Origin of the sequence: Halorubrum sp. SS7 (assembly GCF_005435055.1) — an archaeon.
Lineage (GTDB): Archaea > Halobacteriota > Halobacteria > Halobacteriales > Haloferacaceae > Halorubrum > Halorubrum salinarum.
Genome location: NZ_SGXV01000009.1, coordinates 54,928 through 109,129, shown reverse-complemented (window position 1 = coordinate 109,129; position 54,202 = coordinate 54,928). Strand labels below are relative to the sequence as shown.

Genomic DNA, 54,202 nt, shown 5'->3' with positions numbered 1-54,202 from the left:
CGCCACGAACGAGGCGACGAACCCGAGGTACAGCGCCACGTATCGGGCGCCGAACGGGAGCCCCCGCCGCCGGAGGTTCGAGAAGTGCTCGTACCCGCCGTGCGGGAGGTTCAGCGCGACCATCCCGACGAGGTACGCGATCATCTGCGTCCGGAGCGACACGTCGGTGCCGACCGCGGACAGGGCTCCGAACCCGACCGCGAGCAGGAGCAACGCCGCGCGAGAGGCACCGATGGCCGTCCGTTCCGGTTCACCGAGGAGTCGCCGCACCGGACTCGCCGTCGACGTCGACATGGGCGTACGTAGGGGCGTTACGGGGTTAGGGCCTCGTCGCCATTATTGGGTCTTTTATATACCGTCACGCGGCACAGCGCGGGAGAGGGATCCGGGACGGCGCCTCGGTTGTGGATCACTTCGCCGCGGCGCGCTCAGTACGTGTGGATCACTTCGCCGCAGCGCGTGCACTCGATCGTGTCCGACCGGAACAGCCGCTCCTTCTTCTCGGTGGGCCCGTTACACTCGGGACAGACGCCGAGGTTCCGACCGTCGGCCACGCGCGCGGACAGGTCGAGGAACTGGTTCTCCAGCTTGTCGATCTGCTCCGACTGCTCCTCGACGACCGACCGGAGCTCCTCGATGGTCTCGTCGCGCTCCTCGACCGCGGAGGACAGCTCGTCGATGCGCTGTTCGTACTCGTCGATCGCCTCCACGTCGATGGTGACGTCGTCGGTCGCCTCCGCCTCGCGCTCCGCGGTGGTTTCCGTGGTCGATTCCGCTTCCGCCTCGGTCTCTTCGTCTGCCATGTGACACCAGTGGGGCCCCAGGCTCATTACTTTCGGGCCGACAACGTCTCCCCGCGGTCAGGGTTCGGCGACGACGACGGGGCCCGATCCACCCCCGCGACGCACCGCCCGCGGACCCCGATACCTAACTGGGTTGGCATCGGTCTCAATAGAGTATATACTGTATCAAGATGTGGGTATGGACCCGATAGCGCTACAGGCGGGATACGACCTGCTCGGGGACGGTCGCCCCGAGACGCTCTGGTTGGGTATAGGCACGCTACTGATGCTCATTGGGACCTTCTACTTCATCGCCCGCGGTTGGGGCGTGACGGACAAAGAGGCCCGTGAGTACTACGCGATCACGATCCTCGTGCCGGGGATCGCATCGGCGGCATACCTGTCGATGTTCTTCGGCATCGGGCTGACGGAGGTCGAGCTCGTCGGCGGTGAAGTGCTCGACATCTACTACGCCCGGTACGCGGACTGGCTGTTCACGACGCCGCTGCTGCTGCTCGACCTCTGCCTGCTGGCGAAGGTCGATCGCGTGACCACCGGGACGCTCATCGGCGTCGACGCGCTGATGATCGTCACCGGCCTGATCGGCGCGCTCTCGCACACGCCGCTCGCCCGGTACACCTGGTGGCTGTTCAGCACGATCGCGTTCCTGTTCGTGCTGTACTACCTCCTCACCTCGCTCCGGAGCGCGGCTCGGGAGCGCTCCGAGGACGTCCAGAGCACCTTCAACACGCTGACGGCGCTCGTCGCCGTCCTCTGGACTGCGTACCCGATCCTGTGGATCATCGGCACTGAGGGCGCCGGCGTCGTGGGGCTCGGCGTCGAGACCCTCGCGTTCATGGTCCTCGACGTGACCGCGAAGGTCGGGTTCGGGTTCGTCCTGCTCCGCAGCCGCGCCATCCTCGGCGACACCGAGGCCCCGGAGCCCTCCGCGGGCGCTGAGGCCTCCGCCGCCGACTGATCGGAGCGGCCACCGGCCTCTCGGCGGGCGGACTCGACGCGACCGAACAGCACGGTTCAACCGTTTCCACCGTTCATTTTTCGACATGACTGACACTACCACCGAACAGCCGCCAGAGCTGCGTACGCGGTCCGTCGCCGGCATCGCCATCTGTATCACCGTCGCGCTCGTCGGGATCTTCCTGATTCCGACGCTGTCGGAGCCGGTCGACGGGATCAACGTCCGGTTCTGGACGATGGCGGCCCTGGAGCTGCTCGCCATGGCCGGCGTCGTCTACTTCGTCTTGAACCTCCACGAGGAGCCGGAGTAAGGCGAGGTTCGTCGGCCGGGGAGTCCGGCTTCTTGCCGGCCGCTCACTCCGCCGGCGAGTCGCGTCCCACTCGCTCGGCGTCCGCGCGCCCGTCGCTCGTCGACGGCGACGTCTCGCGGAGCGCGCGCTCGAAGTGGTCGCGCCCGACTGTCGGGTCGGCCGGCGGCCCGTCGTCGACGATGGCGTCCTCGATGGCGAGCAGCCCGGCCTCGCGGACCAGCGCCGCGAGGTCGCCGCCGCTGTACCCGGCCGTGCGGTCGGCGAGGGCGTCGAGGTCGACGCCCGACGCCACCGGCATCTCCCGCGCGTGGATCCGCAGGATCTCGCGGCGCGCCTCGCGGTCCGGGAGCGGCGTCTCGACCGCCTTCTCGATCCGCCCCGGCCGGAGCAGCGCCTCGTCGATGTTGTCCGGGCGGTTCGTCGCCGCGATCACCACCACGTCGGTGAGCGGCTCCAGCCCGTCGAGCTCGGTCAGCAGCTGGGAGACAACGCGCTCGCCGGCGCCGGTGTCGTCGCCGCGGCGCTTCGGCGAGATGGCGTCGACCTCGTCGAAGAAGATCACCGCCGGCGCGTTCTCGCGCGCCGTCGCGAACAGGTCGCGCACGGCCTGCTCGCTCGCGCCGACGTACTTGTCGAGCAGCTCGGGCCCGTTCACCGGAATGAAGTTCGCGTCGCTGAGGCTCGCCGCCGCGCGCGCGAGCAGCGTCTTCCCGGTGCCGGGCGGCCCGTACAGCAGCACGCCGGAGGGCGGGTCGATCCCCATCTCCGCGAAGCGGTCGGCGTACTCCAAGGGCCAGTACACCGCGCGCACCAGCTCGCGTTTGGCGTCGTCGAGGCCGCCGACCTCGTCCCAGCCGACCGCGGGGAACTCGACGGTGACCTCGCGGAGCCCGGTGGGCTCGACGTCGTCGAGCGCGGCCTCGAAGTCGGCCATCCGGATCGCGGTCCGGCCGTCGCGGCGGACCGCCCGCTCTAAGGCCGCGTCCACGAGGACGGCCAGGTCGGCGAACACGTAGCCGTTGAGCCGCGCGGCGACGCCCTCGAAGTCGACGTCCATCGCGAGGGGCGCGCCCTCGCAGAGCGCTTCGAGCGCGTCGCGCCGCTCGGCGGTCGTCAGGGGCTCAACCCCGATCTCGCGGTCGAACCGCCCGCCGCGGCGCAGCGCCGACGGCACGGCGCTCGGGTCCGTCGTCGCGCCGATCACGACCGTCCGGTCCCCGTCGCGGAGCTCGTCGACGGTCGATCGGAGGCGGTCGGCGAGCGCGGAGCCCCCGCCGTCGTCGGCCCCGAGCGCCTCCAAGTCGTCGAGGAGGACCACGGTCGGCTCCCCCGCGGAGACGGCGTCGACGACGCGGTCGAGCCCGTCCGACTGGTCGCTCGCGCGCTCGCCCCGGAGCCGGGCCGCGGAGGTGCGGACGAGCGACGCGTCGGTCGCGGCCGCGACGGCCTCGACGAGCGTCGTCTTCCCCGACCCGCGCGGTCCGTGGAGGAGCAGCCCGAGGGTGGGATGCCCGGCGGACGCGAACGCCTCGGCCGCGTCGAACCGGGTCGCGACGGCGTCGCGGAGGCGCTCGAACGTCGCCGTCGCGACGAACCCGTCGTCGGGGCCGGTGTCCCCGGGGCGCTCGGAGACGACCGCGGCGTCCGCCTCGTCGGACGTGACGGTTATCTCGGTCGCGTCGTCGACGACCGCCGGCGAGGCGGGGGCCACGTCCCGCACGTCGAACCGGAGGGTGAGGGCGCCGCCGAGGCGCGTGACCTCGACCTCGTCGCCGACGGCGACCACGCGCCGGGCGAGCCGCCGGCGGATGGCGTCCTCGCTCCGCTCCACGTCGACCGACTGGCGGAGCCGCAGCGTCACCGACGACGCGACCGGGAGGTCCGAGACCGCCACCGTCGCGGTGTCGCCCGGCTCGACCCCGGCCGTCCGGCGAAGTCGCTCGGGGAGGAACACCGCCCGCGTCCCGTCGTCGACCGCGACGACCGGGGCGGCGACGCGGTGCGCGCCCGCGACGGTCACCGAGTCGCCGCGGCCGACCCCGAGGTCGTCGAGCACGGCCCGGGGGAGCCCGATCCGGTCTCCGGGGACCGACGTTGGCGGCTCTCTGACGGGGACGCGCACGCTCATGGTCCGCGGGGTCGTTCGCGGGACTCGACGGCGGTGGTCGGCACCATACGTCGATCTCACGCCCAGCGACCACAAAGTACCCACGGCCTAACTGGACAGTCGCGGACCGGAGTGACGGTCGCCCGATAGATCGAATGTGGGAACTGTCCGCAAGGATACGATCGAACGATTGGTTTATTCACACGAGACCGGCCTTTTTCGACCGATTCGGGGCACCGACCGCGCGGCCGGGGGCGATTCAGGTCCTCGGAAGACAGGTAAGCATTAACCCCTACGGGTGCGAACTGCTGCTCATGGCGAATGCTCGGGCGCTCCTCGTCCACCCGGAGGAGGGGAGCGATCGAATCGAGACTGCGCTCGGCGCCGCGGGGTTCGAGGTGACGCGCACGGACACCGCCGCGTCCGCGGTCGCGAAGGCGACGACCGGCGAGTACGACTGCGTCGTCAGCGAGTACGCGCTGGCGGGCGACGACGGCGTGGCCCTCGCGACCGCGATCGAGGAGTCCGACGCCGGCGTGCCCGTCGTGATGTTCACGGCGACCGACGAGGAGGGCGTGCCGGAGGCCGCCTTCGAGAACGGCGTCGACAGGTTCCTCCAGAAGAACGGGTCGGCGTCGATCGACCGGCTCGTCTCCGACGTGTCGACCGTCTGCTCCGGCGTCTCCGCCTCGGAGACCCGCCAGGACGTGTCGGACCACGAACCGACCGCGTCGGAGGTGACGCGGGCCGTCGAGGACGCGCCGATCGGGATCAGCATCAGCGACCCGGACCTCCCGGACTACCCCCTCGTGTACGTCAACGACGCCTGGGAGGAACACACCGGCTACCCGGTCGAGGAGGCGCTCGGTCGCAACCCGCGGTTCCTCCAGGGGCCGGGCACGGACCCGGAGACCGTCGACGAGATCGCGGAGGCGATCGGCAACGAGGAGGAGGTGACCGTCGAGATCCGGAACTACCGGCGCGACGGCACCCCGTTCTGGAACGAGCTGACCGTCGCGCCCGTCTACGACGACGACGGCGACCTCGCCCACTACGTCGGCTTCCAGAACGACATTAGCGACCGGAAGGAGGCGGAGCGGCTCGCGGAGGAGCGCGCCGAGAAGCTGGCGACCGAGCGGCGCTCGCTCGACAGGGTCCTCGGCCGGGTGAACGGGCTCCTCAGCGACATCAGCCGCATCCTCGTCGAGAACCGCGACTCGGGGGTCATCTCCGAGCGCGTCTGCGAGGTCATCGCCGGCGAGCCGGGGTACGCCGGCGGCTGGATCGGCGAGGTCTCGTCGGCGACCGGTCGGCTCGAGATCCGCGCGGCGAGCGGCGTGTCGGTCGAGCCGGGCGCGTCGTACGACGTCGCCGAGACGCCGGCGGAGGTACAGGAGGCGATCGAGACCGAGGAGCTCCACAGTGGGTCGATAGACCACGTCGCCGACGGGCCGCTGGAACCCAAGTCCGCGGGCGGCCGCCGGCTCCTCGTCGTGCCGCTCACGTACGGCGACCGGCAGTACGGCCTGCTGGGGATCTACGGCAACGGGGCGGACGTCTTAGCCCGGCGGGAGCGGCGGGTGTGCGAGTCGGTCGGGAAGATGATCGCGAACGGGCTCCACTCCATCGAGACGACGGAGATCCTCACCACCGACCGGGTGGTGGAGCTCGTGGTCGGGATCCGCGACGAGACCGCGGCGCTCTCGCGGATCGCGGACGCGGTCGGCGGGGAGGTGGTACACCTCGGGACGACGCGGCTCGAGGACGACGAGTGCGAGCTGTACTTCCGCGCCGACGGCGAGGACCCGGACCTCGACGAGCTCGCGTCGCTCCCGCTCGTCGAGTCGATGCGGACCGTCTCGGAGACGAACGACGGCGTCAGCTTCGCCGTCACCGTCACCGACTCGCCGCCGCTCACCCAGCTGGCGGCTCACGGCGGCGTCGTCACCGAGGCGACGGCCACGAGCGACGAGGCGACCCTCACGATCGAGGCGCCGCCCGAGCACGACGTGCGGTCGATCCTCGACGTGTTCCGCGACGAGTACGAGGGCGTCGAACTCCGGTCGCGCGTCGAGCGCGAGAGCCGCGACCGCACCGTGGCCGAGTTCGCCGCCGCGGTCGACGAGCGGCTCACCGACCGGCAGCGCGCCGCGCTGAAGACCGCCGAGCTGAACGGCTACTTCGAGTGGCCGCGCCCGGTCGACGGCTCCGAGATCGCCGAGCGGATGGGGATCACCCGACAGACGTTCCACCAGCACCTCCGCGCGGCCGAGCGGAAGCTGGTCGAGGCGTACGTCGACCCCCGGTCGAACGGATGACCCGAGCGCCGGCGGCCGGGCGCACCGGCGCATGACCGACGGGGGCGACTCGGGCGGCGTCGACGCCGCGGCGGGCGACGACCCGTTCGCCGCGAGCGACGCGGTCACCGTCGCGGCCGACCCGGAGGCAGTGTTCGCGTTCCTCGACGACCCCGAGAACCACGCGGCGATCACGCCCGGGCTCACGGACGTGCGGGACGTCGAGCCGCTGGAGAACGGCGGGAAGCGGCTGGCGTACACCTATCGGATGGCGGGCGTCGGGGTCGACGGCGAGATCGTCCAGACCGTCCACGATCCGCCCGAGCGCCACCAGTTCGAGCTCCGCGGGCGCCTCACCGGCACCATCGACCTCCGGCTCGCCCCCGTCGCGGGCGGGACGGAGCTGACGTACGCCGCGACGTACGGCCTGCCGGAGAACGCGCTCACGAGGGTCGGCGCGCCCGTGATCCGCCGGTTCAACGAGCGACAGCTCCGCGCGGCCCTGCGGAACGTCGCCGCGGAGTTCGAGGCGAACGAGTGAGGGGATCGACGGGGACGCCGGGGGCGGACCGGGAGACGGCGTTGCGATCGGGGTGCCGGCGGGCGAACTATTAACCGTTCGATGGTCTAAACGGGGGTATGGATCCGATCACCCTCCAATCCGGACTCGGTCTCGGGCTCGTCGGCGTCGGCCTGCTGGCGCTGCTGCTCGTGATCGTCACGCTCTGGCAGTCGTTCGAGATCGTCGACGCGTACGAGAAGAAGACGCTCACCGTCTTCGGCGAGTACCGCAAGCTGCTCGAACCCGGTATTAACCTCATCCCGCCGTTCGTCTCCCGGACGTACCCGTTCGACATGCGGACGCAGACGCTCGACGTGCCGCGGCAGGAGGCGATCACGCGGGACAACTCACCGGTGACCGCCGACGCGGTCGTCTACATCAAGGTGATGGACGCCAAGAAGGCGTTCCTCGAGGTCGACGACTACAAGAAGGCCGTCTCGAACCTCGCGCAGACCACGCTGCGGGCCGTCCTCGGCGACATGGAGCTCGACGACACGCTGAACAAGCGCCAGGAGATCAACGCGAAGATCCGCAAGGAGCTCGACGAGCCCACCGACGAGTGGGGGATCCGCGTCGAGAGCGTCGAGGTCCGCGAGGTCAACCCCTCGAAGGACGTCCAGCAGGCGATGGAGCAGCAGACCTCCGCCGAGCGCCGTCGCCGCGCGATGATCCTCGAAGCGCAGGGGGAACGCCGCTCCGCCGTCGAGCAGGCGGAAGGTGACAAGCAGTCAAACATCATCCGCGCGCAGGGGGAAAAGCAGTCACAGATCCTCGAAGCGCAGGGGGACGCCATCTCGACCGTCCTCCGCGCCCGCTCCGCGGAATCGATGGGCGAGCGCGCCATCATCGAGCGCGGCATGGAGACGCTCGAAGAGATCGGGAAGGGCGAGTCCACCACCTTCGTCCTCCCGCAGGAGCTCACCAGCCTCGTCGGCCGCTACGGCAAGGCTCTCTCCGGCTCCGACGTCCAGGAGATGGAGGGGCTCGACGGCAAGGAGTTCGACGCCGACACGCGGAAGATGCTCGGGCTCGACGACATCGACGAGATCCTCGGCCAGATCGAGGAGTCCGCGGAGATGAACGTCGAGGAGTTAGAGAAGGAGGCGGAGGCCGTGAAGGCGGGAGACGCCGGCGCGAGCATCAGGTCGGCCGACGAGGTCATTCAAGAGATGGACGACGAGGAGGCGCCCGCCGAGGTCGAGAAAGAGGAGTAAACCCCCGCGAGACGCCGTTGGAGACCGCGTTTTCTGTCGCGAACCTGTCGCGAGCGAAGTGCTTTTGTCGCGGCGTAGGCTACTGAGACTGTGACAGAGGGGTTCGACGGGCAGAAGCGCGAGACGCTCCGGCGGTTCGCCGCGGTCGGAGCGGCCGCGCCGTTCGTCGGGACCGCGAGCGCCGACGACGGCGGCGACGAGAACGAGACGCGGGAGGCGATCCGCGGCTACGTGCCGACGACCCCCGGCGCGCACTTCTCGAAGCTCCGCGACGACCTCAGACTCGGCACCGGCGAGGCGCAGTACCACCTCCGGAAGCTGGAGGAGGCGGGCGCGATAGAGTCGGTGAAAGACGACGACTACCGGCGCTTCTTCCCCGCCGGCCGGTTCGACGAGACGGACAAGCGGGCGCTCGGCTACCTCCGCCGCGAGACGCCGCGGGGGATGATCCTCGCGCTGTTGCGCGACCCCGACGCGACGGGCGCCGACCTCGCGAGCGCCCTCGGCGTCTCGCGGCCGGCGATAAGCGCGGCGGCGGCGGACTTGGAGCGCGCCGGCCTCCTCGACCGGGCCGACGGATACGCGCTGACCGAGCCGGAGCGGCTGCTCACGCTCGTCGTTCGGTACGCCGACTCCTTCGACGCCGCCGCGGTCGCCGTCGCCGACGACGCGGCGTCGCTGGTCTCGTACGACCCCTGATCGTGCGGCCGGCCGTCAGGCCGTCACCATCCACGTCGTCCCCGACGAGTAGCCCCACTTCTCGACGTCGATGTCGGTGGCCGCGTCGGCGACGGCGCTCATGTTCGCGCCGACCTCCTTCGCGGAGAGGCCGAGGTCGTCGGCGATCAGCCGCGACTTGAAGTACGTCCGGTCGGCCGCGTTCTCGCGGAGGTATCGCAGGATCCGCGACTGTTTCGCGGAGAGGCCGCTCGATTCGGCTGCGACCGCGTCCAACTGGGCAGTGCTCATACGCGATCCACGCCGGCGTCCGACATAAGGCGGTTGGTAGACGGGGTTAACACGCCGCTGTCATGCGGTTTCGTCCCGGAACGGGAACGAGAACGCCGCCCCGCGACCGCGTTTGGGTACGGTGTCCGAACCGCGCCGGCCGCCGGCGGCGCCGCGGGCCGCTCAGTACAGGTCCGAGACGAAGGGGCCGAGCGCGCCGCTCACGCCGGCCGCGAGCGCCTCGGCTCGGTCGACGCGGCCGGCGGTGAGCGCGCCCGCGGCGCCGCCCCGCTCCGCGACGCCCTCGGTGTCGAGGAGGTCGTCCATCACGGGGCCGAGCTCCGCCCCGTCGGCGAGGCGGGCGGCGACGCTCGCCGGGAGCGCGAGGCTCGGGCCGGCCCCGCGGCCGACGCGGTCGCCGTCGGTCACCGCCGCCCACATGATCAGGTAGCGGTCGTCGGTCCCGTCGAACCCGGCGACGCCGCCCTCGACGCCGACGCCGAGGTCGAACGTCGCTGCGTCCCCGTCGCTCGGCGACGCGTCGAGGACGGCCGCGGCCCGGTTCTCGGCGCCGGCGATCGTCTCCGCGTGGCCCCGGGGCTGTTCGCTCACGCCGGAGTCGACGGGGACCGACTCGATGGCGACGCCCGTCGGGGCGCCGGGGAGGTCGGCGTCCGCCGCCGATCCGAGGGCCAGTTCGACCGCACGCCGCTTCACCGGGTTGCCGCTGCCGACGCCGACTCGCAGGGTCGTCATGGTCGGTCCTCGTCGCCCGGGGTCGAAAACGCGTCGGGATGGAGCAGCCGCGCCAGGCGCTCAACCCCGTCGAGGAGGGCGGGGCTCGGCTGGTTGAGCAGGGAGTCATCGACGACGTGGACGGGGGCGTCGATCCAGTCGCGCGCCGCGACGGCCGCGGGGTCGACGCGGTCGCCGCGCCCGCAGACGTGGACGACGACGTGGTCCGGGTCGGCGCGCGAGACGGCGGCGGGGTCGACCTCGCGGGAGCGCTCGCCGGGGTCGACGAACGGGTAGCGGCCGCCCGCGGCGCGGACGGCGTCGGGGACCCAGTTGCCGGCCGCCATCGGTGGGTCGGACCACTCCTCGCAGTACGCGGTCGGGCGGGGGCGGTCGGCGACGGCCTCGGCGACCCGGTCGAGGCGCTCGCGCGCGTCGGCGGCGAGTCGCTCGCCGGCCTCGGGGCGGCCGACGTCTCGCCCCCGGGCCGCGAACCCGTCGAGGGCGTCGTCGAGGGTCGCCGGCTCGCGGTGCGCGACGTCGAGGCCGCGCTCGCGGCAGTCGTCGGCGAGGTCGGCCTGGAGCCCGTCGCTCGTGAGGACGACGTCGGGGTCGAGGTCGGCGACGCGGTCGAGGTCGGGGTTCAGCCAGCCGCCGACGACCGTCGGGGCGTCGGCGCCGTGCGCGGACCCGGCGCCCGCGTCGGCCGGGAGGTCGCAGTGGGCGGTGACGCCGACGAGGCGGTCGGCCGCATCGAGCGCGGCGACCGTCGCGGTCGCGCTCGGCGCGAGCGAGACGACGCGGGGCGCGGACATACCGGCCTATCCGTCCGCGACCGTGTCAACGGTTTCGGTCCCGGCGGCCGCCGGAGGCGGGGTTCGAGGGCGCGTGACGGCGCGTCACCGCCGATCCCGAGATCGGCGAAAACACGTGATAGATCGTGTCCTTTCGTCGGGATTCGAGCGACACGTTCCGGTCGTTTTAAGTTGTGTTCCGCCGACGGTAAACCAAGATCGCTCTCGGGCAGTTTCAGTTTCCGGGGGCAACCGAGCTATGAGTGAACGACTACACACACGGGGGAGTCGCTCCCGAACGGAGACGAACGAGGAGGAATCGGAGAGCACCGACGAGACGCTGAGCTGCCCGGAGTGCGGCGGCCACGTCATCAACGACGAGGAGCACGGCGAGACGGTCTGTAGCGACTGCGGGCTCGTCGTCGAGGCGGACTCGGTCGACCGCGGCCCGGAGTGGCGCGCGTTCGACTCCCGCGAGAAGGACGAGAAGAGCCGCGTCGGCGCCCCGACCACGAACACGATGCACGACAAGGGGCTCTCGACGAACATCGACTGGCGCGACAAGGACGCGTACGGCCGCTCGCTCGGCGCGCGCCAGCGGCAGAAGATGCAGCGGCTCCGCAAGTGGAACGAGCGGTTCCGCACCCGCGACTCGAAAGAGCGCAACCTGAAGCAGGCGCTCGGCGAGATCGACCGCATGGCCTCGGCGCAGGGCCTCCCGGACAACGTCCGCGAGACGGCCTCCGTCATCTACCGCCGCGCGCTCGACGAGGACCTCCTCCCCGGCCGCTCCATCGAGGGCGTCTCCACCTCCTGCGTGTACGCCGCCGCCCGGATGGCGGGCGTCCCGCGCTCGCTCGACGAGATCGCCGACGTGTCGCGCGTCGAGAAGGCCGAGATCGCCCGGACGTACCGCTACGTCGTCCGCGAGCTCAAGCTCGAAGTGAAGCCGGCCGACCCCGAGCAGTACGTGCCTCGGTTCGCCTCCGACCTGGAGCTCTCAGAGGAGTCCGAGATGCGCGCGAAGAGCCTCCTGCGCAACGCCAAAGAGAAGGGCGTCCACTCGGGCAAGTCGCCGGTCGGCCTCGCCGCGGCCGCCGTCTACGCCGCCGCGCTGCTCACGAACGAGAAGACGACGCAGGCAGCGGTCTCGGAGGTCGCCGACATCTCCGAGGTCACCATCCGGAACCGCTACCACGAGCTGCTGGAGGCCGAGGACGGCCTCGTCGCGTAACTCGCGCGCTCTTCCTCGATCCCCCGCTCCCGCTGGCCCCCGCCAACCCGACCAGCTAAGTCCCCGCCCGCGGAACGCCCGCGTATGTTCGAGGAGTACGTCCTCGCCGCGAGCACGGCGGACCTCTCGGCGGAGCCGGCCGCCCGCGAGCACGCCGACGCCGTCGAGTTCCGGATGGACCTCGCGAGCGACCCGCTCGACCAGCTTGCGGACTACGACGGCGAGCTCCCGCTGCTCGTCACGAACCGGGCGTCGTGGGAGGGCGGCGAAGCGGACGGGCTCGGCCGCTACGACGCGCTCTCGGACGCGATCGGTCGCGACGCGGTCGCCGCGGTCGACGTCGAGCTCGCCGCGCTGCGCGGGACGCACCCCGACCCGGCCGAGGCGTCGCACGCGACCGCGCTGCGCGATGCGGCCCGCGAGGCCGGCGTCGCGGTCGTCGCGTCCGTCCACGACTTCGAGTCGACGCCCGAGCCCGCCGCGCTGGTCGACCTCCTCGCCGACGCCGCGAGCGAGGGCGACGTGGGGAAGCTGGCGACGACGGCGACGGCGCCGGGCGACGCGCTCGCGATGATCGAGGCGACCCACGAGGCGACCGCGGCGGGCCACCGCGTCGCGACGATGTGTATGGGCGAGCCGGGCCGGCACACCCGCGCGGTCACCCCGCTGTACGGGTCGAAGATCGGCTACGCGCCCGTCGACGCCGCGGACGCGACCGCGCCCGGACAGTACCCGCTCGCGACGCTCAGGGACCTCGTCGACGGGCTGCGAGCGGTCGACCCGGAGGCGTAGGGAGCCGCCGCTGGGTCGAACGGGACGAATATTTTTCACCGGCGCCGTTGAAGACGACGGGTGAGATGGCCCTCCTCCGATCGAATCAGTCGCCACTGGTCTCCGCGTTCGGCCTCCTGATCGCCCTCGTCGCGGTCGTCGGCACCCGTTTCCTCGGCTGGGAGTGGGGGTCCGGCCGGCTCGTTCCGACCCTCATCGGGGTCGCGGTCGCCGGGGTCGCCGTCGCGGTCGTCGCCGCGCGGCTGCTGGACTGAGCGACGCGCGCCGACCGGTTCGAGCCGCCCGCCAGCCGCCGGCCCGTCGCGCGGTCGGGCGTCCGTCGCGGTCGGGCGTCCGTCACGGCCGGCGCGGAGCCAAACCGCTTTACGACCGCCCCCGTAAGTGCGGGCAATGGCGACGTGCGACGAGTGCGGGGAGTACGAGAACCTCCCGTACCAGTGTAAGCGGTGCGGGCAGACGTTCTGCGCCGAGCACCGGCTCCCGGAGAACCACGACTGCCCGGGCCTCGCCGAGTGGGACGACCCCGGCGGCGTCTTCGACAGCGGGTTCGACGAGAGCGTCCAGGGCGGGTCGGGGGGCAGCTCCCGCTCGGGCGGCGCCTCGGCCGGGGTCGTCGATCAGGTCAAACGGCGGATCGACCACGAGACCAGCACCGGCGGGCTGATCAGCTACTTCCGCAACAACGCGACGTACGCCCTCCTGCTGGCGATGTGGGTGACGTTCCTCCTCCAGTGGACGGTGACGCTGACGCTGGGGGAGGCGGCGCACAGTCAGATATTCGTGCTGCGCTCGGAGGCGGTGGGCAACGTCTGGACGTGGGCCACCTCCGTGCTGTCGCACTCGCGAGTCGGCCTGTTCCACATCATCGGCAACAGCGTCGTGATCCTGTTCTTCGGCCCGCTGGTCGAGCGCGCGGTGGGCTCGAAGAAGTTCGTCGCGTTCTTCTTCCTCTCGGGGATGCTCGCGGGCCTCGGCCACGTCCTCTTCGCGATCGCGACGAACGCCCCGCCGACGGGCGTGCTGGGCGCCAGCGGTGCCGGCTTCGCGATCCTCGGCGTTCTCACGGTCTGGCGGCCGAACATGCAGGTGCTGCTGTTCTTCGTGGTCCCGATGAAGATCAAGTACCTGACGTGGGGGATCGCGATCATCTCCGCGGCGCTCGTGGTCCAGACCGGGACCGGCGGCGTCGGCGGGATCGCCCACCTCGCGCACCTGATCGGCTTCGCCATCGGCCTCGCGTTCGGCAAGCGCAACGAGGGGCTCGCGAGCTCCGCGGGCGGCATGGGCGGCGTCTCGATGGGCGGCGCCCGCGGCCCGCGCGGGCCCGGCGGTCCGGGCGGCCCCGGCGGGCGGTTCTGATGGACCTCGCGCGGCCCGACCTCCGCCCGGACCCGTCGCTGTCGCGCGCGGAGATGGAGGCCCTCCAGCGCGACATCGCGGCCGCCGCGGTCTTCGCGGACGACGGCGCGCCCGAGCCGGCCGCCGTCGCGATCGACGAGGGCGCCTCGCTCGCGGACGGGCTCCCCCCGGCGCGCGACGGCGCACAGGAGCGGTTGGGGGCCGGCGCGGGGCCGACGGACGCCGAATCCCCGGAGCGCGGGCGGGACGCCCCCACCGTCGTCGGCGTCGACCAGGCGTTCCTCACCGACCGGGCGGACGGTCGCCCGGACGCCGCCGTCTCCGCCGCGGTCGCGCTTCGGGGCGGGACGGTGGTCGAGTACGCGAGCGCGACGACGCCGCTGTCGATCCCGTATATTCCCGGGCTGCTCGCGTTCCGGGAGGGGGAGCCGATACTGGCCGCGCTCGACGCGCTCGACGCCGACCCCGACCTGCTGGTGTGTGACGGCTCGGGCCGGATCCACTTCCGTGAGGCCGGGCTCGCGACCCACGTCGGCGTCCTCCGCGACGTGCCCAGCGTCGGCGTCGCCAAGAGCCTCCTCTGTGGCGAGCCCGACGAGCCGACCGACGAGCGGCCCGAGGGCTGGCGCACGCCGGTCCGGGCGGACGAGGCGGTGACGACAGCGGAGCCGGGCACCGTCGTCGGCCACGCGCTCCAGTCGCGCCAGTACCCGAACAGCAGGCGCGTGAACCCGCTGTACGTGAGCCCGGGGCACCGCGTCTCGGCGGAGACCGCGGTCGCCCTCGTCGCGGCCCTGTGCGCGGGGTACAAGCTCCCGGAGCCGACGCGCCTCGCGGACGCCCACGCGGAGCGGGCGAAGCGGGACGCGGAGTGAGCGCCGGACTGCCTCCCGCGCCGAGAGGTATGTCAGCAGTTGCCACGGTAGGCGGTTTTTAGGCGGTCGGCCGCGAACGCGGAGACATGACAGACGACGACGGGAAGAGTCCGATGTCCGCGGAGGAGTTCCGGTCGCTGACCGACGGGTTGGTGCGACAGAGTTCGGGCGGCGGAACGACCGTCTACAAGAACGCGGCGGGAGTCGGCTGTCCGAACCCCGACTGCGACCGCGGCGTCTTCCAGACGCTGTTCGTCAGCGACCACGGCTGGCAGCAGATCGGCGCGACCCGGGACGGCATCGACCTCTGTCTAGTCAACACGGAGTCGAAGCGGCTCGTCTTCATCCACGACGAGTGAGCGCCGAAGTGCGGTGAGAGGTCTCAGTCGTCGTCCGCGGCGGAACCGGCGTCGGGCTCGGCCGCGCAGCGGTTCGGGCCCAGTTCGAGTTCGATCGCCGCGGTCACGTCCGGCGGCGACTCGACGCCGCGGTTGGCCGCGATCACCGACTCGTAGTTCGGCGGCTTCTCTGGGAGCGTCCGGGTGATCCGGTCGACGAACGCCGGCCGGTCGAGGTCGAGGACTTCGATCCCGCGGCGCGCGTCGCCGACCGTCGTGAACACGGGCTCGCCGGGCTCGACCCCGCCGGTCGTCCCGTCGTTCGCGACGGCGAAGTGACCGGGACAGACGACGACGTCGTCCGGCTGCGCGAGCAGCGTCCCGTGGAGCGAGTCGTACAGTCGGCGAGCCGCGCCCGCGGCGCCCTCGTCGCCGTCTCCGGCGGCGGTCGATTCGTCGCCCCCGCTCGCCGAGAACTGGAGCTCCGTGCGGCCGACGCCCTCGGTGAACAGCGTGTCGCCCGTGAGGACCGCGGCGCCGCCGATCAGGTAGCTCGCGCCGTCGTCGGTGTGGCCGGGCGTCGCGAGCGCCTTCAGGTCGACGCCCCCCACGTCGAGCGTCTCGTTGCGCCCGATCGGTTCGAAGGCGTGCGCCACGTCGCGGTCGGCGGCCGCGGCCGGGAGGTAGTACGGGACGCCGAGGTCGTCGGCGAGCGCGCGGCCGCCGGAGAGGTGGTCGGCGTGGACGTGCGTGTCGACGACGGCCGCGATCGACGCGTCGCGCTCCGCGGCCGCCGTGACCCACTCGTCGCCGTGTCTGGAGACGTCGATAGCGACGGCGATGCGGTCGGCGCCGTCGGGATCAGCGACGGCGACGCGGTCGGCGCCGTCGGCGTCGTCCGCGGGTGTGCCCGCCGGGACGTGGTCGGCCTCGCCCGGCTCGCGTCCGCCGACGGCGAGGTAGCCCAGACACCCCTTCGCGCGGCGCTGGACCTGGACGAGGTCGAGCGGCGGGGCGTCGTCGGGCGCGTCGGGGAGCGGGACCTCGGTCCGGTCGTACACCGCGGACCACCCGCGCATCCCGTCGGCGACGACGGTCACGTCCTCGTACCCCGCCGCGGCGAGTTCGGCGGCGAAGTCCTCCGAGGCCTTCCCCTTCGCGCAGAGCGTGACGACGCTGTCGCCGGGCGAGAGGCCGGTCTCGCGCTCGAAGTCGGCGAGGTCGAACTCGTGGAACGGCTTGTAGAAGTAGTGGACGGCGTCCGCCACGCGCCACCCCTCGAAGCTCTCCTCGGGCCGCGTGTCGACCACGGTGAACGACCGGTCGCCACGCCGGCGCGCGTCGATCCTGTCGCGGAACTCGTCGGCGGAGATGGTCTCGACCATACCGAGGTGGCGTGCCGAGCGAGCAAAAGCGCTCGGTGGACGGGAGGCCGAGACCGCCGTCAGCGGATGGACTGCGGCGCCCGCTCGGCGGGGCGCGCCACCGCGACCGCGATGGGGAGGATTTATTCGGAGCGACCGGCCAGCGGGCGTATGGTCGAGGCGTTCGCGGTCGCCAGCGGGAAGGGCGGCACGGGGAAGACGACGAGCACGCTCGCGCTCGGGATGGCGCTCGCGGCCGACCACGACGTGACCGTCGTGGACGCCGACACCGGGATGGCGAACCTCCTCTTCCACGCCGGGCTCGACGACGCGGCGGTCACCCTCCACGACCTGCTCGTCGAGGGGACCGCGACGGACGTGAGCGAGGCGGTCTACGAGCGGTTCGGGCTCTCGGTCGTCCCCTGCGGCACCTCGCTGGCCGGCTTCGAGGCCGCGGAGCCGGAGCGGCTCCGCGACGTGGTGGCGGCGCTCGCGCGCGACACCGACGTGCTCCTACTCGACTCGCCGGCCGCGCTGGGGTCGAAGTCGGCCGTCCTGCCGGTCGTGCTCGCGGACCGCGTCGTGGTCGTCGTCGAGCCGACGATCCCCGCGCTCTCGGACGGGCTGAAGGTCCAGGAGTACGCGCGGTCGTACGGCACGGAGACGGCCGGCGTCCTGTTCAACAAGGTCCGGGACGATACCGACGACGTGGCGGCGCAGGCGGAGCGCCACTTCGGCGGCCCCGTCCTCGCGAACGTCCCCGAGAGCGACGCCGTCCGGGCGGCGCGGCGGGCCGGCGAACCGCTGCTCGCCCACGCGCCCGAGAGCGAGGCCGCGGCGCGCTACCGGCGGGCCGCCGACCGGCTGGACGTGCGCGACGGCGACGGCGACGCGGTCGCCGACCGGTTCCGCAGCGCGGTCGTCCCCGACACGCCATGAGCGGGGGGCCGGAGGGCGACGGTTCGGAAAGCGACGGTTCGGAACCGGCGGCGCTCACCATCCCGCGTGGGACCCTCCTGCGCTCGCGGGTGGTCTCGGACGTGGGCACGACGCTGTCGCGCGCGCTCGACCGCGACCTCACCGGCTACGCGACGCTCGTTCCCCAGGAGACGCTGCTGCTGTCGGGCGAGGTCCGCGGCGTGATCACGTTCGAGGACGGCGTGCCGGTGCTGGCGTACAACACCGTGACCGACAGCGGCGGCCCGGACGCGCTCGCCGAGCTCGCGGTCCCCGGCCCCTACCGCGTCGAGCTGTACGCCGTCGACGCGAGCGGGCTGGCGGCGGCCCACGAGGAGGACGCGCTGCGCGTCGCGCCCGACGCGGCCGCGACCGAGCTGGCCGACGACGCCGCCCTCGCCGAGCGGACCCGCGAAGCGGCACCCGACGAGCGCCTACACGACGGCGCCGACGAGGACGACGCCGTCGCCGCCTTCCTCGCAGACGACGAGCGGATCGACGCCATCCGCGAGCAGGCGCGGGCCGAGGCCCGCGACCGCGCCGCCGAGTGGGGGCTCGACGACGCGCTCGGCGAGTCCGGCGATCCGGCGGACCGCGCCCCGCCGCTCGACCCGAGTTCCGACGGCTGAGGCGCGTGATACGGAAATCAGACGCGCGTTCAAAACGTCCGTCTCGCCGGTAATTTTTTGAACACAGGTCATGTGAAGATATAACATGTCATTCGGTGGACGAGTAGAGGCGGGGAGACGAGCGGCCGGAGGGGTCGAGGGATCGCCCGGGGCGCGGGACTCGACGGACCGGGCCGGGTCGGCCGGCGTGACGGACGCCGGGAGCGGGAGCGTGACCGACGCCGGAGGGCGGACGGAAGAGCGAACGGGCGGCGCGGGCGACGACGGCGCGGACGGCAGCGCCGCGGACGGCGGCGGCGAGCCCGACCGCGACCCCGACGCGTCGGTCGACGACGACCGAGTGCGCGCGAACGAACTCTTGGAGCTGCTCGGGAACCGCCGCCGGCGCCCTCCTGTGGCGACACCTCCGCGCGGAGGACGCGGCCGCGGCGCTGTCGGACGCCTCCCGACAGATCGCGGCGTGGGAGAACGGCGTCGACCCCGCGGACGTCGACTACGACCAGCGGAAGAGCGTGTACACGTCGCTCCGGCAGTTCCACTGCCCGAAGATGGCCGACGCCGGGCTCGTCGAGTTCGACGACCGCGACGGGACGGTCCGGCTGACCTCGGACCTCCCGGACGAGCTCGTGATCGAGATCGAACCGGACACGGCGAACGTCAGGCGGACCGCCCTCGGCGCGCTCGCGCTCGCAGCCGGCGCCGTCCTCGGCGCGTGGGCCGCCGGGCTCCCGGTGTTCGGCCCGCTCTCGTTCGCCGGGGTCGCGTTCGCCGTCGCCTTCGCCGCCGTCGCCGCGGGCGTGGTGTACGCGGTCGCCGTCCGCTCCGACCACGGCGTCTCGCTCGGCGACGCGCTGGCCCGCGTCGACGGCTGACCGACCGAGTTATCTCGGCGGAGCCCCTCAGATCGGTATCACGGTCCTCCGACTCCTGCGGCTGACGACGCCCGCCGACTTCGCCGCCTGGTACGCCGCCGGCCGCGCGTACACGACCGCCGTCGCCGAGGGCATGGGCTTCCCCGGCGTCGACGCGCTCGACGGCGACCGGACGGTCCGTCGGCTCCGAACGGCCCCCGACGAGCTGACCCCGGCCGAGGCGCGCTCGGTCGCGACGACGCTGCTCGCGGACGGCGCGTTCTCGGAGCCGTACTGCGAGTGGCTGCCGACGTGGTACGAGCTCGCCCTGATCGCGCCGGTCCGGTACGCCGACTGGCGGCTGCGGCGGGTCGCCGGCGCGGTCGCCGAGCGCGCGTCCGTGACCGCGACCGCGCCGCGGTTCTCGCGGCCGACCGACGTGCGGATCGACGGCGCGCCGGCGCTGTCGCGGGTCGACGGCTTCCGCGAGCGGTTCCTCCTCGCCGACTCGCTGCTCCACCTGGAGTGGTTCGACCACGTCGCCGCTGCCGACGGGATCGAGGTGCCGGACGACCTCGTCGCGCGGGCTCGCGAGGAGTCGCTGTCCTACTACGGCGGCGAGCGCGACCGACTCTCCCCGGAGGTCCGGCGGTTCCAGCGGCACCTGTTCGGCGACGACCGCTGGGTCCGCCGGGTCGACGAGGCGTACGGCCTCGACAGCGCGCTGTTCGGCCTCTGGGAGCGGCTCCTGCGCGACGAGCGGCGGCGGCTCGGCGGCGACTGAGCCGCGTCGGCGGGCGACCGAGTCGTACCGGACGCGCAGTCGGAGATATTTGTTACAAGTACTGTAACAAGTTACAGGGACTAATCGCAAAACGGAAGGTAAGTATAGACCAGTTCGACCGTTACGGAGTGGTACGAACCGCGTGTCGGTTCGCTGTCCCCGACCTTCGGCCCTCGTTTTCGCTCGCGGCCGCGGCGGTCTCGTCGCGGTCCCGGTCCTACTCTCGACTCCGACAGAGATTGCCGTGCCGTCGGACTCCTGCGTCGCACTCGTCCGTTCACGTGGTCGCTCAGCGAGTGCGGACTGGGATAGAAGGACCAGAAGTGAGTTTGACCAGCGAGGGATCCATGCCCGAATCCGAGGGGGTGTGACCGGGGTTGCCGCAGTCAGCGCCAGAGGAGTTCCGAACTGAAGCTGCTGTTCAGCGATTCGGTGTGTCGACTCCGACGCACGGAGATAACTCGGCGGCGAGTAATCTTTTATTCATCGTTACGGCTGCCGGAAGCTTCATACGTCGGCTCGCGGATCCTCCGGACACACGAATGGCAGTACTCTTGCTGGAGGACGTCGATGCCGACGACGTCGGGACCGTCGGCGGGAAGGCCGCGTCGCTCGGGGAACTCATCGGTGCGGGGCTTCCGGTGCCGCCGGGGTTCGCCGTCACCGCGGGGACGTACCGCACGTTCATCGAGGAGGCCGGGATCGACGACGAGCTGTTCGAGGCGGTCGACGTCGACCCCGAGGACTCCGCGGCGCTCCGCGAGGCGGAGGAGCGCGCGGAGGAGTTGATCCTCGGCACGCCGTTCCCCGAGCCGGTGCGCGAGGAGATCCTCGACCGATACCGGGCGATGGGCGAGGACGGCGAGGAGGCGTTCGTCGCCGTGCGCTCCTCGGCCACCGCCGAGGACCTGCCCGACTCCTCGTTCGCCGGGCAGCAGGAGACGTTCCTCAACGTCCGCGAGGAGGACCTCCTCCGGCGCGTGAAGGAGTGCTGGGCCTCGCTTTTCACGCAGCGCGCGATCTACTACCGACAGCAGCGCGGGTTCCCGCACTCCGAGGTCGATATCGCGGTCGTCGTCCAGCGGATGGTCGACGCCGAGAAGTCCGGCGTGATGTTCACCAGCCACCCCTCGACGGGCGAGCCGCAGGTCACCATCGAGGCGGCGTGGGGGCTCGGCGAGGCGGTCGTCTCCGGCACCGTCTCGCCCGACAACTACGTGTACGACCGCGAGCGCGGCGCGGTCGATCAGGTCACCGTCGCGGACAAGAAGGTCGAGATGGTGAAGGACGCGGAGACCGGCGAGACGGTCCAGCTCGACGTCGAGGAGGAGCGCCGACACGAGCGGGTCCTCTCGGACGCGGAGATCGGTGACCTCGTCGAGCTCGGGGAGCGGGTCGAGTCCCACTACGGCGCCCCGCAGGACGTCGAGTGGGCGATCTACGACGGCGAGATCTACATGCTCCAGTCGCGTCCGATCACGACGATCCGCGAGGACGCCGGCGGCGAGGCGGGCGCGGACGAGGCCGGCACCGGCGGCGAGACCCCGCGGAAGTCGACCGCCGGCGACGCGTCGTCTGGCCAGCCGGGCGCGGCCAGCGTCCCGAACGGCGGAGAAGAGGAGGACGTGCTCGTCGACGGGCTCGGCGCGAGCCCGGGCGTCGTCTCCGGCGCCGTCCGGATCGTCCACAAGCTCGACCACCTCGACCAGGTCCAGGAGGGCGACGTGATGGTGACGGAGATGACGATGCCCGACATGGTGCCCGCGATGAAACGCGCCGCCGGCATCGTCACCGACGAGGGGGGGATGACGAGCCACGCGGCGATCATCTCGCGCGAACTCGGCGTCCCCGCGGTCGTCGGCACCGGCAACGGGACGCGGGTCCTCGAAGACGGCCAGCAGGTCACCCTCGACGGCGACAAGGGGACGATCCGGGCGGGCGAGTCCGAGTCGGCCGAGCCCGGCGAGGAGTTCGAACCGGTTGAGGCCGCGCGTCCCGAGACGCCCGTCAAGCCGATGACGGCGACGGAGGTGAAGGTGAACGTCTCGATCCCGGAGGCGGCCGAGCGCGCCGCGGCGACGGGCGCCGACGGCGTCGGCCTGCTCCGGATCGAGCACATGGTGCTCTCGCTCGGGAAGACGCCCGAGAAGTACATCGCCGACCACGGCGCCCGCGCCTATCAGGACGAGCTCATCGAGGGCGTCCGGCGCGTCGCCGACGAGTTCTACCCCCGACCGGTCCGCGTGCGCACCATCGACGCGCCGACCGACGAGTTCCGCGAGCTGGAGGGCGGCGAGGGCGAGCCGGCCGAACACAACCCGATGCTCGGCTGGCGGGGGATCCGGCGGAGCCTCGACAAGCCCGAGCCGTTCCGCCAGGAGCTGGCGGCGTTCGCGCGCCTCTACGACATGGGGTACGACAACCTGGAGGTGATGTTCCCCCTCGTCAACGACGCGGCCGACGTGGCGGGGATCACGGCCCACATGCGCGAGGCCGGGATCGACCCCGAGACGCACCGCTGGGGCGTGATGGTCGAGACGCCCGCCAGCGCGCTCCAGATCGAGGAGCTGGCGAACGCCGGCATCGACTTCGCCTCCTTCGGCACCAACGACCTCACGCAGTACACGCTCGCGGTCGACCGCAACAACGAGCACGTCGCCGACCGGTTCGACGAGCTCCACCCGGCCGTGTTGCGGCTCATCGGCGACACCATCGAGACGTGCCGGGAGCTCGGCGTCGACACCAGCATCTGCGGGCAGGCCGGCTCGAAGCCCGAGATGGTCGAGTTCCTCGTCGAGAAGGGAGTCTCCTCCATCTCGGCGAACATCGACGCGGTCCGGGACGTCCAACACGAGGTGAAGCGGACCGAGCAGCGGCTCCTGCTGGATTCGGTCCGCTGAGGCCGCCAGCGGGGAGTCCCTCGGACGCATCCGAGAGCGGAACGGGTAAGAGCCGTCCCCGGCAACGAGAGGGCAGATGCGACAGCCGGAACCGGAGCCGCAGTCGTTCGATCGGGTGCTCTCCTCGATGTGCACCGAGCCGCACCCGGACGCCCGCGCGGCCGCCGAGCGGTTCCTCGCGACGAACCCCGGCGACCCCGCCACCTACGAGTCGGTCGCGGAGCTGGAGGCCCGGGCGGTCGCGGGGCTCGCGACGCTCGCGGACCACCCGACGCCGGCCGACGCCGCGGGGTACGTCACCTCCGGCGGCACCGAGGCGAACATCCAGGCGGTGCGGTCCGCGCGGAACAGGCACCGCGAGGCGGCGGGCGGCGGCGCGGGCGCGGTCAACGTCGTCGCCCCCGAGAGCGCGCACTTCTCGTTCACGAAGGCCGCGGCGCTGCTCGACGTGGAGCTGCGGACGGTCCCCCTCGACGGGGCGCACCGCGCCGACACCGACGCCGTCGCGGCCGCGGTCGACGACGCCACCGCGCTCGTCGTCGGCGTCGCCGGCAGCACGGAGTACGGCCGCGTCGATCCGATCCCGGAGCTGGCGGCGATCGCCGGGGAGGCGGGGGCGCGGCTTCACGTCGACGCGGCGTGGGGCGGGTTCGTCCTCCCGTTCACCGACCGCGGCTGGTCGTTCGCCGACGCGCCGGTCGACACGCTGACGATCGACCCCCACAAGTTCGGCCAGGCGCCGGTCCCGGCCGGGGGGTTGCTGGCCCGCGAGGACGCCGCGCTCGACGCGCTCGCGGTCGACACGCCGTACCTGGAGACGCGGTCGCAGGCGACGCTGACGGGGACGCGGAGCGGGGCAGGCGTCGCCGGCGCCGTCGCGGCGATGGACGCGCTGTGGCCCGACGGCTACCGCGAGGCGGCCGAGCGCGCGGCCGACAACGCCGACTGGCTCGCCGAGGGGCTCGCCGACCGCGGGTACGACGTGGTCGAGCCCGAGCTCCCGCTCGTCGCGGCCGACGTGCCCGAGCCGACGTTCGCCGCGCTCCGCGACGCCGGCTGGAAGGTCTCGCGGACCGGGGCGGGCGAGCTCCGCGTGGTGTGTATGCCGCACGTGACGCGGTCGACGCTGCGGGCGTTCCTCGACGACCTCGACCGCATCCGCCGGTAACCGGTCGATCGACCGGCCGAGCGACCGGTCCGGGGCGATCGCTCGCGCCGCGTTCGGATCAACATATTCACTACGGGCCGCCACGAACCGCCTCGTATGAGTTCGGACGACGTCTCTCGGCGCGCGTTCATGCGGACGGCCGGCGGTGCGGCGGCCGCCGCCGGCGCGGCGACGGCGACGGCGGGGACGGCGGCGGCACAGGAAGTGGCACCCGACTGGCCGAGCGGCGCCGAAGGGAACGTCGGGTCGTACACCGACGCCCGCGGCCAGGACTCGGTGACCATCTCGGTCGGCGCCGGCGACCAGGGCCTCGCGTTCGACCCGACCCTGGTCTGGGTCGACGAGGGGACAACGATCACCTGGGAGTGGACGGGCGCGGGCGGCGACCACAACGTCCAGACCGTCGACGGCGGCGGTCCGGCCAGCCTCGACAGCGGGAGCCCCGTCGGCGAGGAAGGCTACACCTACGAGTACGAGACGTCGAGCGAGGACGCCGGCATCACCCACTACCACTGCGTCCCTCACACCGCGGTCGGCATGCACGGCGGCATCGCCGTCGGCGAGGATGTCGCCACCGTCGAGACCGGTGGCGGCGGCAGCTCGAACGCGGTGTTCGTCCCGGACGCCGCCCGCGCGCTCGGCATCGCGACGTTCATCGCGATGGTGAGCACGCTGGGGCTGGCGTTCGTCTTCATGAAGTACGGCGGCACGATCACCGGTCGCGAGCAGGCGTAGCGGCCGGCGACCGACCCCTTTCTGCCGGCCTCGCGCGGCTCACTCCCCGTCGACGACGTCCTCGTACAGCGCCACGTAGCGGTCGATCACCGCGTCGTGGTCGAACGAGGCGAACTCGCGGTCGACCGCGCGGCGGTCGAGGTCCCCGACCGCGACGAACTCGTCGGCTAACTCGGCCGGGCTCGTGACGAGCCGCCCCCGCTCGCGCCCCTCGACGAGCTCGTGGGCGCTGGAGTCGGCCTGGTACTCGACTAAGGCGACGCAGCCGCAGGCGACCGCCCACAGCAGGTCGGTCGCGAACGTCTCCCACGTCGCGGTCGCGACGGCGACGTGCGTCCCCTTGAATATCGGGACCCGCTCCTCGGTCGGGAGGTCGCCGAGGAACGCGACCCGGTCGTCGATCCGGAGGTCGCTCGCGGTCGCCTCGATCCGGCCGCGCTCGGGGCCGTCGCCGATCACCGCCGCGGTCCAGTCGCGGCCGCGCAGCTCGGCGAGCCCGAGCAGGAACGTCTCGACGTTGGCGTGGCGGTCGAGCCGCCGCGAGTACACCGCGTCGAACCGGTCGTCGACGCCCGCGGCCTCGACGGCGTCGAAGTCGATGCTCTCCGGGAGCACCCGCACGTCGTCGCCGTCGGCGCCGTGCTCGCGGACGCGCGTCTTGGTCGTCCGCGAGGGCGTCGTCACCGCGTCGGCGCGCCGGGCGAGCGGCCGGTACCAGCGGCGGGCGTCGGCGGGGTGGTCGCGCCACCAGTCGACGACGACCGGGACCCGCGAGAGCGACCCGGCCACCGTGGCGGCGAGCGCCGGCGTCGGCGGGCTGTTGACCGCGTGGACCACGTCGGGGTCGACGCGGCGGACCGCGCCCGGCAGCCGCGCGGCGAAGGCCCCGGGCGCGGGCTCGGCGGTGACCGACCGGTACTCGATCCCGTCCTCGTCGAAGGCGTCGACGTCGCCGCCCCACCACTGGGCGCAGAGCCAGACGACCTCGTGGCCGCGGGCGGCGAGGCCGCGGGCGGTCCGCAGGGTCCGCGTTCGCGCCGGGGTCTCCCCGTGTCCGGGGGCGAAGAGCGAGGCGAACGCGACGCGCATACGCCGACCGCACGGGGGGCGCCGGTAAAAAGACACGGCATCCGGACGGCAGACGGCGCGCTGACGGCGACCAGACCGGCCTCCCCATCGCCGGGGTTCCGTCACCCGAAACGGTTTCCGGTCACGCGCGGAACCGAGTGACATGCGACAGTACGACATCGAGCGCTACCTCAACGTGCGGAACGCGGGCGGCGCGGACCTCGGCCCCGACGGACGGCTGTCCTTCCTCCTCAACACGACCGGCACGGGGCAGGTGTGGTCGCTCCGCGAGCCGGAGTCGTGGCCCGAACAGCACACCTTCTTCGAGGAGTCCGTCTCCTTCGTCGACTCCTCGCCGGAGCGCTCCGAGGCCGTCTTCGGCATGGACGAGGGCGGCAACGAGCGCGCGCAGCTGTACCGGCTCGACTACGAGTCCGGCGCGATCGAGAACCTCACCGACATGCCGGAGGCGAAGCACCGGTGGGGCGGCTGGGACTCGGCCGGCGACCGGTTCGCGTTCGCGTCGAACCGCCGCGACGAGGCCGTCTTCGACGTGTACGTCCAGGGGCGCGACGAGACGGGCGACGACGCCGAACTGGTGTACGAGGGCGACGGCTGGCTCTCCGTCGCCGGCTGGTCGCCGAGCGACGACCGGCTGATCGTCCACGAGGCGCACTCGTCGTTCGACCACGACGTGTACACCCTCGACCTGTCGACCGGCGACCTGACCCACCACACGTCCCACGAGGGCGACGTGCGGTACAGCAGCCCGGAGTGGGGGCCCGACGGCGAGGGCGTGTACCTCGTCACCGACCGCGAGACCGACACGCTCCGCTTGGAGCGGCTCGACCTGGAGACCGACGAGTTCGCCGTGGTCGCGGACGGCGGCGAGTGGAACGTCGACGGCGTCGCGATAGACGAGGACACCCGCCGGCTCGTCTACTCCCGGAACGTCGACGGCTACACCGAGCTCACCGCCGGCGAGCTCGTCGCGCCCGACCGGATCGACGAGTTCCCGACGCCGGACCTGCCGCGGGGCGTCGCGGGCGGCGTGAGCTTCGGCCCCGACGGCGACCGGTTCGCCGTCACGTCGACGGGCAGCACCCACAACGCGAACGTCTACGTCGTCGAGGCGACCACCGGCGAGGCGGAACGGTGGACGCGAGCCTCGACCGCGGGCATCCCCGCGGACACGTTCGTCGAGCGCGAACTGGTCCACTACCCCACCTTCGACGGGCGGGAGATCCCCGCGTTCTTCTCCGTGCCCGAGACGGAGCCGCCGGAGTCGGGTTACCCGGTCGTCGTCGACATCCACGGCGGGCCGGAGTCGCAGCGCCGGCCCTCCTTCGCCTCGGTCACCCAGTACCTGCTGAACAACGGGTACGCGGTCTTCGAGCCGAACGTCCGCGGCTCGTCGGGCTACGGGAAGGCGTACTCGGGGCTCGACGACGTGGAGAACCGGATGGACTCGGTGAAGGACATCCGGGAGGGGGTCGGCTGGCTCCACGACCACCCCGAGGTCGACCCGGACCGCGTCGTCGCGATGGGCGGCTCCTACGGCGGGTTCATGGTGCTGGCGTCGCTGACGGAGTACCCGGAGCTGTGGGCCGCGGGCGTCGACATCGTCGGCATCGCGAACTTCGTCACGTTCCTCGAAAACACCGGGGACTGGCGCCGGTCGCTGCGCGAGGCCGAGTACGGCTCGCTCGACGACGACCGCGAGTTCCTCGAATCCGTCTCGCCGATCAACAACATCGAGCGCATCGCGGCCCCGCTGTTCGTCCTCCACGGCGAGAACGACCCGCGGGTGCCCGTCGGCGAGGCCGAACAGATCGTCGAGGAGGCCCGCGAGCAGGGCGTGCCGGTCCGGAAGCTGATCTTCGAGGACGAGGGGCACGGGTTCGCGAAGCTCGACAACCGGATCGAGGCGTACCGCGAGATCGTCGACTTCCTCGCCGAACACGTCTGACCCGACCGCGCGGTCGCTCTCCCCGCGTCTTCACGGTCGTCGAACGGCCGTGACGGTTATACGGGCTCGCCGACGAGGATAGGGGGAATGAGTGCCTCCGAGCCGTACGGGCTACTGCTCGACCAGGCGCAGGACAAGGTCGCCCTGTTGAGCGTCGACGGCGAGTACACGTACGTCAACGCGGCCGCGGAGGAGATCCTCGGGTTCGAGCCGGACGAGCTCGTTGGAACGAACGCCTTCGGGTACGTCCACCCCGACGACCGGGCGGCCGTGCGGCGCACCTTCGAGGGGGCGATCCGGACCGACGATTTCACCGAGGTCACGGCGGAGTACCGCCACCGGGCCAAAGACGGCTCGTGGGTGTGGCTGGAGAGCCGGATGTCAAACCTCACCGACGGGGAGCTCGGCGGGTTCGTCGTCAGTTCGCGGGACATCACCGACCGCGTGGCGGCCGAGCGCGAGCGCGAGGAGGCGACCGCGCACCTCCGGGAGATCGCCGCGGTCTCCAGCGACGTGCTCTGGATGTTCGACGCCGACTGGTCGGAGCTGCTCTTCGCGAACCCGGCGTACGAGGAGATGTACGGCGGCTCGCTCGACGAGCTCCGCGGCGACCCCGCGACGTTCCTCGACGCGATCCACCCCGAGGACCGCCCGGCCGTGAAGGAGGCGATGGAACGGCTCTCCGCGGGCGAATCGGTCGACATGGAGTACCGCGTGAACGCCGCGGAGGACTACAAGCGGTGGGTCTGGGTTCAGGGCGAGCCAATCGTCGAGGACGGCGAGGTCGTCCGGATCACGGGGTTCACGAAGGACGTCACGGACCGGCGGCGCCGCGAGCGCCAGCTCGTCGTGATGGACAACCTCCTCCGGCACAACCTCCGGAACGATCTCAACATCGTCCTCGGGAAGGCCGAGGAGCTCGAAGACGAGGTCCCCGGGTCGGCGGAGCACACGGCGGTGATCCGGCGGGTCGGCGAGAGCCTCCTCGACACCGCACAGAAGGAGCGCGAGGTGATCGAGCTCATCACCGACCAGCGGGGGACCGATGCGATCGACCTCCGGAGCGTGGTCGAGGAGGCCGTCGAGACCGTCGGCGAGCGGTACCCGGAGGGATCTATCGCGGTCGACGGGCTCGACGCGGTCGTCGTCGACGGGCGCTGCGAGCTCCGCTCGGCGGTGATCGAGCTCCTGGAGAACCCGTTCCAGCACAGCGACGACGGGAGTCCGGCGGTGACGGTGCGTCTCCGCCGCACCGAGGAGGGCGCCGAGCTCGTCGTCGAGGACGACCTGCCGCCCATCCCGGCGGTCGAGGCCGACGTGCTCACCGGCGACCACGACATGAGCCACGTGTACCACAGCAGCGGGCTCGGGTTCTGGCTCGTCTACTGGAGCGTGGAGCTGTCGAACGGGAGCGTGTCGGTCGAGGTCGGCACGGCGGGCGACGAGCGCGGCAACCGGATCACGGTGTCGCTGCCGCGCGCGGCGGAGTGAGGCGGTCCGCGCGGCCGCGCCCCGGCGGTTACCAGTCCGGCCCGAAGTCGGGGTTGAGCTGACGGTCGGTGCGGCCGAGGTCGTCGATCGCCGCGACGTCCTCGTCGTCGAGGTCGAGGTCGAGGCTGGCGAGGTTGTCGCGGATGTGGTCGATCCCGGTCGCCTTCGGGATGGCCGTGACGCCGGACTCGCGGAGCCACGCGAGGCTCACCTGCGCCGCGCTGACGCCGTGCTTCTCGGCGATGTCGACGATCGCCGGGTCGTCGAGGACCTCGCTGCGCGCGAGCGGCGAGTAGGCCACCAGCTCGACGCCGTTGGCGTCGGCGTACTCGCGCAGCTCCTCCTGGCGGAGCAGCGGGTGCATCTCCACTTGGTTCGCGAACGGCGCCTCGCCGAGCGCGTCCGCCGCGGCGTCGAGGTGTTCCGGCTCGAAGTTGGAGACGCCGATGCGGTCGATCAGGCCGTCGTCGCGCAGCTCGGCGAACGCCGGCAGCGTCTCCGCGGGCTCGTACTCCCCGGCCGGCCAGTGGACGTACATGAGGTCGACCGAGTCGACGCCGAGCTTGTCGAGGCTCTCGCGGGTCGACGCGGCCACGTCGGCGGGCGCGAGGTTGTCGATCCACACCTTCGACGCGAGGAAGACGTCCTCGCGGTCGACGTCGCTCTCGGCGATCCCCTCGCCGACGGCCGCCTCGTTGCCGTAGATCTGGGCGGTGTCGACGTGGCGGTAGCCGGCGTCGAGCGCGTTCGCGACCGACTCGGTACACTGGGCGGGCTCGTCGTTCTCCCACGTCCCGAGCCCGAGGACGGGCATCCCGTTTCGGGTCGGTACCGCGGGCTGCTGCTGTCGGTCTGTCATCGCCCCCGCCTACTCGCGTGAGCCGAAAGTCGCTTGCGGTAGGGGCGGGCGCGGCCGGGTCGCGAGAGAGGCGCCGGGCGTCGTCGGGGGCCGAGCGTCGGGCCGGACCGGTCGCCGTCGGGCGCCGCGATCACTCGACCTCGTCGACGAGCACGAGCATGTACCCGACGACGGCGAGGTCGATCACGAGGTTGACGGTGGGCGCGGCGGCGCCGTCGCCGGCCCGGAGCGCGAACAGGACTTGGCCCGCAGCCAGCATCGCGGCGACGCCGAAAAACAGCGCCGTGAGCCCGACCGCCCGCGGTCGAAGCCGGTAGAGGCCGATCGCAGCCCAGCACTTCACCGCGCCGATGCCGGCGACCGGAACGCCGACCAGGAAGAGCGGGCCGAGGGCCATCAGCAGTCCGCTGCCGAGGTCTGCCAGTCCGCTGAGCAGGCCGACCGTGGCGACGAGGGCGACGCCGAATCGACGATCGTCGGACTCCTCGTTCGTCTCGTCGTGGGAGGGCGTCGAGCGGCCGCTTCCGCGCCGCTCGGCTTCGCCGAGTGGCATGTCGGGGTCCAGCGCGAGCGACGGGATGTGTCTTTGGGTCGGCGTCGCGTGATCGGCGGCGTCCGGACGCGGCCGACGCGTCAGTTACTCCTCGGCGAGCAGCGCCCGCGAGGAGTTCGTCACCACGAGCAGGCTCGACGCGCCCATCGCGACGGCGGCGAAGAGGGGGTTCAGCAGGCCGGTCGCCGCCAGCGGGATGGCGACCGCGTTGTAGCAGAACGCCCAGCCGATGTTCCCCTTCACGCGTCGGCCGGCCGCCCGCGCGAGTTCGAAGACCGTCGCCACGGAGCCGAGCTCGTCGTCGACGATCGCCACGTCGGCGGCGTCGGCCGCCATCGCGGTGCCGCCGCCGAGCGCGATCCCGAGGTCGGCCGCGGCCAGCGCCGGCGCGTCGTTCGTCCCGTCGCCGACCATCACGGTGACGCCGCGCTCCTTCAGCCGCCTGACGGCCTCGGCCTTCCCCTCCGGCGGGACGCCGGCGAACACCGACGAGACCGCGTCGTGCTCGGCGAACACGGTCGCCGCGCGCTCGTCGTCGCCGGTGAGGACGATCACCTCGACGCCCGACTCGTCGAGCGCCGTCACCGTCTCCGCCCAGCCCTCGCGCAGCTCGTCGCCGACCACGACGAACCCCTCGGCCGCGCCGTCACGGCCGACCGCGACCGGGACGCGACCCACGTCGCGCGCGTCTGCGACCGCCGCGCGGATCCCGTCCGGGACGGTCCAGCCCCGTTCGTCGAACAGGTCCGGGTGGCCGACGACGACTTCGACGCCGTCGACGACGCCGGAGACGCCGCGGGCGTGGCTCTCGAAGGACTCGACCGCGGGGCCGTCGCCGCCCTCCTCGGGCTCGCCCGCCGCCGCCGCGGCCCCGCCGTCGGCGACCGCCGGCGTCGCGCCCTCGTCGCCCGCCTCGCCGGGGCCGGTCTCGGCCGCGTCGGCCGCGGAGCGCGCCGCGGCGATCGCCTGCCCGACCGGGTGTGCGGACCGCGATTCGAGGGCGGCCGCGAGGCGGAGCAGGTCGTCGTCGACCTCGCGCTCGATCAGCCGCATCTCGCCGGTCGTCAGGGTCCCGGTCTTGTCGAAGACGACCGTGTCCGCGTCGCGGATCCGCTCGAAGACGGTGTCGTCGAAGACGACGATGTTGCGTTCGAGGGCGTCGCGGATCCCGGCGGCGACCGCGAGCGGGGTCGCCAGTCCGAGCGCGCAGGGACACGAGACGATGAGCACCGTCAGCCCGACGAGCATCGCGTCGGTGGGGGCGCCGCCGAGCGCGAGCGACGCCCCGGCGGCGACGGCGGCGATGACGAGGACCGCCGGGACGAACACGGTCGCGAGCCGGTCCGCGAGCTTCTGGACGCCGTGGTTCCCGCTCTGGAGGTCGTAGACGAGCTCGGCGACGCGGTCGAGGCTGGATGTCGCGTCCGGCCCGACCGCGACCGTGAGCGAGCCGTCGGCGACCACCGAGCCGCCGACGACCGCGTCGCCGGCGACCTTCCGGACCGGGAGCGACTCGCCGGTGACGACCGACTCGTCGACCGCGGCGTCGCCGTCGACCGCCTCGCCGTCCACGGGGACCCGCTCGCCGGCGCGCACGAGGACTCGGTCGCCCGGTTCGAGCGCGTCGACGGCGACCGACTCCGCCTCGCCGTCGCCGGTCAGCCGCCGCGCGTCCTCGACCTGGACCGCGGTGACCTCGGAGAGCAGTTCCGTCGCCCGGTCCTTCACCGAGTCCTCGTAGTGGTTCCCGACCGTGACGATGACGACGATCGCGACGGTCACGTCGTAGTATATCGAGGGCGACTCGACGAAGATCACCGCGAGCGTGCTGTAGAGGTACGCGCTCACCGCGGCGATGGCGACGAGGAGGTCCATGTTCGGCGAGCGCGTCTTCGCGCTGACGTACGCGCCCCGGAGGATCGGCTTCCCGGTGAAGAAGAGGACGATGGTGGTGAGGACGCCGATGACGATGAAGAAGTACGTGCCCGAGGTCGAGGCCATCGCCTCGTTGAGGTACGTCAGCGTGCGCTCGTCGTAGAACGGGAACGCGAAGTACGTCGGGTAGATGAGGACTATGTACTGTAGCATCACCGCCATCCCGACGAGGACGCCCGCCGCGAGCCGCGCCGTCGCCATGTTGCTCGCCTGCCGCCTGGAGAAGGCGTCGTCGCGGGCGTACGCGCTGTACCCCAGCCCGCTCACCGTCTCGGTGAGGTCGTCGATCGTGACGGCGTCCGGGTCGTGGTCGATCCGGACCGTGTCGGTGACGTAGCTCGCGCTCGCGCCGCTGACGCCGTCGGCGTCGGTCGCCACCGCCTCGATGAACGCCTCGCAGGTCGCGCAGTGCATCCCGTCGACCTCCAGAAACGTCGCCTCGTGGCCGTCGGGGAGGTCGCGCTCGCCGGCGGCGTCCGCCTCGCCGCCCGCGTCGCCCTCGCGGTCCCCCCGCCGCTCGCGGACCGCGTCGGCGTCCACGTCGGCGTCGCCGAGGGCGCCGTACACGTCCCGGCAGCCGGTACAGCAGAAGCGGTTCCCCTCGTCGTCGGTCACGTCGACCCCGTCGGTCGGGAGCTCGCAGAGGGTACAGGCGGCGGGGTCGTCGCGCGCGTCCGCGGCGTCGTCGGTCGCGCTCATCTCACATGCCCCCCATACCCGCGTCGAGCGGGTTCCAGAACGGGAGCCGCGGGTGCGGCACGCGGATCCCGACCGACATCAGCCCGTGCGCGAACAGCACGTAGCCGAGCGCGACGAACGCGACGCCGAGCAGCCGGTGGATCCGGCGGCGATGGACGGGGTCGACGCTCTCGATCAGCGTCCCGTACGCGAAGACGGCTGGGATCGTCCCGAGCCCGAGCGCGCCGAGCGCGACCCCGCCCGCGACCGCGGAGCCGCTCGCGAGGGCGTACAGGTACGCGGGGTAGAGGATCGGACAGGGGAGCAGCCCGTGGACCGCGCCGAGCGCGACGATCCCCGGCCCGTTCGCGAGCCGGTCGACGTGTCCCGTGAGCCAGCCCGTGACGCGTTCGAGCCCGGGGAGGTGGACGCCGCCGGTCGCGCCGCCGAGGAGGTACCGGACGCCGACGGCGATCACGGCCGCGCCGACGAGGAGCCCGACCCCGCCGCGGACGGCCGTCGCGGCGCCGGTCAGCGTCGCCGTCGTGACGAGGACCGCGCCGCCGAGCGCGCCGAGGAGGGTTCCGATCGCCGCGTAGCTCGCGGCCCGCCCGAGGTTGAACAGCGCGTGCTGGCGCACCTCGTAGGTGGTCAGGTGGCCCTCGCGGCCGGTCTCCGCGCCGGCGACGCCGGCCGCGCCCGGCTCGCCGCCGTCGGTCCGCCCGCCGTCGGCGTCCATCCGGCTGGCGTAGACGGTGACGAGCGGGCCGCACATGCCGATACAGTGGGCTCCGCCGAGCAGCCCGATGGCGGCGAACAGCAGCACGTCCGTCCCGAGGAGCGGCGAGAGGGCCATGCGAGTCAGTCACCTCCCGTTCGGCGTGCGGGCGTGAATGGGTTTCGTCGCTCGGCGTCGCGTCGGGAGCGCCGCCGGAGCGGGGCGGGAGGGGCCACGCCGATCACTCCTCCACGACGACGGTGCCGAACATGCCGCCCTCGCGGTGGGGGATACAGACGTACTCGTAGGCGCCGGGGACGGTGAACGTGTGCTCGTACCGGTCGCCGCTCTCCAGCCGCCCGCCGAAGTCGGACTGCCACGCCGACAGCGCGGCGTCGTAGTCGTCGAAGCCGCCCGAGGCGAAGAACTCGGCGCCGTCCGGGATCCCGCCCTCGGTCGCGGTGACGGTGTGGGCCCGTGCGCTCGTGTTCTCCCAGACGACGGTGTCGCCGACCGAGACCGTGACCTCCCGCGGCTGATACGCGGCGGCGAGCATCCCGACGTCGTAGTCCGGCTCGCCGCCGACGCCGGCGCACCCGGCGAGCCCGACGGCGGCCGCCGCGCTCCCGGCGGCGCCGGTCCGGCGAAGGAACCGTCTGCGATACATACCTTATCTGAGCGCCTGAGGGGTTTCAATACCGCGGTCGACCCCGCCGCGTGGGAACGGATCCGTCCCCGGCGAGCCCGTCCCCGCGGAGCCGGCCGGGCCGGGCCTCACCCGCCGACGAGGTCGTCGAAGACGCGGCGCTGCGCCGCAGCGAGGTGCTCCGAGAACGTCGCGCGGGCGATGCCCATGGCGTCGGCCACCTCCGTCGCGCTCGCCTCGCGGGGGTGTTCGAAGTAGCCGAGCCGCTGCGCGGTCCGGACCACCTCGCGCTGGCGCTCCGTGAGCCGCCCCAGGTCGACCACGACCGGGTCGGACCGGCTGTCGGCGCCGCCGGAGCTGGTGAGCCGTTCGAGCCGGACCGAGCCGCCGGTCGCCTCTAAGGCGTCGATCACGTCGCCGAGCGGGTCGGCCGCGGGCAGCGACAACCGGAGCCGGACGCGGTCCGGCGCCGTGCGGACCGTGACCGACGAGACGGGGTAGCCGAGCGACTCGACGGCGTCGGACGGGAACTGGCCCGCCGCGCGGCTGCGGCAGCGGTAGACGAACTCGTCGCCCCCGTCGAAGACGAGTTCCGCGTCGACCGCGCGGTCGGCGCGGAACTGCGAGATGACCGCCCCGTCGACGCGGACGCGGTCGACGTCCTCCGCGACCGCGCCCGGCGGGAGCGCCGCCGCCACCGGCGCGGGGCTCGGGTCGTTGACGACAACCTCGACGCGGACGCCGGCGCCGTCGCGGCCGCCGGCGCTCGACCGGTCGGCGTCTCGGGAGGCGTCGGACCCGCTCCGCGCGGCCCCCGAGCGCGCGAGGCCGTCGGAACCGGGCCGGCCGGCGGTACCGGGGCTGTCGGCGGAGGCGCCGTCCGACGACCGCGACCGCCGTCCCATGTGTCGATCCTGTGCCCGAAGCCGGAAAAAAAGGAAGCCGAACGAGTACGCCCCGCGGCGCCCCGCCCGCCCGCCTGATAAAGAGCCGTCGAGAGTTGGCGACCACACTCACGGCGCGAGCCCCTACCGACCCCATGAGCGACGAGCCGCTGCGCGGAGCCTCGGTGGGGGTGGTAGGCGGCGGCGTCGGCGGGCTCTCCGCCGCCGCCTACCTCGCGGCCGGAGGCGCGGAGGTGACGTTGTACGAGCGCGCCGAGCGCGTCGGGGGAGTCGCCGGTCGGCTGGAGCTGGACGGGTTCCGGTTCGACACCGGCCCGTCGTGGTACCTGCTCCCGGACCTCTTCGAGCGGTTCTTCGAGGACTTCGGCCGGTCGCCCGACGAGTTCTACGACCTGCGTCGGCTCGACCCGCACTACCGGGTGTTCTGGGACGACGGCGACCGCGCCGACGTGCCCGCCGACCCGGACGCCGCGGCCGACCTGTTCGAGTCGTACGAGCAGGGCGCCGGCGCGGCGTTCCGCGAGTACCTCGACGACGCCGAGCGGGCGTACGACGCCGGGATGGACCGGTTCGTCCTCCCCGGGCGGTCCCGGTTCCGCGACTACCTCTCGCTCGACGTCCTCGCCGGCGGTCGCGAGCTCGACCTGCTCTCCAGCCTCGACGAGCGGGTGCGGTCGTACGTCGACCATCCGAAGCTCAGGCAGCTGCTGGAGTACACGCTCGTCTTCCTCGGGGGGTCGCCCCACAACACGCCGGCGCTGTACCAGCTGATGAGCCACGTCGACTACGGGCTCGGCGTCTACTACCCGATGGGCGGGATGTACGAGGTGATCGAGGCCGTCGAGACGGTCGCCCGGGACGCCGGCGCCGACGTACACACCGGCGTGGAGGTGACGGGGCTCGAACCGATCGACGGCGGCGTCGAGGTCGAGCTCGGCGGCGACCGCTACGTCCACGACCGGGTGGTCTGTAACGCGCCGCCCGCCCACGTCGAGCGCGAGCTGCTCCCCGAGGGCGCCGTCCCGCGGCTCGGCGACTACTGGGAGCGGCGGACGTACGGTCCCTCGGCGCACCTGCTGTACCTCGGCGTCGAGGGCGAGCTGCCGGAGCTGGCACACCACACGCTCGCGCTCCCGACGGACTGGGACCCGCACTTCGCGGCCATCTTCGACGACCCCGCGTGGCCGACCGGCGAGACGGAGCCGGTCGTGTACGTGAACGTCCCGTCGCGGACGGACCCGTCGGTCGCCCCCGACGGCCACGAGGCGGTCGTGACGCTCGTGCCGCTCGCGCCCGGGCTCGACGACACGCCGGACCGGCGGGCGGCGCTCAGGGAGCGCGTCCTCGACGCGGTGGACTCGCGGGCCGGCGTCGACCTCCGCGACCGGATCGTCGCCGAGGAGTCGGCGTGCGTCTCGGAGTTCGCGGCGCGGTTCGACCAGCCCGGCGGGAGCGCGCTCGGACTCGCGCACACGATGCGACAGACCGGACCGCTCCGCCCCGGACCGCGCGTCCGCGGGACCGACCGCCTCTACTACGTCGGCGGGAGCAGCAACCCGGGGATCGGCGTGCCGATGTGCCTGCTCGGCGGGGAACACTGCGCGGCCGCGGTCGAGGCGGACGCCGCCGGCGGCCCGCTCGACCGACTGCCGCTGGTCGGCCGCTGAACCGGGAGAAAGCCGAAACGCCCGTCCAAATCCGAGTTCGAGAACGGTAATATATCAAAAAATACGGATTGAGACGGGAAACTGTCAGGAAAACCTTACCAGTCAGGTTAGTACATTTAATAAATACGCCACGTGTAATAGAACGTCGCATGATAGAAACAGCAGCGGCCGACCTCCTCGCGCAGAGTACCGTTCCGCTCGAAATGACACAGACCGAGATATTCCAGTTCATTCAGAGCAACACCCTCCTGAGCGCGTCGCTGTGGGTGAACATCGCCCTCGCGGGGCTGTCGATCCTCCTGTTCGTCTACATGGGACGGAACGTGGAGGACCCGCGCGCCCAGCTGATCTTCGTCGCGACGCTGATGGTACCGCTGGTGTCCATCTCCAGCTACACGGGGCTCGTCTCCGGGCTCACCGTCAGCTTCCTCGAGATGCCGGCCGGGCACGCGCTCGCCGGCGCGGGCGCCGGCCCCGAGGGCGGAGTGTTCACCCCGTGGGGTCGGTACCTCACGTGGGCGTTCTCGACGCCGATGATCCTCGTCGCGCTCGGCCTGCTCGCCGGCTCGAACCTGAGCAAGCTGTTCACCGCCGTAGTGGCCGACGTCGGGATGTGCGTCACCGGGCTGGCGGCCGCGCTGACCACGTCCTCGCTCCTGCTGCGCTGGGTCTGGTACGGCATCAGCTGCGCGTTCTTCGTCGTCGTCCTCTACATCCTGCTCGCGGAGTGGGCGAAGGACGCGGAGGTCGCCGGCACCGCCGACATCTTCAACACGCTGAAGGTGCTCACCGTCGTCCTCTGGCTCGGCTACCCCATCTTCTGGGCCCTCGGCGCCGAGGGCTTCGCCGTGCTCGACGTGGCGATCACCTCGTGGGCGTACAGCGGGATGGACATCATCGCGAAGTACCTCTTCGCGTTCCTCCTGCTGCGCTGGGTCGTCGACAACGAGCGGACGGTCGCCGACATGGCCGCCGGTCTCGGCGCTGCTTCCCGCGGCGGCGCGGCGCCCGCTGACGACTGATCGGCCGCCGTCGGTCCCCCGTTCCCCGCTATTTCCACCGCCGACGAGCGCCGCGGCCCGGCGGCGGAGAGAAAAGCGCTAAACCCGCGGCGGCGGTGGAGACGGTATGAAACAGGCCATCGTCGCCCGGACGGACATCGGCATGGGCGAGGGGAAGCTCGCCGCGCAGGTCGCGCACGCGTCGTTGTCCGCGTACCAGGACGCGAGCGACCGGGCGCGGAAGAAGTGGCAGGGCGAGGGGCAGAAGAAGGTCGTGCTGAAGGGAAGCTCCGAGAGCCAGCTGTTCGAACTGGCCGACAAGGCCGACAAGGAGGGGCTGCCGTACGCCGTCGTCCGGGACGCGGGCCACACCCAGCTGGAGCCGGGGACCGTCACCGCGCTCGCGGTCGGCCCCGCCCGCGACGACAGCGTCGACCGCGTGACCGGCGACCTCTCGCTGTTCTGAATGGCCGACGGCGATTCCCTCCGCGAGGCGCACCCGACGGAGCGCGCGGTCGGCATCGGGTACTACGCCAGCCGCGCCGACGGGATCGGCGGACGGCTCCGCGAGTCGCCCGAGGACTTCCGGGTCCGGGAGCTGGAGGCGTTCGACGCGGAGCCGCTCGACGCCGACCCCGGCAGCTACCCCGACCTCGTCGTCCGGGCGACGCTCCGCGACTGGGACACCAACGACTTCGCGCGCCGGCTCTCGGACGCGCTCGGCGTCAGCCGCGAGCGCGTCTCGTGGGCGGGGACGAAGGACAAGCGCGCCGTCACGACGCAGCTGTTCACCGTCCGCGGCGCCGACGCCGACGACCTCCCCGAGATCCGCGGCGCCGAGATAGCGGCGCTCGGCCGGGCGGGGCGGAGCCTCTCGTTCGGCGACCTCGCGGGCAACGCCTTCGAGATCCGCGTCGCGGACGCGGTCGACGGCGCCCCCGAGCGCGTCGCCGAGGCGGTGCGGGACCTCCGGGCGTTCGCGGGCGACGCGGACGAGGGCGACGCGAACGAGACGGACGCGGACGGGAGCAGCGGTCCGAGCGTGGACGAGTCGATCGAGGCGACCGTCGGCGTCCCGAACTACTTCGGCCAGCAGCGGTTCGGCAGCCGGCGACCCGTCACTCACGTCGTCGGGCTGGCGATCGCGCGGAACGACCCCCGCGAGGCGGTCCGGCTGTACGCCGGGAACCCCGCCGCGGCGGAGCCCGACGACACCCGGGCCGCGCGAGACCGAGTCGACGCGGCGTTCGGGGTGAGCGGCGACTCCGGACTCGACGGCGGGCCCGCCGCCGACGGCACGGGCGACGGCGACTGGGCCGCCTGCCTCGACGCGATCCCCGGCAAGCTCCGGTTCGAGCGCTCGATGGTCCACCGGCTCGACGACCGCGGCGTCGCCCCCGACGCGCCGCCGGACGACGAGGACTGGTGGCACGCCCTGGAGGCGGTGCCCTCGAACCTCCAGCGGCTGTTCGTCAACGCCGCGCAGTCGTTCCTCTTCAACCGGATCGTGAGCGAGCGGCTGCGCCGCGGGCTCCCGTTCGACCGCCCCGTCGCCGGCGACGTGGTCTGTTTCGCCGACGGCGACGCCCCCGAGGGGCTGTACGCGCCCGACGCCGACCGCCTCCAGCGCGTCGACGCGGACCGGGTCGACGTGGTCTCGCGGCACTGCGAGCGCGGGCGGGCCTTCGTCACCGCGCCGCTCGTCGGCACCGAGACGTCGCTCGGCGACGGCGAGCCGGGCGAGATCGAGCGCGAGGTCCTCGCCGACGCCGGCGTCGAGACGGGCGACTTCGCGCTCCCCGGCGAGTTCGACTCGAACGGGACGCGGCGCGCGGTCCTCCTGCGCACGGACCTCGACGTGACGTTCGAGGGCGGCGACCCGCGGTTCGCCTTCGCGCTCCCGAGCGGGTCGTACGCGACCGCGCTCCTGCGGGAGTTCACGAAGCGGGGCCCGCTCGACCTCTGATCGATCCGGATTCGTGGATCACTTCGGGCTTCGAGGAGTCGAAACCACCACGTGACTGTGTTCCGTTCCGAGCCGTTTTTGTGCGACAGCCGTCAATCGAGGCCATGACTCGGATCGTCGTCATCGACCTCCACGGCCAGTTCACCCACCTCGAACGCCGGGCGCTCCGCGACCTCGGCGTCGACACCGAGATAATCTCGGCGGAGACGCCGGCCGACGAGGTCGAGGCGGACGGGGTCGTCCTCTCGGGCGGCCCGGACATGGACCGCGTCGGCAACGCGCCGGACTACCTCGACCGCGACGTCCCCGTCCTCGGGATCTGCCTGGGGATGCAGCTGATCGCGGCGGAGCTCGACGGCGCGGTCGGCGAGGGCGACTACGGCGGCTACGCCGACGTCGACGTCGAGATAACCGACGACGAGGACCCGCTGGTCGGCTCGCTCGCGCCGGAGACGCGCGTCTGGGCCTCCCACGCCGACGAGGTGACCGAACTGCCGGACGGGTTCGCCCGCACCGCCACCTCCGACGTCTGCGGCATCGAGGCGATGGCCGACGCGGACGCGGACCTGTACGGCGTCCAGTGGCACCCCGAGGTCGCGCACACGGAGCGCGGCGAGGAAGTCTTCGAGAACTTCGTCGCGATCTGCGAGTCGGCGTAGAACGCGAGCGGTTCGCCGACGTACGCCGCGGGCTATTCTCCGACGTGCGCCGTTAACACCGGGAGTTCGCTGTATCGCACGACCCGCTCGGCGACCGACCCCGCCGCGATGAAGCGCCCGATCCCGGTGCGGCCGTGCGTGCCCATCGCGATCAGGTCGACGCCGTAGTCCGCCGCCGCGTCGAGGATCTCCTCGTGCGGGCGGCCGCGGCGGAGGTGTAGTTCGCACTCGACGCCGCGCGCCGCGGCCGCCTCGGCGACCGCGTCGAGCGCGCGCTCGCCGCGCGCCTCCTCGCGCTCGACGACCACGTCCCACTCGTCGGCGCCGGCGATGCCCTCGTCGACGACGAACAGCGCGTGGACCCGGGCGCCCGTCAGGGCGGCGAGGCCGCAGGCCTGCTCGGTCGCGGCGGCGCTCCCGGCGCTCCCGTCGGTCGGACACAGTATCGCGTCGTACATGTCGGCCCGACCCACGACGTGCGAGACGTTAACAGTACCCGATGCGCGGACGCCGGACGCGGTCGCGCCGCTCGTCGTCTCGGGGGCGCACCGGTCGGAAAAGACGGCCGGCGCCTACGCCTCGAACAGCTCGTCGACGGCCTCGCCCGCGGTCTCGACCGCCTCCTGCGCGACCGCGTCCGGGTCCGGCCCGGCGTCCTCCGGGGCGTTGAGGTAGACGTCGACGTCGAGGACGCCCTCCTCGAACGTGACGGTGACGTCGAGGTCGGTGACCGTCGACTGGTCGTAGTGTTTGAACACGATCCCCTCGGCCGCCTCGGCAGCGGTGCGAACGACCTCGTCGTCGCTCGGCTCCGCGGCGGCGTCGGCGTCGTCGGTCACGGCCTTACGCGCCGCCGGCGCCCGGACCGCCCGGTCCCATCGGGCCGCCGCCGCCCGCGCCGCCCTGGAGCATCTGCTGGAGCTCGCTCTGGAGGTCGTCGAACTGCTCCTCGACGCGCTCCTCCTGCTTCTCGAGCTGCTCGACGCGGACTTCGAGCGAGTCGACCTTGTCCTCGAGGTCGTCGTAGGCGGACTCGTAGTCCGTCTCGACGAGGACCTCGCCGATCTCGCGGTACATCCCCGCGTCCTCGTCGACGTCTTCGAGGGCGTCGAGGGCAGTCTTGGACTCGTTGAGCGCGGACTGGGCCTGCTCCTTCTGCTCGGCGACCTGCTGTGCGGTCTCCTGAAGGTCCTGCAGCTCCTCGATCTTCTCCTGTGCCTCGGGCGGCATGTTCCCTTGCATGGGCGGACCGAGGCGGCCCGGACGGAAAAACCCACTACATCTCTCCCGCCTCGACAAGTCGGCAATACGACGGGTCTCGGAAACGCTCGCGTCGGTTTAGCCGTCGAGCCCGCCGACGCGCTCGGCGACCGCGACGAGTCGGGACCAGCTGTTGACGCCGGCGCGGAGCGCCACGAGGTCGTCGGCGAGGACACGGACGCGGACCGCGTCGCCCTCGCGGTCGACGGTCGCAGTCGAGCGGGCGTCGTCGATCTCGCCGACCTCGGGACCGAGCGCGTCGGCCACGACGCGTGCGCGCCGCTCGGAGGAGTAGGTGAACGAGAGGACCGTCTCGTGTGCGCGCGTCACGGTCCGTGGAGGGGGAGACAGCGTTACTCGACGTTGACTTCCTTGATGCCGCCGCCGCGCTCCTTCAGGAGGACGCGGTGGCCGCAGTACGGGCAGCGCACGCCGCCGTACTCGTCGAGGGTGACGTCGCGCTTACAGCGGGAGCACTTGTAGCTCATCGCCTTATTCCTCGTCGGCGAGCGCGGCGCGGATGGAGCGGCGGACGGTGCGACCGCCGGGCGTCTCGGGGCGGTACGCGCCGCCGGTGAACGTCTCGCCGGTCTCCTCGTTGACCCAGATGCCGGTACCCACGCGCTTCACGTCGTCGCCGTCGACGGTCGCGTTGCGCATCTCCTCTTCGATGTCCTGGACCCGCTTGCGGGAGACCCGGCCGTAACGGGCGCCGAATCGGCCCGCGCTGCCGGTGCTTCGAGCCTTGTCCTCAGCCATAGTAGCCACTCCTACCGCCAGCGCAGGTAAAAAGGCTGCGAGTTGCGGCGGTCGGAACCGCCGACGGCGACGACGAAAGACGGGTGATCGGATGCGGTGGCGCGTGCCTGCGAGGCCGCTTTGCGGCCGAGGAGCACGCGCGAGGGAGTCGCGAACGCCCGGAGGGCGTGAGCGGCGAGGCTGGGGAGGTGTGAGGCTGCGGTCGCAGTACGGGGCGGGACTCAAAGGGGCAGTCGGCAGGCGGGCGCAGGAGACGCAAGCACCGCAGCGAAGGAGCGGCAGCGACTGAGCGAGGAGCGTGGTTCGAGAGAGCGAAGCTCTCTCGTCATCCCGAAAATCGGAGATTTTCGGGCGACAGCGAGCGTGCGCCCGCCTGCCGGCTGGGGCTTTGGAGGAGTTCGGTGTCGGTCCACGATTACCCGAGTATCGCCCAGCGGTCGAGGTTTTGGAAGAATGGCCAGTCGGTCCACCAACAGAGAAGAGACACGCAACCACGTATCGACCGCAACGTATTTCACAACCAAGTAATACTACCAAGTTGTATGGACGGATTCGACGGCTTCAGCGACGTGAGCGAGACGGACGTAACGAAGGCCATCGGCAACGAGTGGACCGACGGGTTCCTCGATTTCACAGACTCCGAGGTGATCGTCCTCGGCGGCGGTCCGTCGGGGCTGATGGCCGCGAAGGAGCTGGCCGAGCGCGGCGTGAAGGTGATGATCGTCGAGAAGAACAACTACCTCGGCGGCGGCTTCTGGCTCGGCGGGTTCCTGATGAACACCGTCACGGTCCGGGACCCCGCCCAGGGGATCCTCGACGACCTCGACGTGGACTACGACGCCGTCGAAGACGTGGACGGCCTCTACACCGCCGCGGGCCCGGAGGCCTGCTCCGGGCTGATCAAGGCCGCCTGCGACGCCGGCGCGCGCGTCCAGAACATGACCGAGTTCACCGACCTCGTCGTGCGCGACGACCACCGCGTCGGCGGCATCGTGATGAACTGGACGCCGGTCCACGCGCTCCCCCGCGAGATCACCTGCGTCGACCCCATCGCGGTCGAGTCCGACCTCGTCATCGACGCGACCGGCCACGACGCCGTCGCGATCAGCAAGCTCGACGAGCGCGGCGTCCTGTCGGCGCCCGGCATCGAGCACGCCAAGGAGCACAACACCGGCATGGACCAGACCGGCGACGACCAGTACGGCGCCCCCGGCCACGACTCGCCCGGCCACGACTCGATGTGGGTCGGCGAGAGCGAGGACGCCGTCGTCGAGCACACCGGCGTCGTCCACGACGGGCTGATCGCCTCGGGGATGGCGGTCGCGACCGCGCACGGCCTCCCGCGGATGGGTCCGACGTTCGGCGCGATGCTCGTCTCCGGGAAGCGCGCCGCGCAGGCCGCCCTCGACGAACTGGAGGTCGACGCCCCCGAAGTCACGCTGTCGACCGGCGGCGCGCCCGCGCCCGCCGACGACTGATACGAAAATCGGTTACCCGGCGAAATCGCCGTCTTTCGACGAGCTATCACCGCTGACGCTCCGGTAGCTGCCCCCTCCACGTCCGCCGCTGGTCGAGTACACGTGCTCGACCGGGAATCGACAGCGAACACCGCCAAAGCCCCAGCCGGGAGGGCTCGGTGCGCTCGCTGTCGTTCGAAAGGCGCAAAGCGCCTTTCGTGATGACGAGAGAGCGAAGCTCTCTCGAACCACGCGCCTCAGTCGCTCGCGGTGCTCGCTCCTTCCAGTGCTTGCGTCGCGCGCCTTCGCCCTCCCGACTGCCCCTTTGAGTCCCGCCCCGTACAGCAACCGCACCTCACACCTCCCCAACCTCGCCGCTCACGCCCTGCGGGCGTTCGCAGCGTCCCTCGCGCGTGCTGCCTCGCGGCCGCCGCTTCGCTCCGGCCGCTCGCAGGCACGCGCCGCCGCAGTTCGGACCGTGACTCATCGACGCCGGATCCCGGGCTGAACCCGCAACACGCCCGTCCGTCACGAACGTTCACTCGGGAGCGACTCAACCGGGTGCCTTTTTCCGGCGCTACGTCGAACCCGGCGGTATGCGAAACGCCAAGATCGTCTGTACGATCGGTCCCGCCTCGGACGACCGGGACACGATCCGCGGCCTCGCCGACGCGGGGATGTCCGTCGTCCGACTCAACGCCAGCCACGGGACCACCGACCACCGGGAGACGGTGATCGAGCGCGCCCGCGCCGTCGACGACGAGATCGACGACCCGCTCGCGGTGATGGTCGACCTGAAGGGCCCCGAGGTCCGCACGGCCGAGATCGACGAACCGATCGAACTCGCCAGCGACTCCGAGGTCACCTTCCTCGAAGCCGACGACGCCACCCCCGAGCGCGTCGGTCTCACCCACTCGATCGGGGCGGCCGAGCCGGGCGACACGATCCTCCTCGACGACGGCCGGATCGAGTGCCGCGTCGAGCGCGTCGACGGCGAGGCCGTCGTCGCGACGGTCGTCTCCGGCGGGAAGCTCGGCTCGCGCAAGGGCGTGAACCTCCCGGGCGTCGCCATCGACGTGGACCTGATCACCCCGGAGGACGAGGCCGAACTGGACCTCGCCGCGCGCACCGACGCCGACTTCGTCGCGGCCTCGTTCGTGCGCGACGCCGACGACGTCTACCGGATCGCCGACGAGCTGGAGGCCCGCGGCGGCGGCGACATCCCGATCGTCGCGAAGATCGAGCGCGCCGGCGCCGTCGAGAACTTGGAGGGGATCGTCGACGCCGCCGACGGCGTGATGGTCGCCCGCGGCGACCTCGGCGTCGAGTGCCCGCTGGAGGACGTGCCCGTGATCCAGAAGCGGATCATCCGGACCTGCGTCAACGAGGGCGTCCCCGTCATCACGGCGACGGAGATGCTCGACTCGATGGTCTCCTCGCGGCGCCCGACCCGCGCCGAGGCCTCCGACGTGGCCAACGCCGTCCTCGACGGCACCGACGCGGTCATGCTCTCGGGCGAGACCGCGGTCGGCGACGACCCCGTCAACGTCGTCGAGACGATGGACCGGATCGTCCGGCAAGTCGAGTCGAGCGACGAGTACGCCGAGACGCGCGAGCAGCGCGTCCCGACCGCGGAGGAGGGCTCCCGCACGGAGGCGCTGGCGCGCTCGGCGCGCTACTTGGCGCGCGACATCGGCGCCTCGACGGTCGTCGCGGTCTCCGAGTCCGGCTTCACCGCGCGTAAGACCGCCATGTTCCGTCCGGGCGTCCCGGTCGTCGCCACGACGCCGGACGACCGCGTCCGCCGCCAGCTCGCGCTCTCGTGGGGGGTCCGCCCAGTGCTGACCGAGTACGCCCACGACATGGAGGGGATCCTCGACAACGCGGTCGACGCCGCGCTCGAGCGCGGCGGCGCCGCGTCCGGCGACACCCTCGTGGTCCTCTCCGGCATGCTGACCGAGTTCGAGGGGACGAACACGACGAACACGCTGAAGGTCCACGTCGCCGCCGAGACGCTCGTGACGGGGAAGGCGGTCGTCGCCGGCCGCGTCGCCGCCCCGGTCCACCGGACCGCGGACGGCGACCTCGACGCGCTGCCGGCGGGCTCCGTCGTCGCGCTCGGCGCCGACTTCGACGGGGAGTTCTCCGGCGACCTCGACCGGATCGCCGGCATCATCGACGCCCGCGAGGGGATGACCGGCTACCCCGCCGTCGTCGCCCGCGAACTCGGCGTCCCGATGGTCTCCGGCGCCGGCCTCCCCGACTCGGTCGCGGACGGGACGACCGTGACCCTCGACGGCGAGCGCGGCGTCGTCTACGACGGCGACGTGCTCCGGGCGGCCCGCGAGCGGTAGGCCGCGCCCGATCCCGCCGACACAGCGTCACCAGACACAGCGTCGCCCGACGCGCCGCCACCCAACACGCCCCCACCCGACGCGCCGCCATCGCTGTGACCGCCCCGGCCCCGTGCCGCTCGCGCCCGCCAGCCATTTATTACGGAGTCGCGTAGGCCCGGCCATGAGCGACGAATCCGGCGACGACGCCCGCGACGAGCGCGCGTCCGACGCCGCGGAGTCGACGGAGTTCGGCGACCGCAGCCGGGCCAACGACGCCGGCGACGAGGGGCCGGACGACGGCGGTGAGTGGCGCTTCTCGGTCGACGACGTGGGACCGAACGGCGTCACCGAGGACACCGCCACCCCGGCGGACGAGCCGATAGAGCCGGGCGACGTGGACCTCGAACACGCGGCCTTCGTCGTCCTCGGCGTCGCGCTCACCGTCGGGACCCTGCTGGTCGGCTTCTGAACGCGCGGTCGACGACCCGGACCGCCGAGGGCGCCGCCGACCGACGGCGCCGCGGCCGCGCGCACCACCACTTATCAGGCCGCGGCCGTAGGACCGACTATGAACGCGCTCGCACAGTCCGGGCTCCTCTCCCCGGACACCCTCCCGCTCCTACTCCTGACCGCGGGGCTGCTGCTCTCGATGGCGGAGGCGCTCGCGCCGGGGGCGAACTTCATCGTCGTCGGCATCGCGCTCATCGGCGCGGGGCTCGGCGGCCTGCTCCTGGCGTCGTTCGGCGTCGCCGGCGCGCTCCTCACGCTGCTCATGGCGCTCCTCACGCTCGCGTTCGGCGCCGCCGCCTTCTACGGCTACCACGAGTTCGACCTCTACGGCGGGAAAGGGCAACAACAGACCAGCGACAGCGACTCGCTGAAGGGGAAGACGGGGACGGTCACGGAGCGGGTGACCCCCACGGGCGGCGAGGTGAAGCTCGCCGGCGGCGGCTTCAACCCCCACTACTCCGCCCGGTCGATGGAGGGAACGATCGACGAGGGCGAGGAGGTGATGGTGGTCGACCCGGGCGGCGGCAACGTCGTCACCGTCGAGTCGATGGGGTACGTCGAGGACGACATCGACCGCGAGCTGGCGGCCGACCGCGCCCGCAAGGCCGCCGCGAACGAGGCGGCGGAGGCGGACGACGCCGACACAGAGGAGGTCGAGCGGGAGACCGAACTCGACCGGGAGTGACGCGGGCGCCGCCCCGCCCCGGAGCTGTGAGCGGAAAAGCACTTGTCCGTCGGCGGGGACAACCCGACGATGCCCTCCCCGCTCGCCGCCCTCGCGAGCCTGCCCGGCAGCGTGCTCGACCGCGTCCGCGACGGGTTCGACTCCCCTCACGCCGGGACCGTCGCGGTCGCGATGCTGCTCGTGGCAACGATCGGTACCAGCCTCGGGATCGTCGCGCTCGGCGGTGTCTTCGACGCGACGGTCGACCAGCGGATCACCGTCGACAACCCCGACCGGCCGTCGGAGTCGACCTGCGAGACGTTCGGCGACGAGCCGGGGTCGATGTTCGCTGAGGAGTGCGACGAACCGGAACGGATCGAGGTCGACGCGGGGGAGGAGCTGCGCGACGCCGCGACCGGGCTCATCCACTACGGCCTGCTGGGCGTCCCCCTCTGGTGGGTCGTGTTCGCGCTCGCGCTCCACGTCGGGGCGCTCGTCGCGGGCGGCTCCGGCTCCGCCGGCGACTCATTCGTGATCGCCGGCTGGGCGGTCGGCGCGGAACTGCTCCGGCTCGGGGCCGGGATCGTCGGGATCTGGTACACGCTCTCGAACGCGGAGCTTGCGGCGTCGTCGTTCGAGGCGCTCGCGAAGGACCTCGTCGCGGCGGTCACGGGTCTGACGGGCCCGCTGCTGGTCGCCTCGGCGGTCGCGATCGCTATCCAGTGGGTCGTCGTCGTCGCCGGGCTAGAATCTCGACACGACCTCGGTCGCGGCGCCGCGGCGGGCGTGGCGACGTTCTTCGCCGCGAGCGCGCTGGCGCTGGCAGCGGTCTGAGTCGCTCCGGATCGGTCGGTCGGGGACGCCGGTCGGACCGCCCGCGACCGCGGTTTCGGGAGTTTTTAAGCCGCCGGCGCTCCCCCTCCCGGTATGATCCTGTCCGACGCCGACATCCTCGACCGGCTCGCCGAGGGCGACCTCGCGATCGAGCCGCTCGACGACGTCGACCAGCAGGTCCAGCCCGCGAGCGTGGACCTGCGGCTCGGCGAGCGGTTCCTGGAGTTCCAGCGCACCAACATCCCCTGTATCCACCCGACCGACGCGGGCGAGGTGAGCGAGTACGTCACCGAGACGACCGTCGACGAGGGCGACGAGTTCATCCTCCACCCCGGCGACTTCGTCCTCGGGACGACCGCCGAGCGCGTCGCGATCCCGGACGACCTCGTCGCCCACGTCGAGGGGCGCTCGTCGCTCGGCCGGCTCGCGATCGTCGTCCACGCGACGGCGGGGCTGTGCGACCCCGGCTACGAGGGGCAGATCACGCTCGAACTCTCGAACCTCGGCACCGCGCCCGTGGCGCTCTCGCCGGGCATGCGCGTGTCGCAGCTCACCTTCACGGAGCTGAAGCGGCCCGCGGAGCGCCCCTACGGCGCCGAGCGCGGCTCGAAGTACCAGGGACAGGACGGGCCGCAGGCGTCGCGGATCGGCGACGACCCCGAGTTCGCGGGCGAGGCGGGCGACGGACGCGAGGGCGGCGACGGACCCGAGAGCGGCGGAGGAGGGACGCGTTCGGGAGGTGACACCCGATGAGGTTCATCGAGGAGGTCGTCGTCGACGAGTTCCTGCCGACCGTCCGCTCGATGCTCGCGGAGGACCTCCGCGACCGCGGGTTCACGCAGTCGGAGGTCGCGTCGGCGCTCGGCATCTCGCAGTCGGCCGTGTCGAAGTACGCCGCCGGCGACGTGGCGAGACACGAGCGGATCGTCGCCGACGAGCGCGTGCGCGACCTCGTCGAGCGGGTCGGCGAGGGGCTCGCGAGCGGCGACCTCACGCCGGTGGCCGCGCTCGTGGAGATCGAGGTGCTGATCCGCCAGCTGGAGGAGGGGGACCTGCTCGCGGACCTCCACGAGGCGGCGATGCCCGCGCTCGCCGACGCCGACGTCGAGTTCTCCGTCCACGACCCCGACAGCGGGCTCCGGGAGCGCGAGCGCGTCCTCACCTCGGTCCGCCGCGGGCTCCGCACCCTGACGAACGCCTCGGGCTTCGCCGGGCTCATCCCGAACGTCGGGGCGAACGTGGCGGAGTGTCTCGGCGACGCCCGGGCGATCGACGACGTGGCGGCGGTCCCCGGGCGCCTCGTCGACGTGAAGGGCCGGGCGATGGTCCCCGGCGAGCCCGAGTTCGGCGTGAGCGAACACGTCGCGACGGTGCTGCTCGCCGCCCGGGAGGGCGGGGCGACCGCCCGCGGCGCGGTGAACGTCCGGTACGACCCCGACACCGTCGAGGCGCTCGCCGAGTCGCACCCGACCGTCGAGTTCGACGCCGAACGCCCGACGCGCGAGGCGGTCGCGGACGCGGTCGCGGCCGCCGACTCCCCGGCGGACGGGGACGGGGGAACCCTCGTCCTGTACCAGACCGGCGCGGTCGGCATCGAGCCGATCGTGTACGTGCTCGCTCCGACGGCCTCCGAGGCGGCCGCGATCGTCCGCGACATCCTGTAGGCGGGCCGGTCGCCGGTGGCCTACGGCGGTCCACGCGCCGCGCGATCCATGAGAGGTATTCATTAACATACAGGGCCAAGGTCGCGCATGACAGACGCGGACGCGGTTCGGATGACGGACGACGAGCGCGACGAGTTCCTCGGGCGGTCGGGGACCGGCGTCCTGTCGCTGTCGACGGACGGCGACGGCCCCCCGCACTCGGTCCCGGTGTCGTACGGCTACGACCCGGTCGAGGAGACGTTCTACTTCCGGCTCGCCGTCGGGGCGGACAGCGGAAAGGCGAACGCCGCCGACCGCGGGGTCACGTTCGTCGCCTACGGGCGGGACGACGGGCGGTGGAAGAGCGTGGTCGCGAGCGGCCGGCTGGTGTCGACCAGCGACGACGCCAGCGCGATCGAGTCGCTCGCCGGCCTCGAACGGACGGCGGAGATCCCCATCGTCGACGTCTTCGGCGAGCCGACGAGCGAGGTGACGTTCGAGTACTACCGGCTCGATCCGGAGCGGCTCACCGGTCGCGCCGAGCGGGCGATGGAACCCTGAGGCTCCGGCCGGGGACGCCGTCGACCCTGGGCGACGCTTTTTAGACGGAACCGCCCGAAGCGTGTGGCGTGACACGGCGTCGACGGTTCGGGATGCGGATGCGCTCCTTCTAGCGGCGGGCGGACCCGTCGCGTCGCCGCCGGCCGGTAACGCGGTCGGCGCCGACGCGGCGGCGAATCCCGTCGCCTTCCCGCAGCGCCCGGACCGTCGACCGCCTCGCCGGCGCCGGCACCGACGACCGCGCGAGCGCCGGTCCCGCCGCGGTCGACGGCCTCGAACCAGCGGGCTTTAGACCCGATCGACCGACACACGACACACACGCACCACATGAGCCACGACGACTACCCCACCGACCGGCCCGCGGTGGTGACCTGTGGACTGCCGTACGCGAACGGCGACCTCCACATCGGCCACCTCCGCACCTACGTCGGCGGCGACGTGTACAGCCGCGCGCTCGACCGACTCGGCCAGGAGACCGCGTTCGTCTCCGGCTCGGACATGCACGGCACGCCCGTCGCGGTCAACGCCGAACAGGAGGGCGTCTCGCCCGAGGCGTTCGCGCTCGACTGGCACGAGCGCTACGCCGAGACGTTCCCGAAGTTCAACGTCGAGTTCGACAACTACGGCCACACCCACGACGAGACGAACACGGCGCTGACCCAGGACCTCGTCCGCGACCTCGACGAGGCGGGCCACCTCTACGAGAAGGAGATCATGGTCGCGTACGACCCCGTCGACGACCAGTACCTCCCGGACCGCTACGTTGAGGGTACCTGCCCGTACTGCGGCGCCCACGCCCGCGGCGACGAGTGCGACGAGGGGTGCCAGCGCCACCTCGAACCCGGCGAGGTCGAAGACCCCGAGTCGACGATCACCGGCAACCCCGCGGAGTACCGCGAGCGCACCCACCAGTTCTTCGCGGTCTCGGAGTTCGCCGACTACCTCTCCGACTTCCTCGACCGCCTCGAAGGCACATCGAACGCCCGGAACCAGCCCCGCGAGTGGATCGAGCAGGGGCTCCAGGACTGGTGTATCACCCGCGACATGGACTGGGGGATCGACCTGCCCGGCGAGAACCCGCAGGACCTCGTCTTATACGTCTGGGTCGACGCCCCGATCGAGTACATCGCCTCGACGAAGCAGTACTCCGAGCGCGTCGGCGCCGACGCCTTCGACTGGGAGGCCGCCTGGAAGGAGGGCGCGAGCGACGAGCACCCGGAGGGCGGCGAGATCGTCCACGTGATCGGCCGCGACATCATCCAGCACCACACGATCTTCTGGCCCGCGATGCTGGAGGCGACCGACCACGCGGAACCGCGCGCGGTGATGGCGTCCGGCTTCGTCACCCTCGACGGCAAGGGGTTCTCCACGAGCCGCGACCGCGCGGTCTGGGCCGACGAGTACCTCGACGAGGGGTTCCACCCCGACCCGCTGCGCTACTACCTCGCGACCAACGGCGGGTTCCAGCAGGACGTGGACTTCTCGTGGGAGAAGTTCGCCGAGCGCGTCAACACCGAACTGGTGGGGACGGTCGGCAACTTCCTCTACCGCTCGCTCCTCTTCGCCCACCGCAACTACGAGGACGGCCCCGACGCCGACGCGCCGAGCGACGACGTGGCGGCGCGGATCGACGAGGCCGTCGACGAGTTCGCGGCCGCGGTCAACGACTACTCCGTCCGCGCGCTCGGCGACGCCGTCACCGACCTCGCGCGGTACGGCAACGAGTACATCCAGCGCAACGAGCCCTGGAAGCTCGTCGACGAGGAGCCCGCGGAAGCGGAACAGGTCATCTACGACTGCGTCGCGCTCGCGAAGGCGATCGCCGTCCTCTTCGAGCCGCTGGCGCCCGAGAAGAGCGAGCGGCTCTGGGCCCAGCTCGGCGAGCCCGGCACCGTCCACGAGGCGACCGTCGAGGCGGCCCGCGAGGGCCCCGCCGGCGACCTGAGCGAGCCGACCGAGCTGTTCGAGCAGGTCGAAGACGAGCGCGTCGCGGACCTGAACGAGAAGCTCGAAGCGCGCGTCGCCGAAGCGGAGAGCGACGACGCTGACGACGAGGGCGGCGCTGACGACGAGAGCGGCGCTGACGACGAGGGCGACGAACCTGACGCTACCGACGACACCGACATGACCGACATCGAACCCATCAGCGACGACCGCATCGGCTTCGAACAGTTCCAGGAGCTGGACATCCGCGTCGGCCGCATCGAGGCGGCCGAGGGGATCGAGGGCGCCGACGACCTCGTCGAGCTCACCGTCGACCTCGGCGCGGAGACCCGGACGATCGTCGCGGGGCTCAAGCAGCTCCACGAGGTCGAGGAGCTGCCGGACACGAAGGTGATCGTGCTCGCGAACATGGAGAAGGCGGAGCTGTTCGGCGTCGAGTCCAACGGGATGGTGCTGGCGGCCGGCGAGGACGCAGACCTCCTCACCACCTACGAGGACGCCGCGCCCGGCACGAAGGTGAAGTGAGGCCGCGGGGCCCGCGGACGGCGACGGTTCTCGAAGTTTTATCTGACTGACGTGCGACGACGGAGTATGGCCCTCCTCCGTCGGTTCGAAGCCATGTCGTTTGCCGCACAGCTGATGGCCGTCGCGGTCGTCTGCGACCCGATCGGGTTCGCCGCCGGCTACCTCCTCGCGCCCGAGTTCGGCGTCGAACCGATCCTCGGCGGCGTGTACGGGCTCGTGGCCGCGAGCGTCCCGCTGTCGCTGCTCGTGCTCCGCGAGTCGATGTCGGGATAGGCGACACACGGCTCGCGCGAGCGAGCCCCGTCAGGCGTCGAGCACCTCGATCAGGTTCCCCTCCGGGTCCCGGACGAACAGGACGGTCGTCCCGCTCTCTGTCGTCCGCGGCGGGCTCAGCGTCTCCACGTCGTCGGCGAGCCCCGCGTGAAACGCCTCGACGTCGTCGACCGTGAGCCCGAGGTGAGTCGCGCCGGGGCGGTTCAGGTCGGGAGCGTCCCCGGGGCCCGCCTCGTCGGCCGGGTCGTATTCGACGAGTTCGACGATCGCGTCCCCGGCGTCGAGGTGCGCGAACGCGGCCGCGGCGCCCTCGACGGCGACCGCCTCGGCGAAGGCGTCTCCGCCGACGGCGAACTCGGCGACGACGTCGAGGTCGAACGTCTCGGCGTAGAACTCGACGGCGCGGTCGAGGTCGGCGACGGTGACGCCGACGTGGTGTGCGGTCGGATCAGACACGGCCGGTCGGACGGTCCCCGCCGGGGAAACCGTGTCGGGTCAGAGCCCGAACAGGCGGGCGGCGAGCCCGGCGAGCACGACCAGCGCGCCGAGGATGAACGTGCCCGGGACCGGGAGGAGGAACAGGGCGACGCCGATCAGGACCACGATC

At 72.2% G+C, this 54,202-nt stretch carries 58 protein-coding genes (2 of these 58 running past the window's edge); 36 read left to right on the top strand and 22 right to left on the bottom strand.

Annotated features, from left to right (window positions below):
- Together EXE44_RS10750 and EXE44_RS10745 are read right to left on the bottom strand one after the other, a co-directional pair.
- Positions 1-294, bottom strand: the beginning of a protein-coding gene (locus tag EXE44_RS10750; protein WP_121561787.1) for a Brp/Blh family beta-carotene 15,15'-dioxygenase. Its footprint begins 759 nt before the window's first position; the window shows 294 of its 1,053 coding nt (coding positions 1-294); it begins with the start codon at positions 292-294; the stop codon falls past the left edge of the window.
- 134 nt (positions 295-428) lie between these two features.
- Positions 429-803, bottom strand: a complete 375-nt coding sequence (locus tag EXE44_RS10745) for a SlyX family protein (protein ID WP_137717140.1) — start codon at positions 801-803, stop codon at positions 429-431.
- 178 nt (positions 804-981) lie between these two features.
- Here EXE44_RS10745 and EXE44_RS10740 point away from each other — a divergent pair, with 178 nt between their 5' ends.
- On the top strand, positions 982-1,761 hold the full coding sequence (locus tag EXE44_RS10740) for a bacteriorhodopsin (RefSeq protein ID WP_137717139.1): 780 nt from the start codon (positions 982-984) through the stop codon (positions 1,759-1,761).
- 85 nt (positions 1,762-1,846) lie between these two features.
- A complete protein-coding gene (locus tag EXE44_RS10735) occupies positions 1,847-2,071 on the top strand; it encodes a hypothetical protein (RefSeq protein ID WP_121561784.1) in 225 nt (74 codons plus the stop codon).
- A 43-nt stretch (positions 2,072-2,114) separates the two neighbouring features.
- On the opposite strand, the gene EXE44_RS10730 is transcribed toward EXE44_RS10735, so the two are convergent.
- A complete protein-coding gene (locus EXE44_RS10730) occupies positions 2,115-4,199 on the bottom strand; it encodes an AAA family ATPase (RefSeq protein WP_137717138.1) in 2,085 nt (694 codons plus the stop codon).
- Positions 4,200-4,492: 293 nt separating this feature from the next.
- Between EXE44_RS10730 and EXE44_RS10725 the strand changes: the two genes are divergently transcribed.
- From EXE44_RS10725 to EXE44_RS10710, 4 genes are all read left to right on the top strand, one after another.
- Positions 4,493-6,496, top strand: a complete 2,004-nt coding sequence (locus EXE44_RS10725) for a bacterio-opsin activator domain-containing protein (RefSeq protein WP_137717137.1) — start codon at positions 4,493-4,495, stop codon at positions 6,494-6,496.
- A 31-nt stretch (positions 6,497-6,527) separates the two neighbouring features.
- Positions 6,528-7,016 carry an SRPBCC family protein gene (locus EXE44_RS10720; RefSeq protein ID WP_137717136.1) on the top strand — a complete coding sequence of 163 codons (489 nt, stop codon included), beginning with the start codon at positions 6,528-6,530 and terminating at the stop codon, positions 7,014-7,016.
- Between the two features lie 98 nt (positions 7,017-7,114).
- Positions 7,115-8,251 carry an SPFH domain-containing protein gene (locus tag EXE44_RS10715; protein ID WP_008440461.1) on the top strand — a complete coding sequence of 379 codons (1,137 nt, stop codon included), beginning with the start codon at positions 7,115-7,117 and terminating at the stop codon, positions 8,249-8,251.
- A gap of 90 nt (positions 8,252-8,341) precedes the next feature.
- A complete protein-coding gene (locus tag EXE44_RS10710) occupies positions 8,342-8,950 on the top strand; it encodes a MarR family transcriptional regulator (protein ID WP_137717135.1) in 609 nt (202 codons plus the stop codon).
- Positions 8,951-8,965: 15 nt separating this feature from the next.
- Here EXE44_RS10710 and EXE44_RS10705 read toward each other — a convergent pair whose 3' ends face one another.
- The 3 genes from EXE44_RS10705 to EXE44_RS10695 form a co-directional block, all read right to left on the bottom strand.
- Positions 8,966-9,220: a hypothetical protein gene (locus EXE44_RS10705; protein WP_137717134.1), complete on the bottom strand. Its 255-nt coding sequence runs from the start codon at positions 9,218-9,220 to the stop codon at positions 8,966-8,968.
- A 162-nt stretch (positions 9,221-9,382) separates the two neighbouring features.
- Positions 9,383-9,955 carry a DUF84 family protein gene (locus EXE44_RS10700; protein WP_137717133.1) on the bottom strand — a complete coding sequence of 191 codons (573 nt, stop codon included), beginning with the start codon at positions 9,953-9,955 and terminating at the stop codon, positions 9,383-9,385.
- Complete coding sequence (locus EXE44_RS10695; RefSeq protein WP_137717132.1) at positions 9,952-10,749, bottom strand: cobalamin-binding protein; 798 nt, start codon at positions 10,747-10,749, stop codon at positions 9,952-9,954. The genes EXE44_RS10700 and EXE44_RS10695 overlap by 4 nt, the downstream gene beginning before the upstream one ends.
- A 238-nt stretch (positions 10,750-10,987) precedes the next feature.
- Between EXE44_RS10695 and EXE44_RS10690 the strand changes: the two genes are divergently transcribed.
- From EXE44_RS10690 to EXE44_RS10665, 6 genes are all read left to right on the top strand, one after another.
- Positions 10,988-11,962: a transcription initiation factor IIB family protein gene (locus EXE44_RS10690; protein WP_004596489.1), complete on the top strand. Its 975-nt coding sequence runs from the start codon at positions 10,988-10,990 to the stop codon at positions 11,960-11,962.
- An 84-nt stretch (positions 11,963-12,046) separates the two neighbouring features.
- Positions 12,047-12,754, top strand: a complete 708-nt coding sequence (locus EXE44_RS10685; protein WP_137717131.1) for a type I 3-dehydroquinate dehydratase — start codon at positions 12,047-12,049, stop codon at positions 12,752-12,754.
- A 65-nt stretch (positions 12,755-12,819) separates the two neighbouring features.
- Entirely contained in the window at positions 12,820-13,008 is a 189-nt protein-coding gene (locus tag EXE44_RS10680) for a multidrug transporter (protein ID WP_137717130.1), read from the top strand.
- Positions 13,009-13,144: 136 nt separating this feature from the next.
- Positions 13,145-14,113 (top strand): rhomboid family intramembrane serine protease, encoded by a 969-nt coding sequence (locus EXE44_RS10675; protein WP_137717129.1) that lies wholly within the window; start codon positions 13,145-13,147, stop codon positions 14,111-14,113.
- A complete protein-coding gene (locus EXE44_RS10670) occupies positions 14,113-14,988 on the top strand; it encodes an endonuclease V (RefSeq protein WP_137717128.1) in 876 nt (291 codons plus the stop codon). Before EXE44_RS10675 ends, EXE44_RS10670 begins: the two co-directional genes overlap by 1 nt.
- Before the next feature lie 86 nt (positions 14,989-15,074).
- Complete coding sequence (locus tag EXE44_RS10665; RefSeq protein WP_121561771.1) at positions 15,075-15,347, top strand: hypothetical protein; 273 nt, start codon at positions 15,075-15,077, stop codon at positions 15,345-15,347.
- Positions 15,348-15,370: 23 nt separating this feature from the next.
- Here the strand turns inward: EXE44_RS10665 and EXE44_RS10660 are convergent, their stop codons facing one another.
- Positions 15,371-16,711 (bottom strand): rhodanese-like domain-containing protein, encoded by a 1,341-nt coding sequence (locus EXE44_RS10660; protein WP_137717127.1) that lies wholly within the window; start codon positions 16,709-16,711, stop codon positions 15,371-15,373.
- Between the two features lie 150 nt (positions 16,712-16,861).
- Between EXE44_RS10660 and EXE44_RS10655 the strand changes: the two genes are divergently transcribed.
- The 7 genes from EXE44_RS10655 (at position 16,862) to EXE44_RS10625 (ending at position 24,714) form a co-directional block, all read left to right on the top strand.
- Positions 16,862-17,629, top strand: a complete 768-nt coding sequence (locus EXE44_RS10655) for an AAA family ATPase (RefSeq protein ID WP_137717126.1) — start codon at positions 16,862-16,864, stop codon at positions 17,627-17,629.
- Positions 17,626-18,276 (top strand): hypothetical protein, encoded by a 651-nt coding sequence (locus tag EXE44_RS10650; protein WP_137717125.1) that lies wholly within the window; start codon positions 17,626-17,628, stop codon positions 18,274-18,276. The genes EXE44_RS10655 and EXE44_RS10650 overlap by 4 nt, the downstream gene beginning before the upstream one ends.
- A 512-nt stretch (positions 18,277-18,788) precedes the next feature.
- Positions 18,789-19,148: a hypothetical protein gene (locus tag EXE44_RS21365; protein ID WP_241991812.1), complete on the top strand. Its 360-nt coding sequence runs from the start codon at positions 18,789-18,791 to the stop codon at positions 19,146-19,148.
- Positions 19,149-19,281: 133 nt separating this feature from the next.
- Positions 19,282-19,911, top strand: a complete 630-nt coding sequence (locus tag EXE44_RS10640; protein ID WP_137717124.1) for a hypothetical protein — start codon at positions 19,282-19,284, stop codon at positions 19,909-19,911.
- A gap of 542 nt (positions 19,912-20,453) precedes the next feature.
- Positions 20,454-22,811 carry a phosphoenolpyruvate synthase gene (ppsA, locus tag EXE44_RS10635; protein ID WP_137717123.1) on the top strand — a complete coding sequence of 786 codons (2,358 nt, stop codon included), beginning with the start codon at positions 20,454-20,456 and terminating at the stop codon, positions 22,809-22,811.
- 76 nt (positions 22,812-22,887) lie between these two features.
- The gene (gene mfnA / locus EXE44_RS10630; protein WP_137717122.1) at positions 22,888-23,979 is read left to right on the top strand and encodes a tyrosine decarboxylase MfnA; all 1,092 of its coding nucleotides are present in this window, start codon (positions 22,888-22,890) and stop codon (positions 23,977-23,979) included.
- Positions 23,980-24,075: 96 nt separating this feature from the next.
- Entirely contained in the window at positions 24,076-24,714 is a 639-nt protein-coding gene (locus tag EXE44_RS10625; RefSeq protein ID WP_137717121.1) for a halocyanin domain-containing protein, read from the top strand.
- 39 nt (positions 24,715-24,753) lie between these two features.
- Here EXE44_RS10625 and EXE44_RS10620 read toward each other — a convergent pair whose 3' ends face one another.
- Positions 24,754-25,803 carry a glycosyltransferase gene (locus EXE44_RS10620; RefSeq protein ID WP_137717120.1) on the bottom strand — a complete coding sequence of 350 codons (1,050 nt, stop codon included), beginning with the start codon at positions 25,801-25,803 and terminating at the stop codon, positions 24,754-24,756.
- Between the two features lie 142 nt (positions 25,804-25,945).
- Here EXE44_RS10620 and EXE44_RS10615 point away from each other — a divergent pair, with 142 nt between their 5' ends.
- Both EXE44_RS10615 and EXE44_RS10610 read left to right on the top strand, forming a co-directional pair.
- Positions 25,946-27,751, top strand: a complete 1,806-nt coding sequence (locus tag EXE44_RS10615; RefSeq protein ID WP_137717119.1) for a S9 family peptidase — start codon at positions 25,946-25,948, stop codon at positions 27,749-27,751.
- An 87-nt stretch (positions 27,752-27,838) separates the two neighbouring features.
- Positions 27,839-29,242, top strand: coding sequence for a PAS domain-containing sensor histidine kinase (locus EXE44_RS10610; RefSeq protein WP_137717118.1), 1,404 nt, complete (start codon positions 27,839-27,841; stop codon positions 29,240-29,242).
- 28 nt (positions 29,243-29,270) lie between these two features.
- On the opposite strand, the gene EXE44_RS10605 is transcribed toward EXE44_RS10610, so the two are convergent.
- The 6 genes from EXE44_RS10605 to EXE44_RS10580 form a co-directional block, all read right to left on the bottom strand.
- Complete coding sequence (locus EXE44_RS10605; protein ID WP_137717142.1) at positions 29,271-30,056, bottom strand: aldo/keto reductase; 786 nt, start codon at positions 30,054-30,056, stop codon at positions 29,271-29,273.
- Positions 30,057-30,231: 175 nt separating this feature from the next.
- Entirely contained in the window at positions 30,232-30,654 is a 423-nt protein-coding gene (locus EXE44_RS10600; protein ID WP_137717117.1) for a hypothetical protein, read from the bottom strand.
- Between the two features lie 84 nt (positions 30,655-30,738).
- Positions 30,739-33,288 (bottom strand): cation-translocating P-type ATPase, encoded by a 2,550-nt coding sequence (locus tag EXE44_RS10595; protein ID WP_137717116.1) that lies wholly within the window; start codon positions 33,286-33,288, stop codon positions 30,739-30,741.
- 1 nt (position 33,289) lies between these two features.
- Positions 33,290-34,123 carry a sulfite exporter TauE/SafE family protein gene (locus tag EXE44_RS10590; RefSeq protein WP_137717115.1) on the bottom strand — a complete coding sequence of 278 codons (834 nt, stop codon included), beginning with the start codon at positions 34,121-34,123 and terminating at the stop codon, positions 33,290-33,292.
- 103 nt (positions 34,124-34,226) lie between these two features.
- A complete protein-coding gene (locus EXE44_RS10585; protein WP_121561757.1) occupies positions 34,227-34,652 on the bottom strand; it encodes a plastocyanin/azurin family copper-binding protein in 426 nt (141 codons plus the stop codon).
- Between the two features lie 107 nt (positions 34,653-34,759).
- Positions 34,760-35,536 (bottom strand): helix-turn-helix domain-containing protein, encoded by a 777-nt coding sequence (locus EXE44_RS10580; protein WP_137717114.1) that lies wholly within the window; start codon positions 35,534-35,536, stop codon positions 34,760-34,762.
- Between the two features lie 134 nt (positions 35,537-35,670).
- Here EXE44_RS10580 and EXE44_RS10575 point away from each other — a divergent pair, with 134 nt between their 5' ends.
- The 5 genes from EXE44_RS10575 (at position 35,671) to EXE44_RS10555 (ending at position 40,829) form a co-directional block, all read left to right on the top strand.
- Positions 35,671-37,203 carry an NAD(P)/FAD-dependent oxidoreductase gene (locus EXE44_RS10575; protein WP_137717113.1) on the top strand — a complete coding sequence of 511 codons (1,533 nt, stop codon included), beginning with the start codon at positions 35,671-35,673 and terminating at the stop codon, positions 37,201-37,203.
- Positions 37,204-37,406: 203 nt separating this feature from the next.
- Positions 37,407-38,225 carry a bacteriorhodopsin gene (locus EXE44_RS10570; protein ID WP_137717141.1) on the top strand — a complete coding sequence of 273 codons (819 nt, stop codon included), beginning with the start codon at positions 37,407-37,409 and terminating at the stop codon, positions 38,223-38,225.
- Between the two features lie 106 nt (positions 38,226-38,331).
- Positions 38,332-38,670, top strand: coding sequence for a peptidyl-tRNA hydrolase Pth2 (gene pth2, locus EXE44_RS10565; protein WP_137717112.1), 339 nt, complete (start codon positions 38,332-38,334; stop codon positions 38,668-38,670).
- Positions 38,671-40,170, top strand: a complete 1,500-nt coding sequence (truD, locus tag EXE44_RS10560; protein ID WP_137717111.1) for a tRNA pseudouridine(13) synthase TruD — start codon at positions 38,671-38,673, stop codon at positions 40,168-40,170. It abuts the gene before it with no gap.
- Between the two features lie 104 nt (positions 40,171-40,274).
- Complete coding sequence (locus EXE44_RS10555; protein WP_137717110.1) at positions 40,275-40,829, top strand: GMP synthase subunit A; 555 nt, start codon at positions 40,275-40,277, stop codon at positions 40,827-40,829.
- Positions 40,830-40,861: 32 nt separating this feature from the next.
- On the opposite strand, the gene EXE44_RS10550 is transcribed toward EXE44_RS10555, so the two are convergent.
- The 6 genes from EXE44_RS10550 to EXE44_RS10525 all read right to left on the bottom strand — a co-directional run bounded on the left by EXE44_RS10550 (position 40,862) and on the right by EXE44_RS10525 (position 42,848).
- Complete coding sequence (locus tag EXE44_RS10550) at positions 40,862-41,287, bottom strand: universal stress protein (RefSeq protein WP_137717109.1); 426 nt, start codon at positions 41,285-41,287, stop codon at positions 40,862-40,864.
- 114 nt (positions 41,288-41,401) lie between these two features.
- Positions 41,402-41,668 carry a DUF3194 domain-containing protein gene (locus EXE44_RS10545; protein ID WP_121561750.1) on the bottom strand — a complete coding sequence of 89 codons (267 nt, stop codon included), beginning with the start codon at positions 41,666-41,668 and terminating at the stop codon, positions 41,402-41,404.
- Positions 41,669-41,672: 4 nt separating this feature from the next.
- Positions 41,673-42,059: a prefoldin subunit beta gene (locus EXE44_RS10540; RefSeq protein ID WP_053771965.1), complete on the bottom strand. Its 387-nt coding sequence runs from the start codon at positions 42,057-42,059 to the stop codon at positions 41,673-41,675.
- 108 nt (positions 42,060-42,167) lie between these two features.
- Positions 42,168-42,419 carry a KEOPS complex subunit Pcc1 gene (locus EXE44_RS10535; protein ID WP_137717108.1) on the bottom strand — a complete coding sequence of 84 codons (252 nt, stop codon included), beginning with the start codon at positions 42,417-42,419 and terminating at the stop codon, positions 42,168-42,170.
- Positions 42,420-42,442: 23 nt separating this feature from the next.
- Positions 42,443-42,577, bottom strand: a complete 135-nt coding sequence (locus EXE44_RS10530; RefSeq protein WP_121561748.1) for a DNA-directed RNA polymerase subunit P — start codon at positions 42,575-42,577, stop codon at positions 42,443-42,445.
- 4 nt (positions 42,578-42,581) lie between these two features.
- Entirely contained in the window at positions 42,582-42,848 is a 267-nt protein-coding gene (locus tag EXE44_RS10525) for a 50S ribosomal protein L37ae (RefSeq protein ID WP_006114269.1), read from the bottom strand.
- A gap of 542 nt (positions 42,849-43,390) precedes the next feature.
- Between EXE44_RS10525 and EXE44_RS10520 the strand changes: the two genes are divergently transcribed.
- The 10 genes from EXE44_RS10520 (at position 43,391) to EXE44_RS10475 (ending at position 53,595) form a co-directional block, all read left to right on the top strand.
- Positions 43,391-44,326, top strand: coding sequence for a sulfide-dependent adenosine diphosphate thiazole synthase (locus EXE44_RS10520; RefSeq protein ID WP_137717107.1), 936 nt, complete (start codon positions 43,391-43,393; stop codon positions 44,324-44,326).
- A gap of 575 nt (positions 44,327-44,901) precedes the next feature.
- Positions 44,902-46,659, top strand: coding sequence for a pyruvate kinase (pyk, locus tag EXE44_RS10515; RefSeq protein WP_137717106.1), 1,758 nt, complete (start codon positions 44,902-44,904; stop codon positions 46,657-46,659).
- A 163-nt stretch (positions 46,660-46,822) separates the two neighbouring features.
- Positions 46,823-47,110 (top strand): hypothetical protein, encoded by a 288-nt coding sequence (locus EXE44_RS10510; protein WP_137717105.1) that lies wholly within the window; start codon positions 46,823-46,825, stop codon positions 47,108-47,110.
- A 99-nt stretch (positions 47,111-47,209) separates the two neighbouring features.
- Entirely contained in the window at positions 47,210-47,836 is a 627-nt protein-coding gene (locus EXE44_RS10505; RefSeq protein ID WP_053771704.1) for an NfeD family protein, read from the top strand.
- A 69-nt stretch (positions 47,837-47,905) separates the two neighbouring features.
- Entirely contained in the window at positions 47,906-48,649 is a 744-nt protein-coding gene (locus EXE44_RS10500; RefSeq protein WP_137717104.1) for a YIP1 family protein, read from the top strand.
- Between the two features lie 93 nt (positions 48,650-48,742).
- A complete protein-coding gene (gene dcd, locus EXE44_RS10495; RefSeq protein ID WP_137717103.1) occupies positions 48,743-49,402 on the top strand; it encodes a dCTP deaminase in 660 nt (219 codons plus the stop codon).
- Positions 49,399-50,313, top strand: a complete 915-nt coding sequence (locus EXE44_RS10490; RefSeq protein WP_137717102.1) for a thiamine-phosphate synthase family protein — start codon at positions 49,399-49,401, stop codon at positions 50,311-50,313. The genes dcd and EXE44_RS10490 overlap by 4 nt, the downstream gene beginning before the upstream one ends.
- 87 nt (positions 50,314-50,400) lie before the next feature.
- Complete coding sequence (locus EXE44_RS10485) at positions 50,401-50,853, top strand: pyridoxamine 5'-phosphate oxidase family protein (RefSeq protein ID WP_137717101.1); 453 nt, start codon at positions 50,401-50,403, stop codon at positions 50,851-50,853.
- 327 nt (positions 50,854-51,180) lie between these two features.
- Positions 51,181-53,322 carry a methionine--tRNA ligase gene (gene metG / locus EXE44_RS10480; RefSeq protein WP_137717100.1) on the top strand — a complete coding sequence of 714 codons (2,142 nt, stop codon included), beginning with the start codon at positions 51,181-51,183 and terminating at the stop codon, positions 53,320-53,322.
- 66 nt (positions 53,323-53,388) lie between these two features.
- Entirely contained in the window at positions 53,389-53,595 is a 207-nt protein-coding gene (locus EXE44_RS10475; protein ID WP_137717099.1) for a hypothetical protein, read from the top strand.
- A gap of 30 nt (positions 53,596-53,625) precedes the next feature.
- Here EXE44_RS10475 and EXE44_RS10470 read toward each other — a convergent pair whose 3' ends face one another.
- Complete coding sequence (locus tag EXE44_RS10470) at positions 53,626-54,051, bottom strand: VOC family protein (RefSeq protein WP_137717098.1); 426 nt, start codon at positions 54,049-54,051, stop codon at positions 53,626-53,628.
- Positions 54,052-54,090: 39 nt separating this feature from the next.
- A protein-coding gene (locus EXE44_RS20770; RefSeq protein ID WP_199241201.1) for a transporter crosses the window boundary here: on the bottom strand, positions 54,091-54,202 show its 3' portion. Its footprint extends 14 nt past the window's final position; 112 of the gene's 126 nt are visible here — the last part of the coding sequence; the start codon falls outside the window, past its right edge; its stop codon occupies positions 54,091-54,093.

What these genes read in the sequence shown, in the direction of transcription:
- EXE44_RS10745 (WP_137717140.1), bottom strand. Translation starts at nt 803, where the DNA reads ATGGCAGACGAAGAGACCGAGGCGGAAGCGGAATCGACCACGGAAACC.
- EXE44_RS10740 (WP_137717139.1), top strand. Translation starts at nt 982, where the DNA reads ATGGACCCGATAGCGCTACAGGCGGGATACGACCTGCTCGGGGACGGT.
- EXE44_RS10735 (WP_121561784.1), top strand. Translation starts at nt 1,847, where the DNA reads ATGACTGACACTACCACCGAACAGCCGCCAGAGCTGCGTACGCGGTCC.
- EXE44_RS10730 (WP_137717138.1), bottom strand. Translation starts at nt 4,199, where the DNA reads ATGAGCGTGCGCGTCCCCGTCAGAGAGCCGCCAACGTCGGTCCCCGGA.
- EXE44_RS10725 (WP_137717137.1), top strand. Translation starts at nt 4,493, where the DNA reads ATGGCGAATGCTCGGGCGCTCCTCGTCCACCCGGAGGAGGGGAGCGAT.
- EXE44_RS10720 (WP_137717136.1), top strand. Translation starts at nt 6,528, where the DNA reads ATGACCGACGGGGGCGACTCGGGCGGCGTCGACGCCGCGGCGGGCGAC.
- EXE44_RS10715 (WP_008440461.1), top strand. Translation starts at nt 7,115, where the DNA reads ATGGATCCGATCACCCTCCAATCCGGACTCGGTCTCGGGCTCGTCGGC.
- EXE44_RS10705 (WP_137717134.1), bottom strand. Translation starts at nt 9,220, where the DNA reads ATGAGCACTGCCCAGTTGGACGCGGTCGCAGCCGAATCGAGCGGCCTC.
- EXE44_RS10700 (WP_137717133.1), bottom strand. Translation starts at nt 9,955, where the DNA reads ATGACGACCCTGCGAGTCGGCGTCGGCAGCGGCAACCCGGTGAAGCGG.
- EXE44_RS10695 (WP_137717132.1), bottom strand. Translation starts at nt 10,749, where the DNA reads ATGTCCGCGCCCCGCGTCGTCTCGCTCGCGCCGAGCGCGACCGCGACG.
- EXE44_RS10690 (WP_004596489.1), top strand. Translation starts at nt 10,988, where the DNA reads ATGAGTGAACGACTACACACACGGGGGAGTCGCTCCCGAACGGAGACG.
- EXE44_RS10685 (WP_137717131.1), top strand. Translation starts at nt 12,047, where the DNA reads ATGTTCGAGGAGTACGTCCTCGCCGCGAGCACGGCGGACCTCTCGGCG.
- EXE44_RS10680 (WP_137717130.1), top strand. Translation starts at nt 12,820, where the DNA reads ATGGCCCTCCTCCGATCGAATCAGTCGCCACTGGTCTCCGCGTTCGGC.
- EXE44_RS10675 (WP_137717129.1), top strand. Translation starts at nt 13,145, where the DNA reads ATGGCGACGTGCGACGAGTGCGGGGAGTACGAGAACCTCCCGTACCAG.
- EXE44_RS10670 (WP_137717128.1), top strand. Translation starts at nt 14,113, where the DNA reads ATGGACCTCGCGCGGCCCGACCTCCGCCCGGACCCGTCGCTGTCGCGC.
- EXE44_RS10665 (WP_121561771.1), top strand. Translation starts at nt 15,075, where the DNA reads ATGACAGACGACGACGGGAAGAGTCCGATGTCCGCGGAGGAGTTCCGG.
- EXE44_RS10660 (WP_137717127.1), bottom strand. Translation starts at nt 16,711, where the DNA reads ATGGTCGAGACCATCTCCGCCGACGAGTTCCGCGACAGGATCGACGCG.
- EXE44_RS10655 (WP_137717126.1), top strand. Translation starts at nt 16,862, where the DNA reads ATGGTCGAGGCGTTCGCGGTCGCCAGCGGGAAGGGCGGCACGGGGAAG.
- EXE44_RS10650 (WP_137717125.1), top strand. Translation starts at nt 17,626, where the DNA reads ATGAGCGGGGGGCCGGAGGGCGACGGTTCGGAAAGCGACGGTTCGGAA.
- EXE44_RS10640 (WP_137717124.1), top strand. Translation starts at nt 19,282, where the DNA reads ATGGGCTTCCCCGGCGTCGACGCGCTCGACGGCGACCGGACGGTCCGT.
- ppsA (WP_137717123.1), top strand. Translation starts at nt 20,454, where the DNA reads ATGGCAGTACTCTTGCTGGAGGACGTCGATGCCGACGACGTCGGGACC.
- mfnA (WP_137717122.1), top strand. Translation starts at nt 22,888, where the DNA reads ATGCGACAGCCGGAACCGGAGCCGCAGTCGTTCGATCGGGTGCTCTCC.
- EXE44_RS10625 (WP_137717121.1), top strand. Translation starts at nt 24,076, where the DNA reads ATGAGTTCGGACGACGTCTCTCGGCGCGCGTTCATGCGGACGGCCGGC.
- EXE44_RS10620 (WP_137717120.1), bottom strand. Translation starts at nt 25,803, where the DNA reads ATGCGCGTCGCGTTCGCCTCGCTCTTCGCCCCCGGACACGGGGAGACC.
- EXE44_RS10615 (WP_137717119.1), top strand. Translation starts at nt 25,946, where the DNA reads ATGCGACAGTACGACATCGAGCGCTACCTCAACGTGCGGAACGCGGGC.
- EXE44_RS10610 (WP_137717118.1), top strand. Translation starts at nt 27,839, where the DNA reads ATGAGTGCCTCCGAGCCGTACGGGCTACTGCTCGACCAGGCGCAGGAC.
- EXE44_RS10605 (WP_137717142.1), bottom strand. Translation starts at nt 30,056, where the DNA reads ATGCCCGTCCTCGGGCTCGGGACGTGGGAGAACGACGAGCCCGCCCAG.
- EXE44_RS10600 (WP_137717117.1), bottom strand. Translation starts at nt 30,654, where the DNA reads ATGCCACTCGGCGAAGCCGAGCGGCGCGGAAGCGGCCGCTCGACGCCC.
- EXE44_RS10595 (WP_137717116.1), bottom strand. Translation starts at nt 33,288, where the DNA reads ATGAGCGCGACCGACGACGCCGCGGACGCGCGCGACGACCCCGCCGCC.
- EXE44_RS10590 (WP_137717115.1), bottom strand. Translation starts at nt 34,123, where the DNA reads ATGGCCCTCTCGCCGCTCCTCGGGACGGACGTGCTGCTGTTCGCCGCC.
- EXE44_RS10585 (WP_121561757.1), bottom strand. Translation starts at nt 34,652, where the DNA reads ATGTATCGCAGACGGTTCCTTCGCCGGACCGGCGCCGCCGGGAGCGCG.
- EXE44_RS10580 (WP_137717114.1), bottom strand. Translation starts at nt 35,536, where the DNA reads ATGGGACGGCGGTCGCGGTCGTCGGACGGCGCCTCCGCCGACAGCCCC.
- EXE44_RS10575 (WP_137717113.1), top strand. Translation starts at nt 35,671, where the DNA reads ATGAGCGACGAGCCGCTGCGCGGAGCCTCGGTGGGGGTGGTAGGCGGC.
- EXE44_RS10570 (WP_137717141.1), top strand. Translation starts at nt 37,407, where the DNA reads ATGACACAGACCGAGATATTCCAGTTCATTCAGAGCAACACCCTCCTG.
- pth2 (WP_137717112.1), top strand. Translation starts at nt 38,332, where the DNA reads ATGAAACAGGCCATCGTCGCCCGGACGGACATCGGCATGGGCGAGGGG.
- truD (WP_137717111.1), top strand. Translation starts at nt 38,671, where the DNA reads ATGGCCGACGGCGATTCCCTCCGCGAGGCGCACCCGACGGAGCGCGCG.
- EXE44_RS10555 (WP_137717110.1), top strand. Translation starts at nt 40,275, where the DNA reads ATGACTCGGATCGTCGTCATCGACCTCCACGGCCAGTTCACCCACCTC.
- EXE44_RS10550 (WP_137717109.1), bottom strand. Translation starts at nt 41,287, where the DNA reads ATGTACGACGCGATACTGTGTCCGACCGACGGGAGCGCCGGGAGCGCC.
- EXE44_RS10540 (WP_053771965.1), bottom strand. Translation starts at nt 42,059, where the DNA reads ATGCCGCCCGAGGCACAGGAGAAGATCGAGGAGCTGCAGGACCTTCAG.
- EXE44_RS10530 (WP_121561748.1), bottom strand. Translation starts at nt 42,577, where the DNA reads ATGAGCTACAAGTGCTCCCGCTGTAAGCGCGACGTCACCCTCGACGAG.
- EXE44_RS10525 (WP_006114269.1), bottom strand. Translation starts at nt 42,848, where the DNA reads ATGGCTGAGGACAAGGCTCGAAGCACCGGCAGCGCGGGCCGATTCGGC.
- EXE44_RS10520 (WP_137717107.1), top strand. Translation starts at nt 43,391, where the DNA reads ATGGACGGATTCGACGGCTTCAGCGACGTGAGCGAGACGGACGTAACG.
- pyk (WP_137717106.1), top strand. Translation starts at nt 44,902, where the DNA reads ATGCGAAACGCCAAGATCGTCTGTACGATCGGTCCCGCCTCGGACGAC.
- EXE44_RS10510 (WP_137717105.1), top strand. Translation starts at nt 46,823, where the DNA reads ATGAGCGACGAATCCGGCGACGACGCCCGCGACGAGCGCGCGTCCGAC.
- EXE44_RS10505 (WP_053771704.1), top strand. Translation starts at nt 47,210, where the DNA reads ATGAACGCGCTCGCACAGTCCGGGCTCCTCTCCCCGGACACCCTCCCG.
- EXE44_RS10500 (WP_137717104.1), top strand. Translation starts at nt 47,906, where the DNA reads ATGCCCTCCCCGCTCGCCGCCCTCGCGAGCCTGCCCGGCAGCGTGCTC.
- dcd (WP_137717103.1), top strand. Translation starts at nt 48,743, where the DNA reads ATGATCCTGTCCGACGCCGACATCCTCGACCGGCTCGCCGAGGGCGAC.
- EXE44_RS10490 (WP_137717102.1), top strand. Translation starts at nt 49,399, where the DNA reads ATGAGGTTCATCGAGGAGGTCGTCGTCGACGAGTTCCTGCCGACCGTC.
- EXE44_RS10485 (WP_137717101.1), top strand. Translation starts at nt 50,401, where the DNA reads ATGACAGACGCGGACGCGGTTCGGATGACGGACGACGAGCGCGACGAG.
- metG (WP_137717100.1), top strand. Translation starts at nt 51,181, where the DNA reads ATGAGCCACGACGACTACCCCACCGACCGGCCCGCGGTGGTGACCTGT.
- EXE44_RS10475 (WP_137717099.1), top strand. Translation starts at nt 53,389, where the DNA reads ATGGCCCTCCTCCGTCGGTTCGAAGCCATGTCGTTTGCCGCACAGCTG.